Origin of the sequence: Pseudomonas paracarnis (genome assembly GCF_904063055.1) — a bacterium.
Classification (GTDB): Bacteria; Pseudomonadota; Gammaproteobacteria; order Pseudomonadales; family Pseudomonadaceae; genus Aquipseudomonas; species Aquipseudomonas paracarnis.
The window spans coordinates 1-56774 of record NZ_CAJFCN010000015.1 but is presented as its reverse complement, the minus strand read 5'-3'; the positions used below and the strand labels follow the sequence as shown (position 1 = coordinate 56774).

The following is a 56774-nucleotide window of genomic DNA, read 5'->3' as shown; positions in this document are numbered from 1 at the left end:
TTCGCCGGGTTCCAGGTAGACCTGCACGCCGTACTTCTCGGAGAACGCTTTGAGCCGTGCGCAGAATGCATCCAGTGCATAGCCTTCACCGGTGAAATGGATGCCGCCGCCGAGGCTGACCCACTTGACCTTGTGCAGCAGCGCACCGAAGCGTTCTTCGATGGTGCCGAGCATCTTGTCGAACAGGCTGAAGTCGCCGTTCTCGCAGTTGTTGTGGAACATGAAGCCGGAGATCTGATCGATCACGCCATCGATCTTCACCGGGTCCCACTCGCCCAGGCGGCTGAACGGGCGCGCCGGGTCGGCCAGCAGGTAGTCAGAGCTGCTCACCTGCGGGTTCACACGCAGGCCGCGGATCTTGCCTTCGCTGCGTTCGGCAAAACGCTGCAGTTGGCTGATGGAGTTGAAGATGATCTTGTCGCAGTTCTCCAGCATCTCTTCGATTTCATCGTCGGCCCAGGCCACGCTGTAGGCGTGCGCTTCACCTTCGAACTTCTGGCGGCCGAGCTTGAGCTCATACAGCGACGACGAGGTGGTGCCGTCCATGTATTGCTGCATCAAGTCGAATACCGACCAGGTGGCAAAGCACTTGAGCGCCAGCAGAGCCTTGGCGCCGGACTGTTCGCGCACGTAGGCAATCTTCTGCATGTTGACCAGAAGCTTCTGTTTATCGATGAGGTAGTACGGCGTTTTGATCATTTTTGAGAGCCTGCGGCGGTGCCTGCCAAAAAAGGACACGCATTGTGCCCGCACTTGGAACAGATCGAAAGGTTAGCCGGCGGATTTTGCGCGCCACGTTAAGCATAGGGCGTAAGTATGACCGTTCATAAGAATCACCCCGCCCCCTGTGGGAGCGCTCGGGCCTCAGCGAGGCCGCGATGACGCCGGCTCTGGCACCACAAACACCCACAGTAGCGCCGCTAATATCATGCCCACCTGAACATGAGTGAATCTTGTGATGATCTAGAGCAAAATGAGTTTGTCTCAAGACATACCTCTGCCGACAATGATCGCCATCAATTAGACCATCGGAGTTGTAAGTCATGGCAGTCGCTCATTCCCTCGGGTTTCCACGCATTGGACGCGATCGTGAACTGAAAAAAGCGCAGGAAGCGTTCTGGAAGGGTGAGCTCGACGAAGCCGGCCTGCGCGCCGTTGGCCGTGACTTGCGCAGCACCCACTGGGCGCTGCAACAGCAAGCCGGTATCGAACTGTTGCCGGTCGGTGATTTCGCCTGGTACGACCAGGTGCTGACCCATTCGTTGATGTTCGGTGTGGTCCCTGAGCGGTTCCGCCCGGTCGATGGCCAGGCCACGTTGCATACCTTGTTCGCCATGGCCCGTGGCGTCAGTGACAGCTGCTGCGGCGGTGCCCATGCCCAGGAGATGACTAAGTGGTTCGACACCAACTATCACTACCTGGTGCCGGAGTTCAGCGTCGATCAGCAATTCCACCTGGCGTGGGATCAACTTTTCGAAGAGGTCCAGGAAGCCCTCGACCTGGGGCACAGCGTCAAGCCCGTGGTGATCGGCCCGCTGACCTATTTGTGGCTGGGCAAGGCCAAGGGCGCTGACTTCGACAGGCTCGACCTGCTCGAGCGACTGCTGCCGCTGTATGGCCAGATATTCCAACGCCTGGCCGAATTGGGCGTGGAATGGGTGCAGATCGACGAGCCAATCCTGGCGCTCGATCTGCCCCAGGACTGGAAGAACGCTTTTGAGCGCGCCTATAACCTGATCCAGCGCGACCCGCTGAAAAAATTGGTGGCCACTTACTTCGGCGGCCTGGAAGAAAACCTTGGCCTGGCTGCCAATCTTCCGGTGGATGGCCTGCATATCGACCTGGTGCGTGCACCGGACCAGTACCCGACCATCCTCGACCGTCTGCCAGCGTACAAGGTGCTGTCCCTGGGCGTGGTCAACGGCCGAAACGTGTGGCGTTGCGACCTGGAAAAAGCCCTGGCCATCTTGCAGCATGCCCATGAGAAGTTGGGCGATCGCCTGTGGGTCGCGCCGTCCTGCTCGCTGCTGCACAGCCCGGTGGACCTGGAACGGGAAGACCAGTTGGATGCCGAATTGAGAAGCTGGCTGGCCTTCGCCGTGCAGAAGTGTGCGGAAGTGGCGCTACTGGCCAAGGCCGTTGATCAGCCCGAAGCCCCTGGCGTACTCACCGCCCTGGCTGAGAGCCGCGCGGTGCAGGCAGCTCGCGCCGCATCGTCACGCATTCACAAACCTGCCGTTCAAGCTCGTGTGGCCGCCATCACGGCGCAGGACAGCCAGCGCCAGTCGCCGTTTGCCCAGCGCATCGAAAAGCAACGGGCCGGCCTTAACCTGCCGCTGTTCCCGACCACCACCATCGGCTCGTTCCCACAGACCGCGTCGATCCGCCTGGCGCGCCAATCGTACAAGGCCGGCAAGTTGAGCCACGCCGAATACGTCGATGCCATGCACAGTGAGATCAAGCACGCTGTCGAGGTGCAGGAAAACCTCGGCCTGGACGTGTTGGTGCACGGTGAAGCCGAGCGTAACGACATGGTCGAGTACTTCGCCGAACAACTGGATGGCTACGTGTTTACCCGGTTCGGTTGGGTGCAGAGTTACGGTTCGCGTTGCGTGAAACCCGCAGTGATTGTCGGCGACCTGAGCCGCCCGAACGCCATGACCGTGGAGTGGATTCGCTATGCCCAAGGTCTTACCGACAAGGTGATGAAGGGCATGCTGACGGGCCCGGTGACCATGTTGATGTGGTCGTTCCCACGGGAAGACGTGAGCCGAGAAGTGCAAGCCCGGCAACTGGCCCTGGCGATTCGTGACGAAGTGGTCGATCTGGAAGCCGCCGGCATCAAGATCGTGCAGATCGACGAAGCGGCTTTTCGTGAGGGCTTGCCGTTGCGCCAGGCGCAGTGGCAACCCTACCTCGACTGGGCGACTGAAGTGTTTCGTTTGTGTGCGAGTGGCGTGAGCGATGAAACCCAGATCCACACTCACATGTGCTACAGCGAGTTCAACGATGTGATCGAGTCCATCGCCGCCATGGATGCCGACGTGATCACCATCGAAACCTCCCGCTCGGACATGGAGCTGCTCGACGCGTTCGAAGCCTTCGCCTACCCGAATGAGATCGGCCCGGGGGTCTACGACATCCACTCGCCGCGGGTGCCGGATGCCTCGGAAATGGCCAACTTGCTGCGCAAGGCCGCCAAGCGGATTCCGGCAGAGCGCTTATGGGTGAACCCCGATTGCGGCTTGAAGACGCGGGGCTGGCCGGAGACCGAGGCGGCGCTCATTCATATGGTCACCGCCGCTCGCCAACTGCGTGCTGAACTGGCCTGATTCCTGAGCCCGGGCGCGGTTAAAAACTGTGGGAGCGGGCTTGCTCGCGAATGCGGTCTTCCAGTCACAGCAGCAGTGGCTGACACACCGTATTCGCGAGCAAGCCCGCTCCCACAGGGGATCTGTGGCAGGCGCTGATTATGTGGGCGATGCGTAACCAGTGTGGGAGCTGGCTTGCCTGCGAAAGCGGTGGTTCAGTTGAATATTTAGTAGCTGACACACCGCCCCGCACAATTAGCCTGCATCAGGTCAGAGGTATTTGAGCCACGCCAGGTCCCGCCGCCGTGCTTTCAGGCCGGCGAACCAACGTACCGGCAAGTACAGGGCAATCGGCAACAGCAGCGCTGCCAACCACACCGCACCGATACCGTCGAAGCCAAAGTAATTGCCATGGTTGAGGCCAAACAGCGCAACGCAGGCCACATAGAGGATTTTCAGTACATAAAGGTGCAACAGATAAAAGAACATCGGCGCCGCGCCGAACACCGCCAGCACGCCGATCCAGCGCTTATGCCCCGCGCGTTCAAACGCCAGCAGCAACAGCAAGCCAATCCCCAGGGTCAACGCCAGAAACAACAGCGAAGGCGGATACTTGGTGATGTTGAAAAAGCTCATCAGCGTCAGCACGCTGCTGTCATACACCTGCCAAGGCTGCTCGCCATAGCCGTTGAGCGCGCGCAGCAACCCAAAGCCCACCAACGCGCCCACCCCCGCGACCCGTAAATAACGCTGGCGCACAGCCGGAAGCGTGGCATCGGCAAACCATGGCCCGAGGCCGTAACCCAGGGCAATCACACCGATCCATGGCAGCACCGGGTAGGTGGTGCGCAGGCGCAGGTTTTCAGAGACTTCAATCCAGTTGCGTTCATGCAAGATCGTCCACGGCACATGCAACATCGAGCCCGCTGCAACGTGCAACCCATCGAGCAGGTTGTGCCCGGCGATAATCACCAGCGCCAAGCCGATCAGCCAGGCACGCGGTAGCCAAACCAAAGCGGCGAGGGCGATCATGCTGATGCCGATGGCCCAGATGACTTGCATATAGATCACGCTGGGTGGCAGTTGGAAGGTCCACGCGAAGTTGACCAGGGTGAATTCCAGCACCACCAGGAACAGCCCGCGCTTGAACAAGAATGCCGACACGTCGCGACGGCCCTGATATTTCTGGCCGTACAGCCAAGCCGACAATCCGGTGAGCAGCACAAACACCGGCGCGCACAAGTGGGCCAGGGTGCGGCTGAAAAACAACGCAGGCTCGGTGCTGTCTATGCTCATGGGGTCGCTGACCTGGCGGTGCAGCAAGAAGGTTTCACGCACGTGGTCCAGCAACATAAACAGGATCACCAGGCCGCGCAGGGCGTCGATGGACAGCAGGCGTTTGCGTAAAGTCATAGCGTCAGTCATAAGTTAAGGGTCACACGCAGGCAAAATATTGACGTTATTCTATAACATTAAGCGAGGCGCTGATGACAAGCATGACCCCACACTCGGCCGAAGCCGTAATCGCGTTCTGGAAACAGGCGGGGCCCAAGCGTTGGTTCGCCAAGGACGACGAGTTCGATGCGACCTTTCGCGACAGCTTCCACGCCACTCATATGCAGGCGGCGCGGCGTGAACTCGAAGACTGGTTGACCACGGCGGATGGCGCGCTGGCGTTACTGATCCTGCTGGACCAGTACCCGCGCAACGCCTTTCGCGGCACGGCGCATATGTTCGCCACCGACCCGCTGGCGCGGTTGTATGCGCGAAAGATGGTGGACGCAGGATTGGATCAACAGGTTGAACCTCAGTTGCGTGCGTTCTGCTATTTGCCTTTTGAACATTCGGAAGACCCGCAGGACCAGCAACGCTCCCTGGCCCTGAACCAGCAGTTGGATGCTAGCACCTACCACTGGGCCAAGGAGCATGCCGACATCATCGAGCGGTTCGGGCGGTTTCCCCATCGTAATGGGGTGTTGGGCAGGACGAGCACCGACGAAGAACGCGCCTTCCTCAAGGCCGGTGGCTTCGCCGGTTAGGCGTGCTCTGGCGCCAGGCTTCGCTGGGCGCCAACGCGGCGAAACCGCCGCACACCCTTGAGGTCAATTGCCCATCGCAACGCTTCAGTGGCCGAAGGACGCGGGCCCTGGTTGATCGCCTGTTCATCCTTGCCCAGTGCGCTGAGGTAACCCTGCGTACCGCCGCGTTCGCTCCAATAGTGAGTGTGGCTCAACCAGGATTTGGCCAGCCAGCCTTTGCCATTGCCCACGGTCACCGGCAAGTCCAGCACGCCGCCGCCCATCACGGGCTTGACCGGGCCGCCGACGATGTCGCCGAACAGGCCGAAGGGGGCAGGGAAGTACAGGTTGGTCCAGCGCGTGACGGCAAAGGCTGCGGCGTGGTGCAGGTAGTGCGGGGTGAAGGGCTTTTGGCCGAGCATCAGCGGTTGGCGGGCGTTGTAGCCGTAGCCTTGGGTGTCTTCGGTGGGCGGGCAGGCCGGGGCTTCGCGGCGTTCCATACGCTGCTGGAAGTCACTGACGCTGCGGCCCAGCAACAGGCTGGCGTGGGCCATTGGGCTGCCGACCGTGACCAGGTCGGTGATGCGCCAGGGGTTGCCCAGGCCGCGCTGTTCGGCAAAAGCTTCGGTCTGTTGCTGACGAAAATTCAACAGGCTGCTCAGGCTGCCGTCCAGCAAGGCGCCGGCGGCGGGCAGGGCATCCTTGACCACCGGTTGCAGCGGTTCGCGGTTGGCATAACGGGCCGCCAGCTCACGGTTGCTGGGGGTCAGTTGGGTCAGTTGGTCGTGGTATTCATGCCAGAGGTAGCCGACGATGTCATAGGCAATCACGCTGCCCAGGCTGTGACCCACGACGATGATGCGCTCGTAGTCGCCCTGGTTGTGCAGGGCACGCAGCAGGTCTACACCGTCGGCACGGATCTGCTCGCGCACCCTCACGTTCTGCGGATTGGGGCTGAGGTAGCGTGCGGCGTCTCCCAGGTACGCCAGCGCCGAATAGCGCAGCCCCAGTCCCATGGCCGCGAGCAGCAAGGGGATCAGCGCGAAGGGGTTGTCGCTGGGGGGCAATTGGCCCCAGGCCGTGGCCAATGTACCGCTGGCAACCAGCAGCAATAACACCAGCACCGTCCAGCGCGTGCTGCGCCAGATCGGCACGATGGCCTCGGGAATGTCGCGACGCGGGCGCTTGAAGATGTCCCACAGCCAGCCCAGCAGATGGCCGAACTTGGTGCCCTGCATCTTGTGGGCCCAGTAGTACTCATAGAAATCCGTCGAGGTACGGCCCGAGGCCTTCAGTACGCGCAGGTCGAAGTTGCGCGATAGCCGATCCGGCTTGCTCCAGTACAAAGGTTTGCCATCGGGGGTGTCCGTGGGGATCATCGCTTCGACAAAGCCGCGCAAGGTGTCCATTGGGCGCTGCTCGCCGATGCCGTGGATAACCACAACTGCTTGTTTCATGTGCTGTTCCTTCCTTGAAAATCAGCGGTAGCCATAATATTGCCACTAGCCGCGCTATTCCCGCCAGGAATGCCCCCATAAAAACCCTGCATTGTCTTTATCGGCCGGGATCTCGTAGCGTGACGCCTCACCCCAGGAGATTGCCCATGAGCCAAGGCCCGCTGCACCTCTACGTTGATTCGCTGTTTACCAGCCCCTATGCCATGTCGGTGTTTGTCGCCTTGCGCGAAAAAGGCCTGGCGTCCGAGACCCTCACCCTGGACCTCGATGCGGGGCAAACCCAGGCGGCAGATTACGCCCAACGCTCCCTGACCCAGCGAGTGCCGACCTTGGTAGACGGTGATTTTGCATTGTCTGAGTCTTCGGCCATCACCGAGTACCTGGACCAGGCCTACCCCAAAACCCGCGTGTACCCGGCGGATGTGCAACAGCGGGCGAGGGCGCGACAGGTTCAAGCGTGGTTGCGCAGCGACTTGCTGCCGATTCGCCAGGAGCGCTCGACCCTGGTGGTGTTCTGCGGGCAGAAGAGGCTGCCGTTGTCAGCAGAGGCTCAAGCCGCCGCGACCAAGTTGATCAGCGCGGCGCAAGCCTTGCTGGCGGATAACCGCGAGTACCTGTGCGGCCAGTGGTCGATTGCCGATGTGGACCTGGCGGTGATGCTCAATCGCCTGATCCTCAACGGTGACGCCATGCCAGCGCAGCTGGTGGCCTACGCGCAACGCCAGTGGCAGCGGCCGTCAGTGCGCGAGTGGGTCGAGCTGCGACGGCCCGCGCTCTAGTTGTGCCTGCTGGGCAACACGCCGGTCGAGGTCTTCCCAGTCGGCCATGCCCAGCACGCGCATGGTGTTCAAACCGCGCAAATAACCGCGCAATTGCTCGGCGCTGGCGCTGCTTTTCGCGGCGTCGGCGTGTGAGTTCAGCAACACGGTTTCGTACTCAACCAGGTAGTCGGCGACTCGCTCGCGAAACTCTGGCAGTACCGCCTCGCGGATACGATCGAAGATTTTCTGGTAGGGCTTCATGGCGGGGTCCTTATAGATTTTATGGGCGGCCTGACACTATCGGTTCAAATGATAGTCACCATCAAGGATCACAAGTTCTGTTTTTTCGCCAAACGCGCAGAATCTGCACATCGAGACGCAGCCCAAGGAAAAATGCGCGATGAGGACGATTATCCAGTTGGCTTTGATGGCCCTGATGCTGGGCACCGCGGTCATGACCACCCCGGCGATGGCCGATGAAGTGCGTACAGACCATTTGCTGCCACTGGTGGGTAGCGTAGACTCCCTGCAGCGTGCCCAGTCGGTGGGGGTATTGTTCAGTGAAAACACCCGCGACAACCTCAGCTACCTCGAACGCTACCACGCCATGGCGCAGAACGGCGCCAAGGATGCCCTGGATGGGCGGATTCGCGAGGCGTTCGTCAACAGCTCCGACCCGGAACTGGCGATCGACTGGTTGATGCACTCGTTGCAGGGCACTTTTCTCTCGGTGACGGTCTATAGCAGCCTGGATGAGTTGGTGCAGGCGCACCCGGATGTGGTGGTGGTGCTCGATACCCATAACCAATTGCTCACCCAGCGTAATGACCGGGTCGAAGCACGCTTTGTCGCACGCTTCTACGACGCGAACCTGCAATTTATCGCCAAGGCCGAAGGCTCGGTGGATAAGCACGTGCCGTCAGTGTGGGTGCACGACAAGGCGGCGCCGGAGATTGCTGCACTGATCGAGCAACAACGCGATGTACAGCAAGATGCCCTGAAGCAGTTCGATGCGTCGCTCAAGGCCCTGATTCGCGCAGGTTGATCCGCGATGGTTGTGAACCCTATTTGGTTATTTTCAGGAATGTTTATGCGCTCTTTCTTCGCCTCGGCCCTGGCTTGTGCTTCGTTGCTGCTGACCGGTTGTATCACGGCGCCCAACGCCCCATCGCTGACCCTGCAAACCAACAAGACCCCCGATGGCTATGTGCAATGCGTATTGCCCAAGCTGGAAAAGCACGGCATCACTTCGACCGTCACCCAGAACTCGCGCCACGCCAAGGTGCTGTTGACCAGCAAGATTGCCGCCGATGATGTGCTGGAGGCCTACAAGTCCCAGGACGGCACCAAAGTGTTCCTGTATGAGCGCAAGCCGTTGGCTTCGGCGATCAAGCCATCGCGGCTGGAGCAGGCCGCGCAGGATTGCAAATAAACCCGCACACACATAACGCAACCCACCCTGTAACCAATGTGGGAGCTGGCTTGCCTGCGAAAGCGGTGGTTCAGTTAAATATTCAGTGACTGACACGCCGCCTTCGCGGGCAAGCCCGCTCCCACAGGGGATCTGCGCTAGGCGCTGATTCTGTGGGCAATACATAGGAGCGAGCTTGCTCGCGAAAAACTCATAGGCGCCGCGTTTATTCGGGAGCGCGCGTAATCGTTGACTTCTTTCGCGAGCAAGCTCGCTCCTACAGGGTATTGGCCCCATTTGGATCAGGGTTTGGCTTCGTTGCTGAAGCTATCGACAGTCTTGACCAATCCCTGCGCCGCCAACGCCACCAACTCACCGCCTTTCTCCACAGTAGCCAACGCCGGGTCCGAGCCCATGCGGCCGTCAGGGAAGCGCGCACGGAAGTCCAGGGCTTCACGGATCGGACCAGTGTTGGCGATTTGCGGTGAGTACTCGGCAGACTTGATCGCATCCGGATACGCCCACTGCGTCACGGCAATTTCCGATGGCGTGGCGTGGCTGCCATGCCCCACCGGGAATTGACGCTGGGCCAGGTCAGTGACGCCTTCCAGGTCCCACCAGTTCACCAGCTTCAGCGCGAACCCGGCCGGGCGGCGGGCGAAGCTGGCTTCGGCGTACAGCTCGGAGAACGCCGCTTCAATCGTGGCGATGTTGCCGCCGTGACCGTTCAGGAACAGGATCTTTTCGAAACCATGCCCGGCCAGCGAGCGCACCCAGTCGCCAATCGCGGCGATAAAGGTGGAAGGGCGCAGGGAGATGGTGCCGGGAAAGCCCAGGTGGTGTTGGGCCATGCCGATATTGAAGGTCGGGCCGACCAGGATGTCGGCGTGCTTCTGGGCGTGGTGGGCGATGATCTCCGGGCACATCCAGTCAGTGCCCAGCAGGCCGGTGGGGCCATGTTGCTCGTTGGAACCGATGGGAATCACCACCGTGCGGCTGCGTTCCAGGAACTGCCCGATTTCGATCCAGGTGGAGGTGTGTAGAAGCATGCGACGTTCTCTTTTATCAGTGGGGACAGGCTATCCGCCACGGATTGTACGACTACTCGCCACCTGTTGGGGTTTGCAATTGAGGTAGGTCGATGACTTCAGCCAGCGCTGGTCGGGGTACCACGAAAACATGAACTGCCCGTCCTTGAGCTTGTCCACCACTTGGCGGGCGACTTGCGGACGCACGGCCGGGCAACCCTGGCTGCGGCCGATACGGCCTTCGCGCTTGCTCCACAATGGGCTGACGTAGTCGGCAGCATGAATCACGATGGCGCGGTCGCGGGCCTGGTCATTGAAGCCGGGTTCCAGACCGTCCATGCGTAGCGAGTAGCCATGGGCGCCCAGGTAGCTTTCCTGGGTGCGGAACAAGCCCAGGCTCGACTGGTGGCTGCCCTCGAGATTGGAGAACTGGGTAGCGAAGTTTTCCCCGGACTTGGCACCGTGAGCCACCAGGTCGCGTAGAACCAAGGTCTTTTTGCGCAGGTCGAAGATCCATAGGCGACGGGCGGTCGAGGGCTGGGAGTAGTCAATAACCGCAAGGCGATCGGAACGCTCCTCGCCGTTATTGACCGCGCACTGCACGGCGCTCAGGGCGCTTTTCAGCACGGTGGGATTGAGTTCTGGAGCCGAGCGCGCCAGGCTGCTATACAGGGAAGGAGAGGTGCCATTGGCGGCGAGCGCAACATTGCTCAATAAAGCCAGGCACCCAGTGATCAAGCCCAGGCTGGTTAGCCTGAGCAGGCGTATAAAAGTCAGCATCTACAGTCGAGTCCCCGCTGTGGAGTGGAGCTAAGTCAATTGTTCAAAAAACACGCATGTTACTTGAGCATTTGCCTGCTCGTTGCACCATTGGTCGCTACAGCCGAAACGCTGCCGGTGGAGCCATTGCCCGTCACCACCCCTGCGCCGGTCGCGCTGGCGCCGTTGCAACAGGCGTTAGCGCAGTTGACCAGTGTCTGCCCGCACCTTGCGCCGCGTATCGATGCCGCCGCGCTGGCGCGCCTACAAGCCTTTTACCAGCAGCAGGGCGATGCCCCGCTATGGTCGGCTGACGAACGCCGGCATGCCTTGCACAGCCAGTTGCTGATGCTTGCCGACGATGGCCTGGACCCCACCCACTATAGCTTGCCCGCGGCGGATGCCACGGCCAACGTGCTGTGCAGCGATATCGCCAACAGCCAGCAGTACCTGCAAGCCCTGCAGGATTTGCATTACGGGCGCCTGCAGCAATCGCGCTTTGAGCCCCTCTGGCACTCCCAGCCACCCAGTGGCGATCCGAATACCCAAGTACTGGCGTTCGCCGCCACCGGCCTGCAAGACATGGCCCAAGCCTTCGATCATGCGCGGCCCAGCGCCGATTTGTACCGCAGCCTGCGCAATGCCTATGCCGGCGTGCGCCAGCAGCCGCTGCCCCATTGGGACCCGGTCGCAGAGGGCGCGTTGCTGCGCCCGGGCATGAACGACGCCCGGGTGCCGGAGTTGGCGCGGCGCCTGCACAGCGGTGGCTACCTGGCCCAGTTGCCCAGCGGCAACGGCAAGCAATACCAGGGCGAACTGGTCAAGGCGGTGAAAGCCTTCCAGCTCAGCCACTCGTTGCAGGCCGACGGCGTGGTCGGCGCCGGCACCGTGGCTGAACTCAATATCAGCCCGGCGATGCGTCGTGAACAACTGCGCATCAACCTGGAACGCTTCCGCTGGCTAGCCCAGGACCTGGAGCCTGAAGGCGTCGTGGTCAATGTGGCCGCTGCGCAACTGAGCGTGTATCAGAGTGGCATCCCGGTGTGGCAAACCCGCCTTCAAGTGGGCCGGGCCGAACGCCAGACGCCATTGCTCAAGTCGCGCATCACCCGGCTGACCCTCAACCCCACCTGGACCATCCCGCCCACCATCATGCGCGAGGACAAGCTGCCCGCCATCCGCCTCAACCCTGAATACCTGCGTCAGCAAAACCTGCAAGTGCTCGACGCCGAAGGTCACCCCTTGACGCCCGACCAGGTCGACTGGGCACGCCCCGGCAATATCCTGCTGCGCCAGCAGGCCGGCCCGCGTAACCCGCTGGGCAAGATTGTGATGCGCTTTCCCAATCCGTATTCGGTGTACCTGCATGACACCCCCAGCCAGCCCTTGTTCACCAAGGGCCCACGGGCGTTCAGTTCGGGATGCGTGCGGGTCGAGCAACCGTTGTTATTGCGCGACCTGCTGGTAACGCCCGCCGAACGCACCCGCACCGATGAGCTGCTGGCGACCGGCGAAACCCATGAGTTCAGGCTGGCCACGCCGGTACCGGTGCTGTTGGGGTATTGGACGGTAGAAGTGGATCGTCAGGGCGAGTTGGTGTACGCGCCGGATATTTATGCGCGTGACCCGGTGTTGATCAAGGCCATGGGCAGCGTGCTCTAGGGCGCGCTTATTCCGGCATCAGTTGCTGGCGGCATTCCAGCACCAGGCGGGCGCCGCCCAACTCACTGGTGCCCACCTCCAGCTTGAACCCATGCAAGTTGATGATCGCCGCCACAATCGACAGGCCCAGCCCAAAGCCGCCTTGCTGATCACTCTCATCGACCCGATAGAAACGCTGGAACACCGACGCGCGCTCGGCAGCCGGAATGCCTGGCCCGGAGTCGAGCACTTCGATGCGCGTACTGCCCAGGTCGTTGACTGCTCGCAGGATCACCTTGCCCTTGGGCGGGGTGAACTTGATCGAGTTACTCAGCAGGTTGGCCAGGGCTTCGAATAGCAGCGCACGGTCACCGGTAATCCACGGCAGTGAATCAGGCGCTTGTAACACCAGCTCCAGTTCGCCTTCTTCGGCCAGGGGCAGATAGAAGTCATGCAGCTCGCGCAGCAACGGCAGCGGGTCCAGCACCAGGAAGCCAGAGCGACGCTGGTGGTCTTCCAGTTCCGAGATGCGCAGCAGCCCGCGAAAACGTGCCATCAGCGTGTCGGTTTCGGCGATGGCGTCATCGAGCTTTACCGCGTGGGCCGAGTCTTCCTCGGCTTGTTGCTTGATGCGGTAAAGCTGGGCGCGCAAGCGGGTGAGCGGGGTGCGCAGGTCGTGGGCGATGTTGTCGCACACGCCCTTGACCTCGTTCATCAGTTTTTCGATGCGGTCGAGCATGGCATTGACGATGGCGGCAAGCATGTCCAGCTCGTCGCGCCGGTTGGACAGCGGCAACCGGTGCGTGAGGTCGCCGGCGACAATGGCCTCGGCGCTGGCCTGGATCCCGCGAATACGCCGCAACGGGCGACGGCGCAGCAGGTGCCAGCCGGCAGCGCCGGGGATGATGGTCAAGGACAGCGCCCACAGTAGGGCGTGCCAGATAATCCGCGTTACCCCGAACAACGAGCCGTTGGCGCGCACCAACACCAGCCAGCGGCCGTCTTCGGTGTGGGTGGCCACGGCGTCGCAGCTGTCCTTGGGCAGCTTGGGATCATCGGATTGCACGCAATTGGTCAGGGCGTAGATCTTGCCATCCAGCGGCAAGTCGGGTGGCACGGCGCGGATCGGCCCGCTCAAGGGGCGAAATTGCTCATCGAACAGGCCATAGGCGTCCACGCCCTTCATGTCGAAGGTCATGCTGGTGGTCAGCGCTTCCACCAGCTCTTCGCCGTCGAAACGCTGGAAAAGATGCTGGCGCTGCAACAGGGAATGGCGCGACAAGTCGCTGAGGTAGCCTGAGACCTCGTAGTACAGCACCCCCATGAGGATGCAACTCCACGCCACGAACAACGAACTGTACAGCGCCAGCAAGCGGCTGCTGGAAGAGCGCCAGCCTTTAGAGGGGTTCAGCAATGACATAACCCGAGCCTCGTACCGTGCGGATCAGCGGCGTGAGGCCCGGTGGGTCGATTTTCTTGCGCAAACGGCCGATGTGCACGTCGATCAGGTTGGTGCCGGGGTCGAAGTGATAGCCCCAGACTTCCTCGAAAATCATCATCCGCGACAGGATCTGCCCGGTGTTGCGCATCAGGAATTCCAGTAGTTTGTATTCAGTGGGCAGCAGGGTCAGCGGTTGATCGGCGCGGCTGGCTTCGCGGCTGATCAGGTTCAGTTCCAGGTCGGCCACGCGCAGGGCGGTTTCGAATTCCTGGACCGTACTTTTACGCCGCAGCAGCACTTCGACACGGGCGGCCATTTCATCCGAGGCGAACGGCTTGGTCAGGTAATCGTCGCCGCCGGCACGCAGGCCGCGCACGCGCTCGTCGACATCGGAGAGGGCGCTGATCATCAGGATCGGCGTAGACACCCCAATAGTGCGTAACGTGGTGACGATGGCCAGGCCATCCAGTTCGGGCAGCATGCGGTCAAGGGTGATCAGGTCGTAATCACCACTCACGGCACGGACCAGGCCCTCGCGGCCGTTGTCCACCCAATCTACGTCCAGTCCATGGCTACTCAGCTCGGCGACAATCTCGCGGGCCGTTACGGCGTCATCCTCGATGGTCAAAATGCGGGTCATAGGATTACCTGGTGAGCGTTCACACTAGAAGTGGCGACATTTTGCCAAGAAGTTGCTGAATGTTTCCTAAATAAAACTTCATCTTCTTAAAGCCGACATCGCACTGTGGGAGCTGGCTTGCCTGCGATGGCGGCTTACCTGCTGGCATATTCGTTGGCTGCCATGCCGCTATTGCAGGCAAGCCAGCTCCCACAGGGGAGTGCATTACGCCCGCCTAATATCGCCGTTTATTGCAACCTGCATGATCTGGCTAAGTTCAATTTAAATAAATCATTGAAATTAAAGGAATTTAATTTTAATCGCAGCTGGCACGCTGCCTGCACTGTCCGTTTTGAGACTTGTAACATCATTTTTCGTGCCTGGAGCAAAACAACAATGATCACATCCTCATCCACGCTGCAAGAGTCAAGCACGCTCTCCGGGGTTTCCTGGGGGGCGATTTTCGCCGGTGCTGCTGCGGCGGCCGCCTTGTCATTGATCCTGGTGTTGCTGGGCTTCGGCCTGGGCTTTTCGGCGGTGTCGCCTTGGGCTGACAGCGGTATCAGCGCCAAGGGCCTTGGCATTTCCACGATTGTCTGGCTGGCGTTCACCCAGATTGTCGCTTCTGGCCTGGGCGGCTATATCGCCGGTCGTTTGCGGGTGAAGTGGGCCAATATGCACGGCGACGAGGTGTACTTTCGCGACACCGCCCATGGCTTCCTGGCGTGGGCAGTGGCCACATTGATCACGGCGATGTTGGTGGTCGGTTCGGTCAGCAGTGTGGTCAGCGGCGGCGTGAAAGCTGGCGCCAGCGTGGCATCGGGTGCCGCCAGCGGCCTCACCCAAGCTGCGGGCAGCGCGGCAAAGGGTGCCGACAGTGGTGACTTCGGTTACTACGTCGACAGCCTGTTTCGCGATGATCGCCCAGCGGCGGTCAGCGATGATGCAGCCCACGCCGTGGTCGGTCGTATCCTGACGCGTACGTTGAGCAACGACGGCCAACTGGCAGCGGAAGATCGCGCCTACCTGGCCCAACTGATCAGCCAGCGCACCAACCTGAGCCAGGCCGATGCCGAAGCCCGTATCGACAAGGTGTATGGCGATGCGCGCAAAGCCGTCGAAGACGCCAAGCTCAAAGCCAAGCAAGCTGCTGAAACCGCAGCGAAAGTGGCGGCCTACACATCCCTGTGGACCTTCGTGGCCTTGCTCATCGGTGCGTTCTTCGCCAGCTTCGCCGCTACCTTTGGCGGTCGCCGCCGGGATGCCGTGGTGTACGTCGAAACCGAAAACTACGTTCGTTAATTCAAGGAGAACATGATGCGCTCATTACTGCTGTGGTTCCTCGGCGTGCCGATTCCGGTGATCATTCTGATCGCGATTTTCATGCACTAATTGTAGGAGCGAGCTTGCTCGCGAAGAACTGCCGGGCGCCGCGTTCATTCAAAATGGCCGCGGCGTTCTTGCGTTTTGCGCGAGCAAGCTCGCTCTTACAGGGGCAGGGGTAGGGCAAGCCCCGTCAGTCGTCGAACCCGACCTGCTCATGAATTTCATCCACCTTCAATTCCAACCGATACGCCACCGCAATGAACAACGCCTGGCACAGGCACAGCGTGGCGCTCAGCGAGCGGAAAGCAAACGAGGAGCCTTCATTGACCAACAGCACCGCATTCGCGCGCTTGGCCAGGGGCGACAGGTTGCTGTCGGTGATGATCAGGGTCTTGGCCTGGTGATGCTGCGCGATGCGCAGGCAGTGCTGGGTCTCTTTGCCGTAGGGCGTGAAGCTGATGGCTATCACCAGATCATTGGCGCGCACGCTGCGCATCTGCTCGCGATAACTGCCGCCTAGCCCCGAGATCAGGTGGATGCGCTTGTTTGTGTGCTGCAGGTTGTAGACCAGGTAGTCGGCCACCGCAAAGGAGCGGCGCACGCCGACCACGTAGATGTTGTCGGCATTGACCACCAGGTCCACGGCTTTCTCGAAGGCCGCATCGTCCAACTCCAGCCCCAAGCGTTCGATGCCCGAGAGGGTGGCGTTGACGCACTCGCGCGCCAGGTCGCCGCCACTGGCCTTCTGGGACTTGTTGGCGATCATGCTGCGGATGCGCTGCTGGTAGTTCTGTACCGGCGTGGTCTTGTGGGTATACGCCTCGCGAAACAGCGCCTGCATCTCACTGAACCCGCTGAAGCCGAAGCGCTGGGAAAACCGCACAATGGCCGAGGGGTGCACTTCGCATTCCCGGGCGATGTCGCTGATGCGGTCGACCATGATCCGGTCGCTCTGCTGGCTCATGTAGCTGGCGATACGCTTGAGCTGGCGCGGCAGGCTCTCGTATTCGTCGGTGATCAGCTGCAACAGGCGTTCGGCATTGATCGGAGGGCTGGCGACAGTTTCTTCCAGGGTGGTCTCGGGATCGGTGCGGGACATGGGCAATCCTTCTGGCGTGTTCGTCTGATGCGCTGATAGGTGGCGCAAGTCTACAGGGTAGGCGCAAAAAAATACCCCGGCATCACGGCCCGCGTGGCCTGCTGAAACGATGCATGGGCGCTGGCGTGCCGCTATCCTGAGGTATTGGAAAAAATATTCCACTAAAAATAATTATGGAATAAATATTGATTGCTGCCACCGGACGTTCTAGTCTGCTCCCACAAAGAGCGTTTGCCGTCGCCACGGCGGCACAGCGCAGGCTGATAAAAATAACAGGAGCCAGCATGGGCCAGACTCGTTTTGCCAGTGGGCGTCAATTGGATCTGATTTGCCTCGGGCGCCTGGGCGTCGATCTCTATGCGCAGCAAGTCGGTGCGCGGCTTGAGGATGTGTCCAGCTTCGCCAAGTATCTGGGCGGATCTTCCGCCAACATCGCTTTCGGCACCGCCAGGCTGGGGCTGAAGTCGGCGATGCTGAGCCGGGTCGGCGATGACCACATGGGCCGTTTCCTGGTGGAATCCCTGGCCCGCGAAGGCTGTGATGTCAGTGGCATCAAGGTCGACCCTGAGCGCCTCACCGCCCTCGTCCTGCTGGGCCTCAAGGACCGCGAAACCTTCCCCCTGGTGTTCTACCGCGAAAACTGCGCCGACATGGCCCTGCGCGCCGAAGACATCAGCGAAGCCTTTATCGCCTCCAGCAAAGCGTTGTTGATCACCGGTACGCATTTCTCCACCGACGGCGTGTACAAGGCCAGCCTCCAGGCCCTGGATTACGCGGCCAGGCACAACGTCAAGCGCGTGCTGGACATCGACTACCGCCCCGTGTTGTGGGGCCTGGCCGGCAAGGCCGATGGCGAAACCCGTTTCGTCGCCGACCAGAATGTCAGCCAGCATGTGCAGAAGATCCTGCCGCGTTTCGACCTGATCGTCGGCACCGAAGAGGAATTCCTGATTGCCGGCGGCAGTGAAGACCTGCTCTCGGCCCTGCGCACCGTGCGGGAACTGACCCCGGCCACCCTGGTGGTCAAGCTCGGCCCCCAGGGCTGCACGGTGATCCACGGCGCAATCCCGGCGCGCCTGGAAGACGGGGCCATCTATCCTGGCGTGCGGGTTGAAGTGCTCAACGTGCTGGGCGCAGGCGATGCTTTTATGTCGGGCTTTCTCAGCGGCTGGATCAATGACGCCAGCGATGAGCGTTGCAGCCAGTTGGCCAATGCCTGTGGCGGCCTGGTGGTATCGCGCCACGCCTGTGCGCCAGCGATGCCGACCCCCGCCGAACTCGATTACCTGTTCAACAGCCCCGTGCCCATCACCCGGCCGGACCAGGACGTGACCCTGCAACGCCTGCACCGTGTCACGGTGCCGCGCAAAGTCTGGAAGCAACTGTTCGTCTTTGCCTTCGACCACCGCTGGCAATTGGTGGAGTTGGCGCAAAAAGGCGGCCAGGCCCCTGAGCGTATCAGCGACATCAAGCAGTTGTTTATCCAGGCCATCGAACGCGTGGAGCGCAAACTCAGCGAGCAGGGCGTCGAGGCGGATGTGGGCCTGCTCGCCGACCAACGCTTTGGCCAGGATGCACTCAACGCCGCCAGCGGTCGCGGCTGGTGGATCGCTCGCCCGGTGGAAGTGCAGAACTCGCGGCCCCTGGCGTTCGAGCACGGGCGTTCGATCGGCAGCAACCTGATTGCCTGGCCCCAGGAACACATCATCAAGTGCCTGGTGCAGTTTCACCCCGATGACGAGCCGATGCTGCGCCTGGAACAGGAAGCGCAACTCAAGGCGGTGTACGAGGCGTCGCTGGTCAGTGGTCACGAACTGCTGCTGGAAGTCATCCCACCCAAGGATCACCCGTCCACCTACCCGGACGTGCTCTACCGCAGCCTTAAACGCCTGTACAACCTTGGCATTTACCCGGCCTGGTGGAAGATCGAAACCCAATCGGCCGAAGACTGGAAAAAGCTCGACGAACTGATCCAGGAACGCGACCCCTACTGCCGTGGCGTGGTGTTGCTGGGCCTGAATGCTTCCCCCGAGTTTCTCGCCGATGGCTTCAAGCAAGCCAGCCAGAGCAGCACCTGCCGTGGGTTTGCCGTGGGCCGCACGATCTTCCACGAGCCGAGCCGGGCGTGGATGGCGGGGGAGATTGATGATGAAACGCTGATCCAGCAGGTGCAGGCGACCTTCGAACAGCTCATCAATGCCTGGCTCAGCGCCCGACAGTAAATACGATCAAATGTGGGAGCTGACTTGCCTGCGATAGCAATCTATCCGTTGCAAATGTACTGCCTGACACACTGCTATCGCAGGCAAGCCAGCTCCCACACAAAGCAGATCCCAGTGAATTCTGAAGATAAAAACAAAAGGTGCAGCCATGCCCGCAATCCGAATTGGCATCAACCCGATCTCCTGGAGCAACGACGACCTCCCGGCCCTCGGCGGTGAGACCCCGCTGAGCACGGCCCTGAGCGAAGGCAAGGACATCGGCTACGAAGGTTTTGAACTCAACGGTAAATTCCCCAAGGATGCCAAGGGCGTCGCTGACGTGCTGCGTCCTTATGACCTGGCGCTGGTGTCCGGTTGGTACTCCAGCCGTCTGGCCCACCGTTCGGTGGCTGAAGAAATCGAGGCGATTGCCGCCCATGTCGAACTACTCAAACACAACGGCGCCTCGGTACTGGTATACGGCGAAGTGGCTGACTCGATCCAGGGCTCGCGCATCCGCCTGATCGAGCGCCCGCGTTTTCACAGTGAACAGGCCTGGCAGGCTTACGCCGACAAGCTTACCGAGCTGGCGCGTTTCACCCTGTCCCAGGGCGTGCGCCTGGCCTATCACCACCATATGGGCGCGTACGTCGAATCCCCCGAGGACATCGACCAGTTGATGAAACGCACGGGCCCGGAAGTCGGCTTGCTGTTCGATTCGGGCCACTGCTACATGGGCGGCGGCGAACCCATCGAGGTGCTGCGCAAGCATATCGACCGCGTCTGCCATGTGCATTTCAAGGATGTACGCAAACCCGTGGTGCAACTGGCGCGTAACCAGATGTGGAGCTTCCCGGACTGCATCGTCAACGGCACTTTTACCGTGCCCGGCGATGGTGATATCGACTTCGCACCGTTGCTGGATGTGTTGCTCGCGGCGAACTACAAGGGCTGGCTGGTGGTGGAAGCCGAGCAGGACCCGGCCGTGGCGCCCAGCTATATCTACGCCAAGAAGGGTTACGACACCCTGCGTGCGCTTCTCAACCAGAGGACTTGAGTGATGAGCTTGTTGGTCAAAAGCAGCAAACGCGGGCAAACCATGGTGGCGCTGGAAGCCGGGCGCCTGGAATACGTGGGCTTTGCCGCCTACCGCCTGAGCCTGGGTGAAACCCTGCCGGTCAGTGCGGGCGATCAGGAACTGTGCCTGGTGCTGCTCAGCGGTCGGGTGAATATTGAAGGCGAAGGCTTCAATTGGCAGAACCTGGGGGATCGCCAGTCGGTGTTCGAAGACAAGTCACCGTTCGCCGCCTATTTGCCGCCGGGCACTGACGCCCGAGTCACGGCCCTGAGCGACGTGCAGATTGCCGTCTGCGCAGCGCCGGGTGCTACGGGTTTTGCCCCGCGCTTGATCCGCCCCGAGCAGTGCAAGCGCAGTGTGCGCGGCAAAGGCGCCAATACCCGTTACGTGTGCGACATCCTGCCCGACAGCGAGCCGGCTCATTCGCTGCTGGTGGTGGAAGTGCGCACGCCGTCGGGGCATTCCTCCAGCTACCCGCCGCACAAGCACGACACTGACGACCTGCCGCACCAGAGCTTTCTGGAAGAGACCTACTATCACCAGGTCAACCCGCCCCAGGGCTTCGTGTTCCAGCGTGTGTACACGGATGATCGCAGCATCGACCAGGCCATGGCCGTGGAAAACAGCGACCTGGTGGTGGTGCCCAAGGGGTATCACCCGGTCAGCGTGCCGTATGGCTACGAGTCTTATTACCTCAACGTCATGGCCGGCCCCAAGCGCGCCTGGCATTTCCATAACGACCCGCAGCACAGCTGGCTGCTGGACCTTTAAACGGTTTTGGACGGAGAACAACAACAATGAAGTCGCCGCTACGTTTTGCCCTTAACCGTATGGTCGCGCCTGATTTGCCCCTGGCGGATTTTATCCAGTTGGCCAAAGCCCTTCAGTGCGATGCCATCGAGATCCGCAACGACCTCAAGAACCGCGAGATCGAATACGGCATGTCCGCCAGCCGCGTGCGTGAGTTGTGCGCCGCGCAGGGCATCAAGGTGTTGTCGATCAACGCGCTGTACCCCTTTGATGTGTGGAACGACGAACGCCGTGCCCAGGCAATCGAACTGGCCACCTATGCCCGTGAGTGCGGGGCCCAGGGCCTGGTGATGTGCCCGTTCAATCAGCCTGGTGATACGCGCAACGACGCGCAGCGCGCCGCCGGTTTGCGCACGGCGTTGAGCGAGCTGGCGTTGATCCTGCGCGAGTACGGGATTCTGGGTTTCATCGAGCCTCTGGGCTTCACCGTATCCGCCCTGCGCCGCAAGCGCGTGGCAGTGGATGCCATCAAGGCCATCGGTGGCCTGGATGTGTTTCGTGTGGTGCACGACACCTTTCACCATCACCTGGCCGGCGAGCATGAGTTCTTCCCGGAGCTGACCGGGCTGGTGCATATCTCCGGGGTGGAAGACCGCGAGGCGCCGCTCGACTCGATCCGCGACGGCCACCGCGTGCTGGTGGGCGAGGACGATATCCTCGGGAATGCGGCGCAGATCGACACCTTGCTCAGCACTGGCTACAGCGGCTATTTGTCGTTTGAGCCGTTTGCCGAAAGCGTGCATGGGTTGGCGGATATCCGGCAGGCATTGGGCAGCAGCATGGCGTATTTGCAAAAGCCCTTGCCATAACGCGATCAAAAATATGGGAGCTGGCTTGCCTGCGATAGCGGTGTGTCAGGCAATACATGTGCAACTGATAGACCGTTATCGCAGGCAAGCCAGCTCCCACAGTGGATCGGTGTTGAACACTTCAATTGCAGTCACACAAGGTGCAAGTGATGACCACAACAAGATTGACCATGGCCCAGGCCCTGGTGAAGTTTCTGGATAATCAATACATCGAGGTCGATGGCGTACAGAGTAAGTTCGTCGCCGGGGTATTCACTATTTTCGGGCATGGCAATGTGTTGGGCCTCGGCCAGGCCCTGGAGCAGGACAGCGGCGACTTGGTGGTGCACCAGGGCCGCAACGAACAAGGCATGGCCCATGCCGCCATCGGGTTTGCCAAGCAGCACCTGCGCCGCAAGATCTATGCATGCACGGCCTCGGTCGGGCCGGGCGCGGCCAATATGCTCACCGCCGCAGCCACCGCCACCGCTAACCGCATCCCGTTGCTGTTGCTGCCCGGTGATGTCTATGCCAGCCGCCAGCCCGACCCGGTGTTGCAGCAGATCGAGCAATTCCACGACCTGAGCATCAGTACCAACGACGCCTTCCGCTCCGTAAGCAAATACTGGGACCGCATCAACCGCCCGGAGCAACTGATGACCGCGGCGATCCATGCCATGCGCGTGCTGACCGACCCGGCTGAAACCGGCGCGGTGACCCTGGCCTTGCCCCAGGATGTACAAGCCGAAGCCTGGGACTACCCCGACTATTTCCTGCAAAAACGCGTGCACCGCATCGACCGACGCCCGGCCACCAGCGCCATGATCGGTGACGCGCTGGCTGCGTTTCGCGGCAAGCGCAAGCCGCTGATCATTTGCGGCGGCGGGGTCAAGTACTCCGGCGCCAACCAGGCACTGCAAGCCTTTGCCGAGCGTTTCGATATTCCTTTCGCGGAAACTCAGGCGGGCAAGAGCGTCGTGGTTTCCAGCCATCCGTTGAACGTCGGCGGCATCGGCGAAACCGGCTGCCTGGCGGCTAACCTGCTGGCGCCTGAGGCCGACCTGATTATTGGCATCGGCACTCGTTATACCGACTTCACCACCTCGTCAAAATCGCTGTTCAAGCACCCCGAGGTGAAGTTTCTCAACCTCAATATCAGCCCCTGCGATGCGTTGAAGCTGGACGGTGTGCAAGTGCTGGCCGATGCGAAAGTTGCGCTTGAAGCACTGGCCGATGCCCTGGGCGATTACCGTTCGGGCTGGGGCGGACAGGTCGCTGACGCGAAGGCGCAACTCGACGCCGAAGTGGACCGCGTGCATCAGGTGCACTACCAGGGCGATGAGTTTGTCCCCGAAGTCGACGACCACCTGGACCGTGCCGTCCTGCGGGAATTCATCGAGCTGACCGGTTCGTGCCTGACCCAAAGCGCGGTGCTCGGCGTGCTCAATGCACGCCTGGCCGATGACGCAATCATCGTGGCTGCCGCCGGCAGCCTGCCCGGCGATTTGCAGCGTGCCTGGCGCAGCAAGGGCGTCAACACCTACCACGTCGAATATGGCTATTCATGCATGGGCTACGAGATCAACGCTGCCCTGGGCGTGAAGCTGGCCGAGCCAAGCAAGGAGGTGTACGCCCTGGTTGGCGATGGCTCCTACATGATGCTGCACTCGGAGCTGGCCACCTCGATCCAGGAGCGCCGCAAGATCAACGTGGTGCTGTTGGACAACATGGCGTTCGGTTGCATCAACAACCTGCAGATCGGCAACGGCATGGACAGCTTCGGTACGGAGTTCCGCTTTCGTAACCCCGAGAGCGGCAAGCTCGACGGCGGCCTGGTGCCGGTGGATTTCGCCATGAGTGCGGCGGCCTATGGCTGCAAGACCTACAAGGTCAGCACGGTAGAGCAGCTGGAAGCGGCCCTGGCCGATGCGCGCACGCAAACCGTCTCGACCCTGATCGATATCAAGGTGCTGCCCAAGACCATGATCCACGGCTACCTGTCGTGGTGGCGGGTGGGTGTGGCGCAAGTGTCCACCAGTGAACGCACGAATGCAGCGGCAAAAAAACTCAATGAACACCTGGCCAAGGCCCGGCAGTACTAACAACAAGAGGAGTGTTTGCATGTCTTTGAAGCTTGGAGTGATTGGTACGGGCGCCATTGGCCGGGACCATATTCGTCGTTGCAGCCAGACCCTGCTCAACAGCCAGGTGGTGGCGGTCACTGATATCAACCTTGATCAGGCGGCCCAGGTGGTGGCGGACTTGAAACTGGATGCCGAGGTGTATCCGGATGGTCATACGCTGATCAATTCGCCGGAGGTCGAAGCGATCCTCGTGACCTCGTGGGGCCCCAGCCACGAAGAGTTCGTACTGGCCGCCATCGCCGCCGGCAAACCGGTGTTCTGTGAGAAACCCCTGGCGGTGACGGCCGAGGGCTGCCGCAACATTGTCGAGGCCGAAGTGGCACACGGTAAGCGTCTGGTCCAGGTGGGCTTCATGCGCCCTTATGATCAAGGCTACCGCGCCCTCAAGGCGGTGATCGACAGCGGCCAGATTGGCGAGCCGTTAATGCTGCACTGCGCGCACCGTAACCCCACGGTGGGCGAGAACTACAACACCGGCATGGCGATCACCGATACCCTGATCCATGAGCTGGACGTGCTGCGTTGGCTGCTCAACGACGACTACGTGTCCGTGCAGGTGGTGTTCCCGCGCAAGACGAGCAAGGCGTTGGCGCACCTGCGCGACCCACAGATCGTGCTGCTGGAAACTGCCAAAGGCACGCGTATCGACGTGGAAGTGTTTGTGAACTGCCAATACGGCTACGACATCCAGTGTGAGGTGGTGGGGGAGAGCGGTATCGCCAAGTTGCCGGAGCCATCTCAGGTGCAACTGCGCAGCGACGCGAAGCTGTCCAACGCGATCCTGATGGATTGGAAGGATAGGTTTATCGGTGCCTATGACGTGGAGTTGCAGGCATTTATCGACAGCGTGCTGGCCGGGCAGGTCGGCGGGCCGTCGGCCTGGGATGGGTTTGCGGCGGCGGTGGCGGCAGATGCGTGTATTGAAGCCCAGGGCAGTGGGCAGATTGTGAAAGTCAGCCTGCCAGATCGCCCACACTTCTACGGCTAACTCACTGAAGAAATGTGGTTAACACTGTGGGAGCTGGCTTGCCTGCGATAGCGGTCTATCAGTGGCAGATTCAGTGCCTGACACACTGCTATCGCAGGCAAGCCAGCTCCCACAGTTGCTTGGGTTCCCAAATCAATTCTGGAGTTGAGCATGCGAATCGGACTAGTGGGCTACGGCCACGGTGGGCGCTTTTTTCATGCGCCGCTGATCGCCACCCTGCCTGGCGCCACCTTTGTCGGCGTGGTGACGCGTTCACCCGAACGTCGCCAGCAATTGAGCACTGATCTTCCAGGTGTCAAAGCCTTCGACTCCATCGGCCAGATCGTCGAAGCCGGCGTCGATGCCCTGGTGATTTCCACCACCCTCAAAGGTCGCCCGGCCTTGGTGCTGGAAGCCATCGAGCACGGGGTGGCGGTGGTCAGCGACAAGCCCTTTGCCGCCAACGCCGAACAAGCCCAGGCCCTGATTACCGCTGCCGAGCGTCAGGGCTCGTTGCTCAGTGTTTATCAGAATCGGCGCTGGGATTCGGATTACCTGACCCTGCGCAAACTGATCGACGCTGGCGCCTTGGGCACCATCACCCGCTTTGAATCCCGCGTGGAGCGCTACAGCCCGCAAGCTGTGGGCAATGCCAGCGGTGGAGGATGGCTGCGCGACCTGGGCAGCCATCTGGTGGACCAGGCGTTGCAACTGTTCGGACCGGTGGAGCGGGTGTTCGCCCAATTGCACTACACACCAGAACATCCCACCGTGGACCACGGCTTCTTTGTCTCCCTCACTCATGCCAACGGCGTGATATCGCACCTGTGGGGCAACGCGTTGCAGAACAGCCAGGCGCCGCGATTTCGCGTCAGTGGCAGCCTGGGTTGCTACACCATCGACGGCCTGGACGGCCAAGAAGAAGCGCTGCTGGCCGGCAAGTCGCCGAAAACCGAAGGTGACCACTGGGGCGCTGAGGAGCACCGACGCTGGGGCTGGTTCGAACAAGGGTCGGAGCGTGAGCGGGTGCCGTCGGAGAAGGGCTGCTGGCCCCAATTCTATCGGCAGTTGCAAGCGGCCGTGGTGGGGCAGGGGCCGCTGCCGGTCAACGCCTATGACGCCCTGGAAACCACCCGTATATTGGATGCCGCACGTTTGAGCGCTGAGCGCCAGCAGGTGGTCTCGACAAAAATAGAATAAAATTCTAAAACAAGTTGATGTGGAAATTATTTTCTAATACAGTCTTTTCCAGGTTGCATAAAGTACGTCCCGGAACCTACGGGCGACTCAACAAAAACAAGATCAAAAACAACCAGGTACCGTCAGATGAAAATCTTCAACGCTGTACTGCGAGTTTTACGCCCCCTCCAAGCGCCACGCGGACTGCCCCGCGCCCGGCCGTTCTACTTCTCCTTCCTGAATGTGCTGTGCGTCGAAAACCAGGGCGCGCTGGTGTGCTGCATTCCTGGCGCGCCGGTGGTGCGACTGACAGCCGAGTCCTGATCAACGCAACGTCGAAAAAAACCAACAAGAAAGTGGAGACAGACCGTTCATGAAGACCCCGATCCGTTTTACCGCCCTGGCCCTGTCCATGCTGCTGGCCAGTGGCGTTGCCGGCGCCGCCGACCTCAAGGTGGGCGTGACGATGTCCGCGTTCGATGACACCTTCCTCACTTACCTGCGCGAGGACATGGACAAGCAAGCCAAGTCCTATCCAAAAGGCGATGGCGTGCAACTGCAGTTCGAAGATGCCCGCGCCGATGTGGTCAAGCAGTTGAGCCAGGTCGAGAACTTCATCAGCCAGAAGGTCGACGCGATTATCGTCAACCCGGTCGATACCGCGTCGACCAAGAACATCATCAGTGCCGCCACCAAGGCGGGTATCCCGCTGGTGTTCGTCAACCGCCGTCCTGACCAGAAAGACTTGCCCAAGGACGTGGTGGCCGTGACCTCCGATGACGTCGAGGCCGGCCGCCTGCAAATGCAGTACATCGCCGAAAAGCTCGGCGGCAAGGGCAAGATCGTGATTCTTTTGGGCGACCTGGCGAACAACTCCACCACCAATCGCACCAAGGGCGTGAAGGAAGTGCTGGCCAAGTACCCGGACATCAAGATCGAGCAGGAGCAAACCGGCATTTGGTTGCGTGACAGGGGCATGACCCTGGTCAACGACTGGCTGACCCAGGGCCGGGAGTTCAATGCGGTGCTGGCCAACAACGATGAGATGGCGATCGGTGCGTCCATGGCCCTGAGATCGGCCGGCAAGGAAAAAGGCAGCGTGTTGATTGCCGGTGTCGACGGCACGCCCGATGGCTTGAACGCGATCACCAAGGGCGACATGACCGTGTCGGCGTTCCAGGATGCCAAAGGCCAGGCGGTGGGGTCGGTAGAGGCGGCGCGCAAGATGGCCAAGAACGAGCCGGTCGAGCAGAACGTGGTGATCCCGTTCCAGTTGATCACCCCGGACAACGTCAAAGACTTCAAGTAGCCCTGACACCACAACAATAAGCCGGCAGGGCGGTTACGGCCGTCCTGCAGATGGAGTACCTCCCTATGCTTGCTCAAGCCGCCACGTCGCAGCCCGCCGCTCAACCGGCGCTGGCGCTGGACGAACCCTACCTGCTGGAAATCCTCAACATCAGCAAAGGCTTTCCCGGTGTCGTGGCCCTGGACGATGTGCAACTGCGGGTGCGCCCCGGCACGGTGCTGGCGTTGATGGGCGAGAACGGCGCGGGTAAGTCGACGCTGATGAAGATCATTGCCGGCATCTACCAGCCCGACGCCGGCGAGATTCGCCTGCGTGGCAAGCCGATCACCTTTGAAACGCCGCTGGCCGCGCAAAAGGCCGGGATCGCGATGATCCACCAGGAACTCAACCTGATGCCCCATATGAGCATCGCCGAGAACATCTGGATCGGCCGCGAACAGCTCAACAGCCTGCACATGGTCAACCACCGCGAAATGCACCGTTGCACCGCCGAGTTGCTGGCGCGCCTGCGCATCAACCTCGACCCGGAAGAACAGGTCGGCAACCTGAGCATTGCCGAACGGCAGATGGTCGAGATTGCCAAGGCAGTGTCCTACGACTCCGACATCCTGATCATGGATGAACCCACCTCGGCCATTACCGATAAGGAAGTGGCCCACCTGTTTTCGATCATTGCCGACCTCAAGTCCCAGGGCAAAGGCATCGTCTATATCACCCACAAGATGAACGAAGTGTTCGCCATCGCCGATGAAGTGGCGGTGTTCCGCGACGGCCAATACATCGGCTTGCAACGGGCCGACAGCATGAACAGCGACAGCCTCATCTCGATGATGGTCGGGCGTGAATTGAGCCAGCTGTTCCCGGTGCGCGAAACGCCTATTGGCGAGCTGTTACTGTCGGTGCGCGACCTGAGCCTGGACGGCGTATTCAAGGACGTATCGTTCGACCTGCACGCCGGGGAGATCCTCGGGATCGCCGGGCTGATGGGCTCCGGGCGCACCAATGTGGCGGAAACCATTTTTGGTATCACTCCAAGTTCCAGCGGGCAAATCACCCTGGACGGCAAGGCGGTGCGCATTACCGACCCGCATATGGCCATTGAGAAAGGCTTTGCGCTGTTGACCGAGGACCGCAAGCTCAGCGGCCTGTTCCCGTGCTTGTCGGTGCTGGAGAACATGGAGATGGCGGTGCTGCCGCACTATTCGGGCAACGGTTTTATCCAGCAGAAGGCCTTGCGTGCCCTGTGTGAAGACATGTGCAAGAAGCTGCGGGTGAAAACCCCGTCCCTGGAGCAATGCATCGACACCTTGTCCGGTGGCAACCAGCAAAAGGCCTTGCTGGCGCGCTGGCTGATGACCAACCCACGCTTGCTGATCCTCGATGAGCCGACGCGTGGTATCGATGTGGGCGCCAAGGCTGAGATCTATCGCTTGATCGCCTTCCTCGCCAGCGAGGGCATGGCGGTGATCATGATTTCTTCCGAACTGCCCGAAGTGCTCGGCATGAGCGACCGGGTGATGGTAATGCACGAAGGTGAACTGATGGGCACCCTGGATCGCGCCGAGGCGACCCAGGAAAAAGTCATGCAGTTGGCTTCCGGGATGACCGCAGTCCACTGATCTACAGAATAAGAAGGTGATGGGTTATGAACGCAATAACAGACAACAAGCCGGCAACCGCACCGGTCAAGAACCGTCGACGCATGCCCACCGAGCTGAGTATCTTCCTGGTGCTGATCGGTATCGGCCTGGTGTTTGAACTGTTTGGCTGGATCGTGCGCGACCAGAGCTTTCTAATGAACTCCCAGCGTCTGGTGCTGATGATCCTGCAGGTGTCGATCATCGGCCTGCTGGCCATCGGTGTGACCCAGGTGATCATTACCACGGGCATCGATTTGTCGTCCGGCTCGGTGCTGGCCTTGTCAGCGATGATCGCCGCCAGCCTGGCGCAGACCTCCGACTTTTCCCGGGCGGTGTTTCCGTCCCTCACCGATTTGCCGGTGTGGATCCCGGTGGCGATGGGCTTGGGCGTGGGGCTTTTAGCGGGCGCGATCAACGGCAGCATTATTGCGGTCACCGGCATTCCGCCGTTTATCGCAACCCTGGGCATGATGGTCTCGGCCCGTGGCCTGGCGCGCTATTACACCGAAGGTCAGCCGGTGAGCATGCTCTCGGACTCCTACACGGCGATCGGCCATGGCGCGATGCCGGTGATTATCTTCCTGGTGGTGGCGGTGATCTTCCACATTGCCCTGCGTTACACCAAGTACGGCAAGTACACCTATGCCATCGGCGGCAACATGCAAGCGGCGCGCACTTCGGGGATCAACGTCAAGCGTCACTTGATCATCGTCTATAGCATCGCCGGTCTCCTGGCGGGCCTGGCCGGTGTGGTTGCCTCGGCACGTGCAGCGACGGGGCAAGCCGGCATGGGCATGTCCTACGAGCTGGACGCGATTGCCGCCGCAGTGATCGGCGGTACCAGCCTGGCCGGTGGAGTAGGGCGCATCACCGGCACGGTGATCGGCGCGTTGATCCTCGGGGTGATGGCCAGCGGGTTTACCTTTGTCGGGGTGGATGCGTATATCCAGGACATCATCAAGGGCCTGATCATTGTGGTGGCGGTGGTGATCGACCAATACCGCAACAAGCGCAAGCTCAAGCGCTGAGTTCCTGCCCTGTAGGAGCGAGCTTGCTCGCAAAAGCTGCAAAGATAACGCGGGCTTTCTGACTGAACGCGGTGTCCTTGAGTTCTTTGCGAGCAAGCTCGCTCCTACAGGGGATGAGGCACTTTCAACCGTTTGTCTTCTATATAGCTCCACAACACTGAATTTCTTGCTATAAACGCACTCCGATGACCATTCGCCAAGCCCGTCCTGGTGCCTTTGGGGGTTAATCGGGAAAAAATGCCTGTCTTTTCAGTTGCTGCGCCCTCAAGTCGGCCTTAGACTGCCGCCCCTCGTAAATTGAGTGCCGGGTGGCGCTTGAAATGGACGGCGCCCTTCCGAGACCTGCACAGGCCTTGCGGAACGCTCCCTTATTCGCCTTAATGCACGTATTTTTTATAGAGAAATCAATGACAAAGGAAAAGTTGCTGGCCATGCCGGCGGATGACTACATGAATGCCGAACAGCACGCTTTTTTCGAGAAGTTGCTGCAAGACATGAAGGTGGAACACCACGAGCGCATTGAGCAGAACCGTATCGCCATTGAAAGCCTGGACACCCCGGCCGACCCGGCTGACGCGGCTTCTGTCGAAGAAGAGCGCACCTGGCTGGTGAACGCCATTGACCGCGACCAGCGCATGCTGCCGCAACTTGAGCGTGCCCTGGAACGCATCAAGGAAGATTCCTTTGGCTGGTGTGACGACAGCGGCGAGCCTATCGGCCTCAAGCGCCTGCTGATCAGCCCCACCACCAAGTACTGCATCGAAGCGCAAGAGCGCCACGAGCAGATCGACAAGCACCAGCGTCAAGCTTGATCTGATGAATGGGGCGGCACTCGAGCTGGCCGTCCCCGTCTCTACATTGTTGCTGTTTATGCAATGAAGCTATTCCGCAGATAGCTTTTTCCAACTGGAATAAAACCGTAGCATGGCCAACATTGTTAGCCAGCTAACTAATGCTGCGGAGAAGCTCCATGCAAAACAAAGTCGATGTGGCCGTGATGATCGGCAGTGGCGTGCCTGAAACCCTTCGTGCCCTGGGCCAGCGCGCCTGCTGGGTGGTGTTGCTCAACGGTGAGCAACGCGGCACCGCGTTCGCCAGCCGGGACGAGGCGCAGGAATGCCAGGCTGCCTGGCAAGCGCTGTTACGCAGTGAAGAGTCAGACAGCCTGCACTGAATCAACCGTGGGGACGTTCATGCAGCAGCGCATTGAGGTCATCCACTGCGGGCGCCCACTCTGCGTCGACGTGCAATTGTTCCCTGAGGAAGTTCGCCTGCTGTTCGCTCCAGAATGGCGCGTCGATGAGTTTTACCTCATCGGGCAGGCGATGTTCGGCGGTGAAACGTTCGATGGCTTCCTGGCTGGAATCCAGGCCCAGTTGTTCGAACAGGGTTTCAAGGGTTGGGGTCGTGGTGTCCATAACGTTCTCCATGCGGGTTTATCGTCATGCATGTGAGGGCTCGGGGGGCGCCAGAGTTCTATCGGATTGTCAGGAATTGAGCGCGCCGCAATCCACGGCGGCTTTCAGTGCCTTGGCCGCCTCTTTGCCAGCGACGGCTGCTGCGTCGGCGGTTTTGAACCAGCGGTCTTTTTCCACTTGGTGCGCGGTGACCTTGTTCAGCGGTGGTTTGGCTCGCATGATGATGACCGCTTGAAACTCACCGTCTACTTCTCTCGCATCGCCGTGGATAATAAATTCGCCAATATCAAATTCCGTCACGTATGGCTTTCCCTTCAAGGTAACTGCGTTGATGAAACCTGACCCGCGGGGGGCAAACTTCCATGGACAGGCCAGTATGGCAGTTGTTGAGGGGCAGTGGCGCGGTAAAGTCATCCAGGCGACGAAACGATTCCGCCGCCTGAGGCGTATAGCTTGGCTTCAAGGGACTTGGCCAGTTCGCAGGCTTTGATGTGATCGCTGCGAAACCCCTTGATCTTGCCGCTGGGCACTTCAAGAATATGAAAAAAGTTCTTTCCTGCGGGTACAACTTGGTAAAGCACTGAATTGGAGTACCCATTCAGGTTCAGCAGGCAGTAGTATTGCTGTTCGTCGGGACATGGTGAACGAGTGTGGAAAGACGTAGCGTCGTGTTGACGTCGTTGCATGCTCAGCTCCTGTCGATCGATCCGGTTAGCTTGTCTGCGATGTTTCGGGTGGTTTTCACCCTGGTTGCTGTTCTAGTATTGTCGTCGGTAGTTCGTGACTGGTTCCATGCCCAGATGTTTTTTTGTGTTGGGATGTCGGAAAACTGCATTTTTAATTGGGTTATTCTCTGAAGTCGGCAGACCCGTATTCTCGGGTCGTTGAACCTGTGATTTGCTGTATCACGGTTGACTCCGCATGAGGTCCGCCGTTGAGGTTTGTACTAGCCTTACGAGTTCTCTTCAGTTTTTTAATGACTCTGTATCGTGTCGTAACGGCCATTTTTTTGTGCTGTTCGCTTTGGCGGCCAGTGCTTTTTTGATGTGGGGGCGTTTCCTTGGCAGTCAGTAATCTGGATATGCACGCGTTATTCGTGCTGGGTGATTTGCGCGCAAAGTTGGTCAAGCAGTTTCAATCCCGGTTTGTCTACGTCACTGAACAGACGCCGGAAGGTATTTATATCGCCGAGATCGATACCGAAACGGCGCTGGTCGTGGATGACAAGCCACGTCTGGAACTCAAAGTGGGTGACCATTTTCGCGCGGCGGTGTTGCCCAGCCGTGAAGGTGGAAAGTTCGAATTGAGGTTTCGCGATATCAAGTTGACTGTGTACGGCATCGGCGACTATGCCTTTGTGTCGTCGAACGAAGGCCAGGGTATCGTGTTCAAGGAAGGCCACAGCGTGATGCTGGTATTCGCTGCCCACGATCAATTGCAAGAAGGGTTGACCAAAACCCTGAAAGCCGTGACGGGCAAAGCCGCCAAATGGCGCAAGGGTGAGCTGGTGACCTTCAAGGCCAGCGAGTAGGCGCTGAACATGTTGTGCCTCTTTGTCTTTTGGAACCTCTACTACAGTTGAGTTGACTTAACTATTCAGAGGCTTCGCGCATTTGCAGCAAAGCCGTTCGCCATGACTGCGAAAACGCGAGGTGCAAAGGCATGAAAGGATTGAAGTCGCTGCTGGCGATGGGCCTGACGACCCTGAGTCTGTCATTGCCGGTATCGGCCGCCCAGGCGCCGGTGCATTTTGCCGACCTGAACTGGGAAAGCGGCAGCCTGATCACAGAAGTACTGCGTTTTATCGTCGAGAAGGGCTATGACCTGCCCACCGACACGTTGCCTGGCACCACCATCACCCTGGAAACCGCCCTGGCCAAGAATGATATCCAGGTGATCGGCGAGGAGTGGGCAGGCCGCAGCCCTGTGTGGGTCAAGGCGCAAGCCGAAGGCAAGGTGGCGGGCCTGGGCGATATCGTCAAAGGCGCTACCGAAGGCTGGTGGGTGCCGGAATACGTGGTCAAGGGTGACCCCTCTAAAGGACTCAAACCCCTGGCACCAGATTTGAAAAGCGTACAGGACCTGGCGCGCTACAAGGACGTGTTCAAAGACCCGGAGTCCCCAGGCAAGGGGCGCTTTCTCAACAGCCCCATCGGCTGGACCTCCGAGGTGGTCAACAAACAGAAGCTCAAGGCTTATGGGCTGGACGACAGCTACGTGAACTTCCGCAGCGGTTCGGGGGCGGCGCTGGATGCGGAGATTGCCTCGTCGATTCGCCGGGGCAAGCCCGTGCTGTTCTATTACTGGTCGCCGACCCCGTTGATGGGGCGCTATAAATTGATCCAGCTGGAAGAACCGCCATTTGATGCAGATGCGTGGAAGACCCTGACTGACGCAGACAACCCGAACCCGAAGCCGACACGCTCATTGGCTTCCAAGCTGAGCATTGGCGTGTCGACGCCGTTCCAGCAGGAACATCCACAGATTGCCCAGTTCTTCGAGAAGGTCGAGTTTCCCATCGAGCCGCTTAACAAAGCCTTGGCGACGATGAGCGAGCACCACACGCCGCCTCGGGAGGTGGCCCAGGCGTTTCTCAAGGAACATCCGCAGGTATGGAAGGCCTGGTTGACGGAAGATGTGGCGCAGAAGATCGAGGCGAGCCTCCAGTAACCGGCGGTCTTTGTATCGAGCGAAGATCAAGATGTGGGAGCTGGCTTGCCTGAGATGACTGAGTGTCAGACAACATATTTTTATGCTGACCCACCGCTATCGCAGGCAAGCCAGCTCCCACATTCAATTGCATTTCAAGTCAACGGTCGTTGCAGCGTTAGAACTTGGTGTGTACGGCCAGCTCAAAGGTCCTCGGTGACCCCAGATAATACGCCGGCGACACATGGGCAAACTCCGCGTACACCTCGTTAGTCAGGTTACGCACGCGCCCGGTTACCGAGGTGTTCGCATCCAGCTTATAGCGCAGGAAGGTGCCGAACAGCGTATAGGCCGGTACGGTCTGGGTATTGGCATTGTCCGCGTACACCTGGGCGACATACCGCGCATCCACCCCACCTTGCCAATCCTCGGCAAAATCGTAGGTCAGCCATAGGTTACCCACGCGCTTGGGCACGTTGGTCGGCGTATTGCCCTTACGCGACACCACCGAGCCGCTGGCGATTTTCTCGTTGAACTCATCGTACTGCGCGTCTACCCAGGCGAAGTTGCCTTCGGCCAATAGCTTCGGCGTGATGCGCAACGAGCTGGCCAGTTCGATGCCCTTGGACGACTGCGCGCCCACCGGGATGCTGTTGGTCGGGTCCAGCGGGTCGGTGACGGCAAAGTCCTTGCGTTCGATCTTGTAGGCGGCGACCGTGGCGGAGCCCCGACCTTCCAGGTAATCGAACTTGCTGCCGATTTCCCATTGCTTGCCCGTGGACACGTCGAACACTTGGGTGGTGGTATTGGGCTGTTCGACGGCGGTGCTGTATTGCACATAGACGTTGGCGGACGGGATGAACTGATAGGTCAGGCCCACCCGGCCCGTTAGCGGCTCCCAACTGCGCTTGAAGTGCCGTGGGTTGGTGGCGGTGATGGTGCTGTGGTTGGTCACGTCCAGGTCGATGGCGTCATAGCGCAGGCCGGTCAGCAGCGAGAGCTTATCCGTCAGTCCCAGACGGTTTTCCACGAACAGTGCCTTGGTGGTTACTTGGTTGGTCTTGTCCTTGACGAAACCTGGCTGGGTACCGGGAATATCATAGAAGTGCCCTGGGTCGTAGTGGTTAGGGTCCACGGTACTTTTGCCCGGCACGTTCAAGGGGCTGTTGGTGGTGCTGTTGACCTTGTACTCAAAACCACCCGACCAAGTGGTGGCAAGGCCGAACACGCTCGTGTCATGGCGCAGTTCGAACTGGTTGCCGTTCTGCTCGCCCTGATGCCGCACCTGATAGGCCGTTGAGCGGTTCACCGCGCTGTTGTCGGCGTTGTACTGGTAGGTCTCCAGGTTGCGATAGTCGCGCTGGCTGTCGAGGTGATAGAGGGTATTTTTCAGTGTGGTGCTGTCGTTGATCCGGTAGTCGATGATTGAACGTGCCCAGATCGTGCGTTGCTCATAACGGCCGTCGGCAACGTTGTAGTTATTGAAGCGGTTGTGCTTGTCGATCTTCAGTTCACCGGCCTTGGGGTTGAGCACCGGCGTACCCCAATACGGGCTGTCTTCATGTTCGTCCTGATATTCCAGGGCCAGGGTGTGGGACAGGTTGGGGGTGAGGTCGCTGAGCAGGGAAAACGCCACGCTCCAGGCATCGCGCTGGTCGCGGTCGATGTAGCTGTGGTTGGTGTTGCGGCTCACATCCAGGCGGGCGTAATGCTGCACCTCGGCACCGGGTTCGGTCAGCGCATGGTTGAGGCCGAACGCCAGACCGGCGGTGTCGTAGCTGCCATAGCTCAGTTGGCCTTCGATGGCCTGTTCCTCGCGGTTTGCCAGCTTGGTCACGTAGTTCAGCGAGCCACCCACTGAGCCTGCGCCGTTGATCAAGGAGGAGGGGCCGCCTACCAGTTCGACGCGGTCATAGATCCACGCATCCACCGGCCGCGCCAGGCCCGTGGCGACATTGATGCCGTTGAACATCTGGGTGATCTGGCTACTGGTAAACCCTCGGTACGAGACAAAACCGCCAAAACCGGGCGGGGCGCTGGCGTTGACACCGGGAAGGGTATTGGCCGCATCGCGGAAGGTCTTGGCGCCGTGGCGCTCGATATCGTTGCGGTTGGCGATGGCCACTGACGCCGGGGTTTCCCGCACGCTCAGGCCCAGGCGCGAGGCCATGCCGCTGGATTGGTCCAGGGCCAGCCCAGGCTCGGCACTTTGCTCGCCGTCAATGGTGGTCGGCGCCAGCTCAAGGGCCGAGGCGCAAACAGGCAGGCAGCCGAACAGGCCCGCCAGCAGGGGTAAATGTTTCATGGTTGGAATCCTGAAAACTTGGCTCGAAAACAACGCACTGCTACCCGTACTCCTGACGGAAACGGGGCGATGCAGATCAGTAAGCGCAGGGATCAGGCAAGGGCAGGTGGCGCGCGCGGATTAGCCGCAGGCCAGGTGAAGCGGGCAGGGATGTCAGCGGCAAGCACCACCGCAGCAGGCGGTGCATGGGGTTGCGGCAGGACCGCCACATTCAGGTGGGAGTTGAGCGCCGGGCCCATGCCGCCGGTAGAACACAGCGGGCAACCAAACGCCTTCGACAGCGTTGGCAGGTTCTCGTCCGTCGAGTTGCTGGGCAGCGGCGCCTGGGTACGTGGGTCGACCGTACAGAACTGGCCGCTGATGCCGTTGAGCTGCATCCCCACCCTTTGCCCATGACCAATACTGCAGGCGAACACATTGAACAGGACGCAGCAGTAGAGCATCCAGGCAATGAGTGAACGGTCGGCACGGGCAAGTTTCATGGGGCGGCACTTTATCATCAGCGACCGACGAAATGCCTGCAAAAAAACTCAGGGCGGCTATCCTCATTCGCACATTTTTGTGGAGCGCCGGCCATGAGCTTTGTGATTGCGCGGTGGATCGTCGGGGTATTTACCTTCATCAGCATGGTGCATCTGTATTGGGCTGCGGGTGGCAAGCTCGGCAGCCTGGCCGCGATCCCGCAACTGCCCGGAGAGTTTGCCAGCGGGCCCAGGCCGGCGTTCAAACCGTCGGCGCTGGGCACTTTTCTGGTGGCGATGGGGCTGGTGGCGATTGCCTTGCTTGTGTGCCTGCGCGCCGGGCTGTATTTCTCGCCGGTGTCCCATGGGGCGTTGCAGTGGGGCATCAGCGCGATTGCCGTGCTGATGTTTGCCCGAGCGATAGGGGATTCGGAGCTGGTGGGGTTCTTCAAGAAGGTCGGCGGGTCGCGGTTCGCTCGTCTGGACACCTACTTCTATTCGCCGTTGTGCCTGGTGTTGGGCGCCGGCTTGCTGGTAGTCGCCTGGACCTGAGCCTGAGCCCACAGATACCAGGCTGACACCGCGCAATCCAAAGGTGGGAGCTGGCTTGCCTGCGATGCAGGCACCTCGGTCTATCAACCAAACCGGGTCGATCCCTTCGCAGGCAAGCCAGCTCCCACCTTCAGCCGCGTTCGACAGGTAACCCCGAGCGCCACCAAGCCACGCTGGCCGCCATTTGATTCACCTCCAAGTATTTCCCAGACAAAACACACCGCCGGTTTTATAGCGCTTGACCTTCCCAGTATGGCAAGCCGGATAAAAACCCACGTGTCGATTTGTCTTGAAAATTCCAAGGAGGGTGAACGATGTACACCAAACCAGTCAGCCTGATCACCGGGGTGTTGGCCGTAGCGTTGACGCTGGGCGGATGCTCAGACAATTCACCGCCAGCCGCGGCCGCCAAGCCCCCTGGCGTGCCGGTAGCCCAGGTGGTGGCGCGTGCGGTGACGCCGTTTGTGGAGTACACCGGTTCGTTGACCGCCATCGACCAGGTTCAATTGCGCCCGCGAGTCAGTGGCTATCTGCAAAGTGTCAGCGTGCCTGAAGGGCAGTTCGTGGCCAAGGGCAGTCCACTGTTTGTGATCGATCCGCGCATGTTCCAGGCGGCAGTGAACGCAGCCAAGGCACGTCTGCGCGAGGCCGAAGCCAATGCGTTGCTGGCCCAGGCCGAGCATGGCCGTGCCGAGCAGTTATATGCCAAGAAGGTGGTGGCACGTGATCGTCTCGACACCGCCGTTGCTTCGTTGAACGCCGGTAGAGCGCAGGTGGAGGCCGCCAGGGCTGCGCTGGATACGGCCCAACTGGACCTGAGTTACACCCGCGTCAGCGCACCTATCAGCGGGCGCATCGACCGCGCATTGGTGACGGAAGGCAACTATGTCACCCGTGGGGAAACACCCCTGACCACGATTGTCTCCATCGACCCCTTGCATGTGTATTTCGATGTGGACGAACGCACTTACCTGCATTCGCTGGCGGCGACGCGGCAGCACGCAGGGTCCAAGGGCGAACAAGCCGCCAAGGTCATGGTGGCGATGCTCAACGACACCACCTATGCACGGGCCGGTCGCGTGGATTTTCTGGCCAACTCGGCTGACCGCAAGACCGGCACGGTGCGCGTGCGTGCGGTGGTGGAAAACCCGGATGGGCGCTTGACGCCGGGGCTGTTCGCCAAGGTCAAGCTGGACACCGGCGCGGCGCAACCCCGGGTGTTGATTGCCGACCATTCCATCGGCACCGACCAGGGCCGTCGCTATGTGCTGGTAGTCGGTGAAGGTGATAAAACCGAATACCGCCCGGTGGAACTGGGCCCAGTGGTCGACGGCCTGCGGGTCATCGAACAGGGGCTGCAACCGGGCGAGCGCATTGTCGTCAAAGGGCTGGTGCGCCCCGGCATGCAGGTGACACCGCTGGCCGCCAGCATCGAGGGCAAGCCGCTTGAGGCGCCGCTGGCGGTGGGGGGCGTGCAATGAGCTTCCCACGCTTTTTCATTGACCGACCGATCTTCGCCATTGTCCTCTCGGTGTTGATGATGATCGGCGGCATCGTGGCCTTCTTCCATTTGCCGTTGAGCGAATACCCGGCCGTCACGCCGCCCACGGTGCAAGTGACCGCGTCGTATCCGGGGGCCAACCCGCAGGTGATTGCAGAGACGGTGGCAGCGCCGCTGGAACAGGTGATCACCGGGGTCGAGGGCATGCTTTACATGACCTCGCAGTCGGCCACTGATGGCCGCATGATCCTGACCGCGACCTTCGCCCAGGGCACCAACGCGGACATGGCGCAGATCCAGGTGCAGAACCGTGTTTCGCGAGCTTTGCCGCGCTTGCCCGAAGAGGTGCAGCGCCTGGGCGTGGTCACGCAGAAGACCTCGCCGGACATCCTCATGGTGGTCCACCTGCTGTCCCCCGACCAACGTTATGATCCGCTCTATATCTCCAACTATGCCTACCTGCAGGTGCGCGATGAGTTGTCGCGCCTGCCGGGGATCAACGATGTGCTGGTGTGGGGCGCGGGTGAATACAGCATGCGCCTGTGGCTCGACCCGGACCTGATCGCCGCCCGAGGCTTGACCGCCGGTGATGTGATTGCTGCCGTGCGCGAGCAGAACGTGCAAGTGGCCGCCGGCTCGGTCGGCCAGGCGCCGGACTCTACTGCGGCGTTCCAAGTCACGGTCAATACCCTCGGGCGCCTGACGGACGAAGAGCAGTTCGGCGATATCATCATCCGCACCGGCGATAACGGCCAGGTCACGCGCCTGCGTGATGTGGCCCGTATCGAGATGGGCGCCGATGCCTACGCGCTGCGCAGCCTGTTGGACGGCGAGCCGGCGGTGGCCTTGCAGATCATCCAGAGCCCAGGGGCCAATGCCCTCGATGTGGCGCAGTCGGTGCGCGAGACCATGCAGCGTCTGCAAACCAACTTCCCCGAGGGGCTGGTGTCGCGGATTGCCTATGACCCCACCGTGTTTGTGCGCGCTTCGCTGGAGTCGGTGGCCATCACGCTGATGGAAGCGATCCTGCTGGTGGTGATCGTGGTGGTGGTGTTCCTGCGCAACTGGCGTGCGTCGCTGATTCCTTTGATGGCCGTGCCGGTGTCGATCATTGGCACCTTTGCGGTCATGCACCTGATGGGCTTTTCCCTCAATACCTTGTCGCTGTTTGGCCTGGTGCTGTCGATTGGCATCGTGGTCGACGATGCCATCGTGGTGGTGGAGAACGTCGAGCGGCATATCGAGAACGGCGAGGAGCCGATGCAGGCTGCGCGACGGGCGATGGGCGAGGTCACCGGCCCTATCATTGCGATCACCTCGGTGCTGGCGGCCGTGTTCATTCCCACCGCGTTTCTCAGTGGCCTGCAAGGCGAGTTCTATCGGCAATTTGCGCTGACCATCGCGATTTCCACCATTCTCTCGGCGGTCAACTCGTTGACCCTCAGCCCGGCGCTGGCCGGCCTGTTGCTGCGGCCACGGCATGCGGCCTTGGTGCATGACCCGCGCAGCCTGCGTGGTCGCGCCACGCGGCTGCTTGAGGTGCTGGGCCGGCCGTTTCAGCGAGCGCCACAAGCCTATGGCAATACCGTGCGCAAGGTCGTCGGCCGTCGCGGCGTGGCGCTGTTGGCTTACGGCGGTTTGCTCGCGTTGACCTGGTTCGGCTTCAACGCGGTACCGGCCGGCTTCGTGCCGATGCAAGACAAATACTACCTGGTCGGCATCGCCCAACTGCCGAACGCGGCCTCGTTGGAGCGTACCGATGCGGTGGTGCGGCAAATGTCGAAAATCGCCCTGGATGAGCCGGGGGTCGAGAGCGTCGTGGCGTTCCCGGGGCTGTCGGTCAACGGCTTCGTCAACGTCCCGAATGCGGCGGTGATGTTTGTGATGCTTGATCCGTTCAAAGAGCGCACCTCGCCGGATATGGCGGCGGTCGCCATCGCCGGGCGTCTGCAAGCCAAGTTTGCGAGCATCCCCGACGGCTTCCTCGGCGTGTTCCCGCCGCCACCGGTGCCGGGGCTCGGGGTGACCGGGGGCTTCAAGCTGCAGGTCGAGGACCGTGGCGGCGTCGGGCTTGAGGCGCTGGTGCAGCAGACTCAGGTACTGATGACCAAAGCCACTGAGTCAGGCCAGGTGGCCGGACTGATGACCAGCCTGGACGTCAATGCGCCGCAACTGAATGTCGACATCGACCGCACCCAGGTCAAGAGCCAGGGCGTGCGCCTGGCGGATGTGTTCGAGTCGCTGCAGGTCTATCTGGGGTCGCTGTACGTCAATGACTTCAACCGGTTTGGCCGCACCTACAAAGTCACGGCCCAGGCCGATGCGGACCATCGCATGCAAGCCGAAGCCATCGGCCGTCTGCAGGTGCGCAATGCCGTCGGGGACATGCTGCCGTTATCAGCGTTTGTCACGGTCACGCCGAGCTCCGGGCCTGACCGGGTGATCCACTACAACGGCTATCCCTCGGCGGATATCTCTGGCGGCGCGATGCCTGGGGTCAGCTCCGGGCAGGCGGTTGCGCTCATGGAACGCCTGGCCCAGGAGGTACTGCCCGAGGGCGTGACCTATGAATGGACAGACCTGACCTACCAGCAAAAGCTCGCCGGGTCATCGGCCCTGTTTATTTTCCCGCTGTGTGTATTGCTGGCGTATCTGATCCTCGCCGCGCAGTACAACAGTTGGCTGCTGCCGTTGGCGGTGTTGCTGATCGTGCCCATGTGCCTGCTCAGCGCAATCCTCGGCGTGTGGCTGGTGGAGGGCGACAACAACGTGTTCGTGCAGATCGGGTTGGTGGTGCTGGTGGGCTTGGCGGCGAAGAACGCCATCCTGATCGTCGAGTTTGCCCGCAGCCTCGAAGTCGAAGGCGCCAGCCCATTGGAAGCGGTGATCCACGCCTGTCAATTGCGCCTGCGCCCGATCCTGATGACGTCCCTGGCGTTTATCGCCGGCGTAGTCCCGCTGGTATTTGCCAGTGGGGCAGGCGCCGAGATGCGCCATGCCATGGGGGTTGCGGTGTTTGCCGGGATGTTGGGCGTGACGCTGTTCGGTCTGTTCCTGACGCCCGTGTTCTATGTGGTGATGCGCAGCCTGGCGCTGCGCGTGCAGCGCCAGGGGGCGAGTCCGAAGGTGCAGCTAAAGGAGAGCGCATCATGAAACAGGCGTATCCAGCTTTTCTGTTGTCGTTGACCCTGCTGGCCGGTTGCGGCTCGGTTGGGCCTGATTACTCCGCGCCGGTGCTGCCTGCTGCGCAGCGGGCGACGAGCTTCGGCGCGCCCATCGCCGGGCTTGGTCCGGGCGAGGTAGAGGTGCAGTGGTGGCAAGTGTTCGACGAGCCAGCACTGAGCCAATTGATCCAACGGGCACTGGCGGCCAACCACGACATCGGCATCGCCGCCGCGCGCCTGGACGAAGCCAAGGCGTTGCTGCGCGAAAGCCGCCAAGGCTTCCTGCCCAGCGGCGGCGCTGCCCTGGGCTACGAGCACCGCCAGCGTAGCGAGGTCGAGACTCCCTTCGGCGAGCAGCGCTCTATTGAAACCACCCGCGCGGCGGTGGATGCAGCCTGGGAAATCGACTTGTTTGGGCGCGTGCGTCGCTCGGTGGAGGCGGCCCAGGCCCAGGCGGGGTCGCGTCAGGCATTGCTGCGCAGCGTGCAAGCGAGCGTCGCGGCGACGGTCGCGGCAACCTGGTTCGAGTTACAAGGGATCGAAGCCGAACAGGCGGTGGTCGCGGATATCAGCCAGAGCCAGCGCGACAGCCTGGGCCTGGTGGGGCAGATGGTCAGCGTCGGCGCCGCCACCGAATTCGACCGGCTGCGGGCCGAGGCCTTGTTGCGCAATGTCGAGGCGGTAGCGCCTGACCTGGAGCGACGTCGCGCCAAGTCAACCAACGCGCTGGCGGTGCTGCTGGGGCAAGCGCCCCAGGGGTTCAAGCCACCGCTGGCCCGGCCTGGGCGTGAAACCTTGAACCTGCGCACGTTGCAGGTGGGAGACCCGGCCGGCCTGCTGGCGCGTCGCGCCGATATTGCCGCGGCCGAACGCACGCTGGCGGCTGCGACCGCGCAGATTGGCGTGGAAACCGCTGGCTTGTATCCGGACATCCAGGTGCAGGGTTCCATCGGTTTACTGGCCGGAAGTCTCAGCGCCCTGGGCGATGCGGGCATGCAGTCGAACTTTATCGCGCCGGTGATTCGCTGGTCACTGCTGGACACCGGGCGCGTACGAGCGCGGATTGCCGCCAGCGAGGCACGCACCCAGGCGGCATTGATCGCTTATGACCAGACCGTGTTGCGAGCCCTGCAGGAAACCGATGATGCGTTCCAGGCCAACCGTACAGCCGGTAATGCCCTGGGCTTGCGGCTGCTGGAAGCGGCGGCCAATCGTGAGGCAGCCGGCTTTGCGCGTGAGCGGTTTGCGCAAGGTGAAGGGGTGTACCTGGATGTGCTTGAGGCCGAACGCGCGGACTTCACCAGCCGCCGGGCGTTGACGGCGGCGCGCACGGAACAGCGCTTGGCGGTGGTGGGGATCTATAAGGCGCTGGGTGGCGGGTGGGAGGTCTGTGAGCGGGCGGGGCAGGCGTGCCAGGGGGCCACGGTGTTGCGCTAACGTGGACCTGTGGGCGCTGGCTTGCCTGCGAAGGCGGCCCGCCAGCCGACGCCTATCTACCCGACACCCCAACGATCCAACTGTGGGAGCTGGCTTGCCTGCGATAGCGGCCTGACAGTCGATACAGTTATACCGAGTACATATCCATTCCTGCGGTAACGGCCACTTAGGGTTCCGCTTTTACAGCGGCTCACTTTTGAAAAGCGCAAAAGTAAGCAAAACGCTCTTGCCCCACCACTCGGCACCTCGCCCAGGCTCGGTGTGCCCGTAATCCGCCAGTGATTTGGGGGGCCGCCGCCACGCGCCATCCATGGCGCAGGGCGGCTAAACCGGCATCCCTGCCGGTTTACCCCCCAAATCCCTTTCGAATTCCGGCCAGCGTGGTTTAACGGGGCGCCTAAGATCAAGATCATGAGCGGCTCGCTTCGCATCGTGGTTACCGTCTACCGTTACAGCGTTGTGCAAATACTCATCCTCGCCTCAGGCAAACAGGCCAAGATTTCGCGCCTCGACAGCTCTGCGTCCGTCATACTGGCAAGCATGACTTTCGACTCGCCTCTCGCCGCTTATCAACATGCAATTGCCCAACCAGGTTTCGTCGCCGACGATGCCCAGCGCCGGGCGGTACAAGCCTTGCAAGCCTGTCACGAGGCCTTGCATCAAGGGCGTTCGTCGATTGCCGGCGTTTACCTCTGGGGGCCGGTGGGGCGTGGCAAGACCTGGTTGATGGACCAGTTCTACCAAAGCCTGCACGTGCCTGCGCGGCGTCAGCATTTTCACCACTTCATGGCCTGGGTCCACCAGCGTTTATTCCAGCTCACGGGCACCCAGGACCCCTTGCAGGCGTTGGCCAGGGAGCTGAGCCAGGCGGTGCGTGTGCTGTGCTTCGATGAGCTGTTTGTGAATGACATCGGGGACGCGATCATTCTCGGTCGCCTGTTCCAGGTGATGTTCGAGGAGGGTGTGGTGATGGTGTGCACGTCCAACCAGCCGCCCGACCAGCTGTATGCCGATGGCTTCAACCGTGAGCGTTTCCTGCCGGGCATCGATGCGCTCAAGCAGCATATGCAGGTGGTGGCCGTGGACGGTGGCGAGGATCATCGCTTGCATCCCGGCGTGGGCATGCAGCGTTATTGGGTGAATCAACCCGAGGCACTGGCGGCGGTGTTCCGACAATTGAGCCAAGGCCAAGCCGTGAACAGTGTGGCGGTAAGCGTAGGGCACCGCACCATCATGACGGTGCAGGCCAGTGATACCGTGCTTTGGTGTCGCTATGCCGACCTGTGTGAGCAACCCCTGGCCGCCATGGATTTCATGCTGGTGTGTGATCGCTTCCACGCCATTCTGCTGGGAGACGTCCCTAACCTCAGTGCACAAATACGCCCGGGTCGAATTGCCCGTGGCACCGAAGATGGCGCCGAGCGCGTGGTGGCCGGGGATCGAGAGTTGCCGCAGTTGTCGGTGCACGATGACAGCGTGCGACGTTTTATCGCGTTAGTGGACGAATGCTACGACCGCAAAGTGCCACTCTTTATCGACGCCGCGGTGCCGTTGCACAGCCTGTACACCGAAGGCTACCTGGAGTTTCCTTTCCGCCGCACCCTGAGCCGTCTGCAAGAGATGCAGCTGCAACGCTTCGCCACATAGGAAAAATCGCTGTACCAAAGCTCATTGCACGCTTTGATGCGCGCAACCTTCGCACTTTCTGTCAGCTATTTGTCGCTTATCTCCTTCATCTACTGCCGACTCCACGCTTACAATCGCACCTCTCAAAGGGAACCGATTCCCTGGTTGTCGCTATCGAGGAAGGACATGGACACCCCAGACATCCTGGTGCTGCAAGCCAGCTATACCAACGCCGTGCACGCCGACGCCATTGGCCTGCTGCTCAACTCTTACGCTGAAGACCCGATGGGCGGCGGCCACAGCCTGCCAGCCGATCTCTTGCAGCAACTGCCAGCCGAACTGGCCAAGCGCCCACACGCGTTCAGTGTGCTGGCGTTCGTCGGGGGGGAGCCAGCGGGGTTGGTCAATTGCTTCGAAGGCTTTTCGACCTTCGCCTGCCGGCCCTTGGTCAACGTCCACGACGTGATGGTGAAGGAGCAATTTCGGGGTTTGGGGTTGAGTCAGAAGATGCTGCAAAAGGTCGAGGAAATCGCCCGGCAGCGCGGTTGCTGCAAGATCACCCTCGAAGTGCTGGAAGGTAATGCCCTGGCGCAGTCGGCATACCGCAAGTTCGGGTTTGACGACTCAGTGTTTGATCCCGCCCATGGGCGAATGCTGTTCTGGCATAAGCCGTTGTAATAAATAACCGGCAAAAAAAGGGCGCCATTAAAGGGCGCCCAATAAACCTTTGCCAACGGAGCAGAATGGCGCAGGGTGCTACGGATTAAGTAAGCATTAACTCAGCTGTTCGGTTGTGCCTGATCAACAGTCTCAGACTTAACCGATTTGCCATCGGCGCTGGCAACTTGTTGCTCAGCCTTGCCGTGGGTTTTTTCCTGAATGAAGCTGAAGTTGTTGTAGAACTCCTTGGAGCGCTCTGCGCCGCCCTCTGCAAAGGCGGCGGCGGAGGTCAGGGTCATCAGGCTGGCCAGTATCAAGGTCGACATTTTCATCGCGGTATTCCCATTAAAAGTGATAGGTGTCCGGTCGCTCCGTGATCAGATCATGGAGCGACTATGGCGCTATCTTATTAAGTGGGAATTAACGGGAGATGCCGTTGAAGTTAACAGTTTTGTTAACTTCAACGGGCGGGGCTATAACTTCCAATCCAATGCCAGCGTGACGGAACGCGGCTCACCCCAATACACGCCGTTATAAAAACCAACGCGCTCGTAGTATTTCTTATCAAAGAGGTTATTCACATTGACCGACGCCGAAACCTGTTCGTCGAACTGGTAGCGCGACATCAGGTTGACCACGGTATAGCCCTGTTGCGTGATCTTCGCCCGGGTGGTTATCGGCCGGCCTTCGCTGTTGCGCTGCCCGGTCGGGCGGTTGCTGAAGTCGTAGGTTTCGCTCTGCCAGTTCACTGCGCCGCCCACCGTCAGGTTGCGCCAGGCGCCCGGCAGGCGATAGGCGCTGGAGATCTTCACCAGGTTCAAGGGTTGGCTGGTGTTATTGCGTTTGTCCGAGCCATTGACTGAATGGGTGTAGGTGTAGCCGGCGGTCAGGTTCCAGTCCGGCGTGATTTCACCGGCGGCTTCCAGCTCGAAGCCGTTGACCTTGTTACCTTTGCCGCCGGATCTGTAGTACTCCTCGCCCGTGACCGGGTTGGGCGGGACTGAGTCATCCCGCTCGGCGACGTTGTCCTGGGTACTCCAGAAGTACGCGGCGGCCAGGTTCAAGCGCTCGTTCAGCACGCTGCCCTTGAGGCCCACTTCGTAGTTACTGCCGACCACGGGCTCCAGGTACTTCTTGTCGGCATCACGGTAGTCCTGGGGTTTGAAGATGTCGGTATAGCTGGCGTAGACGGTGTACTGCGGCGTGATGTCGTAGAGCAGGCCGGCGTAAGGCGTCCACATATCATTGTGGGTCTGACTGGTTTTGCCCGAAGCGGTCAGTTGGTCGTTGGCATCGTATTTGGGCTCTGCGCTTTCCAGCTCCCAACTGCCGTAACGGCTGCCCAGTACGGCGTGCAAGCGGTCTGTGAGGCTCAGCCTTGTGGCCAGGTAACCGGCTTTCTGTTGTTTCTTGCTGTGCTCACCCTTCAGGTCGGTCACCTGGTCGGTGAACTTGCCGATGCCGCCCATGTGCTTCCAGTCCTGGATGGGGTAGTAGCTGGCTGGCAGGTCGCTGCGCATGAAGGGAGAGACATCCCGTTGGGCGGCTTCGCCATAGCCCATCATCAGCGCGTGTTCGCGGCCCAGCAGCGTGTAGCTGCCGGCCAGGTTGAGGTCGATGGCCTCCATGCGCGAGGTGCCGCGCATATGGCTGGCCCAGGCCGTCATGCCGCTGCGGTCGGGGTTGGGGAAACCGGCGCCGCCGTAATACACCTTGCCATCGGTGTCGCTCTGGCGATGGGTATAGGCGGCCTTCAGGTGCCAGTCGCCGCCGAGCCGATGGTCGAGGGTGGCGAAGGTGGTCTTGTCGGTCAGCGGCCAGGAACTCCAGTGCGCCGCCATGTTGGTGGAGCGGGGCAGCCTGGCCTTGCCGCCCTGGCTGTTCCAGTAGGGCACGGTGCCCCAGGAGGTGCCTTGTACCTGTTTGTCCTGGTAATCAAAGCCGACGGCCAGCACGGTATCGTCGGAAAGATCGCCCTCGAGAATGCCGTAGCCCACTGCCCGCTGCAGCCCATAGTTGTCACGAAAGGACTGGCTGTCACGGTAAGCCAGCACGCTACGCCCGCGCAGTTTGCCGTCGAACGCCAGCGGGCCGCCGACGTCGACGTAGCTGTAGTAGTTGTCATGGCTGGCGCCACTGATACCGGTCTTGGCCTGCCAGTGGGCGGTAGGGCGCTTGCGCACCATGTTTACGGTGGCCGAAGGGTCGCCTGCGCCCGTGGTCAGGCCCGTCGCGCCGCGCACTACTTCGATGCGGTCGTAGATGATGGTGTCGGCGTCGGTCTTCATGTAGCCGAAGGTGTTGAGCATCCCGTCAACCTGGAAGTTGCTGATGCCATAGCCTCGGGCGGAGTAGTAGACACGATCGGAGTCGTAATGCTGAACGTTGACGCCCGTGGTCTGGCGCAACACATCCGTCAGGGTGTTGAGATTGAAGTCGTCCATCTGCTGGCGTGTGACCACCGAGATCGATTGCGGGGTTTCCTTGACGGAGAGGTTCAGCCGCGTGGCGGTGTTCATCGAGCCAGTAGTGTAGGCGCCGGTGTGCTCGGTGGTGGCGCCCAGGCTGTCGGCGCTGATGGTGGTCGCGCCCAGTTCCAGGGCTTTGGCGGGGGCTGTATCGGGGTCGGTGTCGGCCAGCGAATCCGGGCTCAGCGCCAGGCTGAACAGGCCGAGGGTGAAGGTCATGGAACGGGTGAAGGGCGCGAACATCGCTGCAGACTCCTTGTCGTCTTTGATACCTCCCCAGGCAGGGAGGGCTTGGTTCAAAGACGAAAGGAGCTGCGGAACTTTAGGGTTAAACGAGAATGATTGTTATCTTTCTGTTGCAAGACCCAGGCTTACTTGGCCACCACTTCGGCGCTGTCGGCCTTCTTGGGCTTGATCAGGCTGAAGTCGATCAGCGCCTTCTGCTTGGTCTCGTAAGGGTTGCCGATCAACAGGGGGCGTGGCTTGAAGCTGTCGCTTACCAGGCTCTTGCTGTGGTCCAGCTCATCGAAACTCAAGCCTGCCATGTCGGCCCAGGTGTGGATCAACTGCGAACTGCTGTAAGGCCGTTGCAAGTCGCCGGCGAAGCTCCAGTCGTGGCTTTCGCGCCATTTTGGCGAGGCGTAGGCCATGAACGGGATGGTGTACATCGGCGCGGTCGGCTTGCCTTCGTTACGGCCCAAGGTGTCGTGGCCGGCGGAGTCGAACACGTCTTCGCCGTGATCCGACAGGTACAGCAAAAAGCCGTTGGGGTCGGTCTTGGCGTAGTCCTTGATCAGGCTGGAGACCACGAAGTCGTTGTACAGCACGGCGTTGTCATAGCTGTTGTAGGTCGGCAACTGCGCATCGCTGACACCCGCTGGCACGCCCTGGCGGTCGGTGAACTTGTCGAAGGTCGGCGGGTAGCGGTACTGGTAGCTCATGTGGGTGCCCAGCAGGTGCACCACGATGAACTTGCGTTCGGCGGTATCGGCCAGGGCCTTGGAAAACGGCGCCAGTACATCGCCGTCGTACTGACGGGCGTTCTGGTTGCGGTTGTTGTTGAGGTACACCTGCTCGTCGGCCTGTTCGGAAAAGGTCGTGAGCATGGTGTTGCGTTTGGTCATGGTCTGCTGATTGGTGATCCAGAAGGTCTTGTAGCCGGCCTGTTTCATCACGCTGACAATCGACGGTGTCTTGAGGTACAGGTCTGGGTTTTCTTCGTCAGCGAAGGTCAGCACCTGTTGCAGCGCTTCAATGGTGTAGGGGCGCGGGGTGATGACGTTATCGAACACGGCCAGTTGGTCGCGCAGCTTGTCCAGTTCCGGCGTGGTGTTGCGCGGGTAGCCGTAGAGGCTCATGCGCTGGCGGTTGGTCGACTCGCCGATGACCAAGACAAGTGTGGACGGCTGGCCGGCCATGCTGTCCTTGAGGTTGTTCAAGGGCGGGATCTTGCTTGCACTGGTGAGCATGCCTTGCATGTTATCCAGCTGCTCGGTGTAGCGACGGTAGGCGACGATCATCTGCCAAGGCACGGCAGGCTCGATGCGGGTTTCGAAACGGTCGATGGCCAATTCCATGGTTTCGCTGGTGGCGATCTGCTTGACCAGTGGGTAGCCCACCACCGCCAGGACGATGGCAATGGCTGCCACGATCGACTGACCGCGCGGCAGGTACACCGGGCGCAAGCGCGTCCACAGGAAGATGGCGAAGGCGGTGTGGGCAATGAACGCCAGCACGATCCACCAGGCAAAGTATTGGGTGGCGTATTCGCCGGCTTCAGAGATGTTCGACTCGAACATGATGAAGATGACGCTCTGGGAAAATTCCTGCTGATAAATGAAGAAATAACCCAGGCTCGCCATGGAGCAAGCCCACAGCACCACGCCGATCAAGGCGGCGAGCAGGCGTGTACGACGCGGGAACAGCAACATCGGCGCCAGCCACAGCGCACTCATGAAGAAGGCCTGGCGGAAGCCACTGAAGCCGGAGGTGCCGGTCAGTTGGATAAGAAGTTGGGTAATACCCGAGAAATACCAGAAAAACAGGAATAACCAGCCAAGGCCGGCCCAATCAAAGCCTTTCGCAGTCGTCGTGCTGCGTTTGAACATCGCCATCCAGCGCCCCATCAGAGAAAGATTATCGCGCACAGGCGCGCAACATCGGGCCGCCCAGGAAGTGAGCGGCATCGCGGAACGGGAGTATCAAGAGGGGAATGTGAAAACTTTGTGAGTTTTCTGTAGGTATTGCCTTACAACGCGTTCGGCCCGGCTTTCAGCACAGGGCTGGCTTGGCATCCGACGGTTGATCGAGCTGGGCTTGAAGGTGCAAGCGCAGGCGCAGGACTTCCTGTTGCAACTGATCGCGCTCGTCTTTCAACTGGCGCAGTTCATCGCGACGGAGGGTGACGTAGAGGGTCTGTGGCGGACGGGTCATCTGTGCTGTGCTCATTGCTTACCTCGCAAATAGCCGGTAGGTCGCGGTGCCAAAACAGGTTTTTGGCAACAGTCGGAAGCAAGTTTGAATTCTTTTTCGCAGCAAGGGAACTTTTTTATTTTTGGTGGTCGTGTGACTTTTGCCGGGGTGATGGTGAAACGATGGCCACTTTTTTGTCATGAAACTACACGGATCCGCTCTGGACTAACCCTCATTAGCCTCATTGCGCTATAAACTATGTCACACATTTTTTAGAAGTTAGGAGCATCAGCACATGCAACTGGGGATTATCGGACTAGGCCGCATGGGCGGTAACATTGCGCGGCGCCTGATGCTCAATGGGCATACCACCGTTGTATACGACCGTAACGAAGCCTTCGTCAAAGCCTTGAGCGAGGAGGGCGCCACCGGCGTCGCCGACTTGAAAGCGCTGGTGGCCGGCCTGCAAAAGCCCCGTGCTGTCTGGGTCATGTTGCCGGCGGGCGCGCCCACCGAAGACACCATCAACGCACTGAGCGAACTGCTGGAAGACGGCGATGTGATCATCGACGGCGGCAACACCAACTACAAGGACGACGTGCGTCGCGGCAAAGCCCTGGCTGAAAAGGGCCTGCACTATGTAGACGTGGGCACCTCGGGCGGCGTCTGGGGCCTGGAACGTGGCTACTGCATGATGATCGGTGGTGACACCGAGACCGTGAATCGCCTCGACCCGATCTTCAAAAGCCTGGCGCCGGGCCTGGGTAACATCCCGCGCACCAAGGACCGTTCGGCCTCTGCCGACCCACGTGCCGAGCAGGGCTACATTCACGCCGGCCCAGCGGGTTCGGGGCACTTCGTCAAGATGATCCACAACGGCATCGAGTACGGGATGATGCAGGCGTTTGCCGAAGGTTTTGACATCCTCAAGACCAAGAACTCGGAAAACCTGCCGGAAGACCAGCGCTTTGACCTCAACGTCGGCGACATCGCCGAAGTCTGGCGTCGTGGCAGCGTGGTGTCGTCCTGGTTGCTGGACCTGACCGCCGATGCCCTGGCCACCGACCCCAAACTTGACGGCTACTCGGGCTCTGTGGCCGACAGCGGTGAAGGCCGTTGGACCATCGAAGCAGCCATGGAGCAGGCGGTGCCGGTTCCGGTGTTGTCGACCTCGCTGTTCGCGCGTTTCCGTTCCCGCCAGCAGAGCACCTACGGTGACAAAATGCTGTCTGCCATGCGCTTCGGCTTTGGTGGCCATGTGGAGACTTCCAAAAAATGACCGCCAACGGCAAGAAACCCAAGGCCGAACCTGCTCCACCCACCACATTGTTTCTGTTTGGCGCCCATGGCGACCTAGTCAAGCGCCTGCTCATGCCGGCGCTGTACAACCTGAGCCGCGATGGGTTGCTGGGCGATGGCCTGCGTATTGTCGGCGTTGATCACAACGCCATCAGCGACGCGGACTTTGCCAAGAAACTTGAGGACTTCATTCGTACCGAAGCCTCCAGCAAGGTCAGGGGCAATGCCGAGAACGCCCTCGACCCCGCGTTGTGGGCACAATTGGCCAAGGGCATCAGCTACGTCGAGGGCGATTTCCTCGACGACAGCACCTATGCCGATATCGCCAGCAAGATCGCTGACAGCGGCACCGCCAATGCGGTGTTCTACCTGGCCACCGCTCCGCGCTTTTTCAGTGAAGTGGTGCAGCGCCTGGGCAGCGCTGGCTTGTTGAATGAAACCGACGATGGCTTTCGGCGCGTGGTGATCGAGAAGCCGTTCGGCTCCGACCTGGCCACCGCTGAGGCGCTCAACGCCTGCCTGCTCAAGGTGATGAGCGAGAAGCAGATCTACCGCATCGACCATTACCTGGGCAAGGAGACGGTGCAGAACATCCTGGTCAGCCGTTTCTCCAACGTGCTGTTCGAAGCGTTCTGGAACAACCACTACATCGATCACGTGCAAATCACTGCCGCTGAAACCGTCGGCGTTGAAACCCGGGGCAACTTCTTCGAGAAGACCGGCACACTGCGGGACATGGTACCCAACCACCTATTCCAGCTGCTGGCGATGGTCGCCATGGAACCGCCGGCCGCCTTTGGTGCCGATGCGGTGCGGGGTGAGAAGGCCAAAGTGGTCGGTGCCATCCGCCCCTGGTCGCTGGAGGATGCGCGGGCCAACTCCGTGCGCGGCCAATACACCGCCGGCGAAATCGCCGGCAAGCCATTACCCGGCTATCGCGAAGAAGCCAACGTCGCGCCGGACAGCAGCACCGAGACGTTCGTCGCGCTCAAAGTGATGATTGATAACTGGCGTTGGGTCGGTGTGCCGTTTTACCTGCGCACCGGCAAGCGCATGAGCATCCGCGACACCGAGATCGTGATCTGCTTCAAGCAGGCGCCTTATGCGCAATTTCGCGATACCGAAGTCGATGAACTCAAGCCCACTTACCTGAAAATCCAGATCCAGCCGAACGAAGGCATGTGGTTCGACCTGTTGGCCAAGCAGCCTGGGCCGACCCTGGAGATGGCCAATATCGAATTGGGCTTTGACTACAAGGACTTCTTCGAGATGCAACCGTCGACGGGTTACGAAACCCTGATCTACGACTGCATGACCGGCGACCAGACCTTGTTCCAGCGCGCCGACAACATCGAGAACGGTTGGCGTGCGGTGCAGCCGTTCCTGGATGCATGGAAGGAAGATGACGGTATCCAGGCTTACAAGGCTGGTGAGGATGGCCCAGCAGCGGCCGATGCCTTGCTGGCCCGCGATGGCCGCGCTTGGCATAGCCTCGGATGAGTGACGCGACGATTCAACCCATCCGGTTTGTCCTCAGTGATGTGGACGGGACGCTATTGCATCCCGACCACAGCCTCAGCCAACGCACCGCCGATGCCATTCGCGCCATGCGCGAGGCCGGGGTGCTTTTCAGCCTGGCCAGCGGGCGTCCGCCCAAAGCCATGCGGCATTTGATCGAGACCTTTGGCATCGATGTGCCGGTGGCTGGCTTTAATGGCGGTACGTTGGTCAACCCGGATGGCAGCATCCTGGTTGCTCACCATCTGCCGGCGGAAGCGGCGCTGATCACCCTGGCGCTGTTTTCGGCCGAGCCGGACGTGGAAGTCTGGGTGTTTGCCGATGGCGACTGGCTGCGCCGTGATCCGCCCGGGCCCATGGTGCAGCGCGAAGCCGACGGCTTGGGCTATGGGCCGGTGGTGGTGGAGAGTTTCGAGCCTTACCTGGACCGGGTCGACAAGATCGTCGCCGCCAGCAACAACACCCAGTTGCTGGTGGAGCTGGAGGCGCAATTGCAGCCGAAAGTGCAGGGGTTGGCCCAGGTATCGCGTTCGCAGCCGGTGTATCTGGACGTGACCGCGATGCTGGCCAACAAAGGCGAAGCCTTGAAAACCCTGGCCGAGCACCTGGGCGTGCCGCTCGCGCAAACGGCTGCGATTGGTGACGGTGGCAATGACCCGGCGATGTTTCATGTGGCGGGATTGTCGATTGCCATGGGTCAGGCCGAAGAAACCGTCAAGCGCCAGGCCAATGTGGTGACCGGCAGCAATGTCGAGGACGGCGCTGCCGAGGCGTTCGAACGGTTTATTCTCGCGGCACGCTAAGTAACTGACGTTTTAGTGCGCAACTTCCAGCCGATGTTTGGCGTTGGCTGGAAGTTGCCGCATTGCATTACTTCGGCATTGCCCAGGACTGCAACTGGTGGCCATCTTTATCGAGCTCGGCGCGGGCCTGTAACAACAGGTTTTCAAGTTGAGCCGGGTCGGTATACGCAGTGCAGGACAGCTGTTTGCTGCCGATGCGGGTGTTGGTACGGTCGATGACGCTCAGGCTGAGGGCGCCGACGCCATCGTGCCAGGCCACGCACTGAAAGGGCTGGAAAGCACGGTCTGCAATCAAAAGAGCTTCGTTGATGCGCAGCGGAGCGTTCATTTGGGTCTTCTCTCTGTATGCCCATTCAAGTGAGTACCGGCGGTTGGGCTGACCGTGCGGTGGGTTACTTGTACTGATGCACGATGGTGGCGTGCGGGTCACATGCTAGGGCAAGAAAATTTAACTTTTCCTGATTGGCGTCATGTAAGCGGCTGTTTTGAAAGCGCCATAAGCGTTTCACTGGCGAGCAACTTTCGGCGTGCTACGAAACAAGCATGGCTTTTTGCCCGCACTTATAGCGAAAGGGTACAAGGAAAGCGTCAAGATCTTGCTAGGGTTACCAACAGTCGCCACAAACTGTTGTTTCTAAATAACTTTAACAATCTTGGCGCCAAGGAATAGTCATGATTGCGACACCCGCCCAACGCCGCTTATTGGTGGTCGACCCCTGTGACGATTGCCACGGGTTATTACCCGGTTTACGCACCGCCGGCTGGGAAGTAGACAGCTGTGCCTTGGAGGCGGTGGGGGAGCGCTCCTGCGATGTGGGCCTGCTGCGCTTGCAGCGGGATCACCTGGAGCGCCCCGAAGCGGTCAAGGAGTTGATTGGTCGCAGCGGCACCGAGTGGATCGCCGTGCTCAGCCAGGATGTACTGCGTTTGCAGAACGTCGGCGATTTTGTCTGCGAATGGTTTTTCGACTTCCATACCTTACCCTTCGATGTGTCCCGGGTACAGGTGACCCTGGGTCGCGCGTTCGGCATGGCGCGCCTGCGTGGCAAGGGCTACGCGCCGGTGGATGAGCCCCATGAATTGCTGGGCGAGAGCCGCCCCATTCGTGAGCTGCGCAAATTGTTGTCCAAGTTGGCGCCGACTGAATCCCCGGTGTTGATCCGCGGTGACAGTGGCACGGGCAAAGAGTTGGTGGCCAAGACCCTGCACCGCCAATCCCAGCGGCATGCCAAGCCGTTTGTCGCGATCAATTGTGGCGCTATTCCTGAACACCTGATCCAGTCCGAGCTGTTCGGTCACGAAAAAGGCGCGTTTACCGGCGCCCATCAGCGCAAGATCGGGCGTATTGAAGCGGCCAACGGCGGCACCCTGTTCCTCGATGAAATCGGCGATCTGCCGATGGAGCTGCAAGCCAACTTGTTGCGCTTTCTTCAGGAAAAACACATCGAACGCGTTGGCGGCAGCCAGCCGATCCCGGTGGATGTACGGGTGTTGGCCGCCACTCACGTCAACCTTGAGGCTGCGGTAGAGAAGGGCGCCTTTCGCGAAGACTTGTATTACCGCCTGAATGTGCTGCAAGTGGTCACCGCGCCGTTGCGCGAACGCCATGGTGACGTGGCGATGCTGGCCAACCACTTTTCACGTTTTTACAGCCAGGAAACCGGACGGCGCCCGCGCAGTTTCAGCGAAGAGGCCTTGGTGGCGATGGGGCAACACCCGTGGCCGGGCAATGTGCGTGAACTGGCCAACCGCGTGCGGCGTGGCCTGGTACTGGCCGAAGGGCGGCAGATCGAAGCGGCTGACCTGGGGCTGCAAGGCCAGCAAGCCATGTCGGCGCCGATGGCGACATTGGAAGACTACAAACACCGTGCCGAACGTCAGGCGTTGTGCGATGTGCTCAACCGGCACAGCGACAACCTCAGTGTCGCGGCCCGTGTACTGGGGATTTCCCGGCCGACGTTCTACCGGTTGCTGCATAAACACCAGATCCGCTAGGGCGGGTAAACCCAAAGTGGGAGCTGGCTTGCCTGCGAAAGCGGTAGTGCAGTCACAGATGCAGCAACTGACACACCGCCATCGCGGGCAAGCCCGCTCCCACAGGGGATTTGTGTCAGGCGCTGATTCTGTGGGCAATACAGGGCCAATGTGGGAGCTGGCTTGCCTGCGATAGCGGTGGTTCAGTTAGAGATTCAGTGACTGACACTCCGCCTTCGCGGGCAAGCCCGCTCCCACAGGGGATTTGTGTCAGGCGCTGATTTTGTGGGCAATGCATGGCCAATGTGGGAGCTGGCTTGCCTGCGATAGCGGTGGTTCAGTTAGAGATTCAGTGACTGACACTCCGCCTTCACGGGCAAGCTCGCTTGTATGCTAGGACTTGAAGGGAGGAGAAGGGACAAAGCCCGATTCTGACTGTTGACGCAGTACAGACCGTGGGAGATTTCGCCCCTCCTCCTTTCACCCAAGCGCCGATAAAGAATGCATCTGGC

51 protein-coding genes (1 of these 51 running past the window's edge) are annotated in these 56774 nt (G+C 60.6%); 32 read left to right on the top strand and 19 right to left on the bottom strand.

Translation table 11 applies throughout. The annotated features are described in order from the left end of the window. Positions 1–699, bottom strand: the 5' portion of a protein-coding gene (locus tag JMV15_RS24320) for a carboxynorspermidine decarboxylase (protein ID WP_014718787.1). It extends 399 nt beyond the left edge of the window; the window shows 699 of its 1098 coding nt (coding positions 1–699); its start codon is at positions 697–699; its stop codon lies off the left edge, out of view. A 344-nt stretch (positions 700–1043) separates the two neighbouring features. Between JMV15_RS24320 and metE the strand changes: the two genes are divergently transcribed. Next, on the top strand, positions 1044–3332 hold the full coding sequence (gene metE / locus JMV15_RS24315; RefSeq protein ID WP_038450417.1) for a 5-methyltetrahydropteroyltriglutamate--homocysteine S-methyltransferase: 2289 nt from the start codon (positions 1044–1046) through the stop codon (positions 3330–3332). A 249-nt stretch (positions 3333–3581) separates the two neighbouring features. Here metE and JMV15_RS24310 read toward each other — a convergent pair whose 3' ends face one another. Further along, positions 3582–4736 carry a DUF1624 domain-containing protein gene (locus JMV15_RS24310; protein ID WP_038450415.1) on the bottom strand — a complete coding sequence of 385 codons (1155 nt, stop codon included), beginning with the start codon at positions 4734–4736 and terminating at the stop codon, positions 3582–3584. Positions 4737–4807: 71 nt separating this feature from the next. On the opposite strand from JMV15_RS24310, the gene JMV15_RS24305 reads away from it, so the two are divergent. After that, on the top strand, positions 4808–5350 hold the full coding sequence (locus JMV15_RS24305; RefSeq protein WP_019817183.1) for a DUF924 family protein: 543 nt from the start codon (positions 4808–4810) through the stop codon (positions 5348–5350). Here the strand turns inward: JMV15_RS24305 and JMV15_RS24300 are convergent. Then, positions 5347–6786: an alpha/beta hydrolase family protein gene (locus JMV15_RS24300; protein ID WP_038450413.1), complete on the bottom strand. Its 1440-nt coding sequence runs from the start codon at positions 6784–6786 to the stop codon at positions 5347–5349. The two genes, JMV15_RS24305 and JMV15_RS24300, sit on opposite strands and share 4 nt — an antisense overlap. 146 nt (positions 6787–6932) lie before the next feature. Between JMV15_RS24300 and yfcF the strand changes: the two genes are divergently transcribed. Continuing rightward, positions 6933–7565 (top strand): glutathione transferase, encoded by a 633-nt coding sequence (yfcF, locus tag JMV15_RS24295; RefSeq protein ID WP_038450411.1) that lies wholly within the window; start codon positions 6933–6935, stop codon positions 7563–7565. Here the strand turns inward: yfcF and JMV15_RS24290 are convergent. Continuing rightward, positions 7524–7808, bottom strand: a complete 285-nt coding sequence (locus tag JMV15_RS24290) for a hypothetical protein (protein WP_014718781.1) — start codon at positions 7806–7808, stop codon at positions 7524–7526. The two genes, yfcF and JMV15_RS24290, sit on opposite strands and share 42 nt — an antisense overlap. 139 nt (positions 7809–7947) lie before the next feature. Between JMV15_RS24290 and JMV15_RS24285 the strand changes: the two genes are divergently transcribed. Then, a complete protein-coding gene (locus JMV15_RS24285; RefSeq protein ID WP_019817185.1) occupies positions 7948–8592 on the top strand; it encodes a hypothetical protein in 645 nt (214 codons plus the stop codon). Positions 8593–8637: 45 nt separating this feature from the next. Continuing rightward, entirely contained in the window at positions 8638–8979 is a 342-nt protein-coding gene (locus JMV15_RS24280) for a hypothetical protein (protein WP_014718779.1), read from the top strand. A 281-nt stretch (positions 8980–9260) separates the two neighbouring features. Here JMV15_RS24280 and JMV15_RS24275 read toward each other — a convergent pair whose 3' ends face one another. Next, a complete protein-coding gene (locus tag JMV15_RS24275) occupies positions 9261–10007 on the bottom strand; it encodes a creatininase family protein (protein ID WP_014718778.1) in 747 nt (248 codons plus the stop codon). A 30-nt stretch (positions 10008–10037) separates the two neighbouring features. After that, on the bottom strand, positions 10038–10766 hold the full coding sequence (locus JMV15_RS24270; RefSeq protein WP_019817186.1) for a murein L,D-transpeptidase catalytic domain family protein: 729 nt from the start codon (positions 10764–10766) through the stop codon (positions 10038–10040). A gap of 39 nt (positions 10767–10805) precedes the next feature. Between JMV15_RS24270 and JMV15_RS24265 the strand changes: the two genes are divergently transcribed. Further along, positions 10806–12407, top strand: coding sequence for a L,D-transpeptidase family protein (locus JMV15_RS24265; RefSeq protein ID WP_020301790.1), 1602 nt, complete (start codon positions 10806–10808; stop codon positions 12405–12407). 7 nt (positions 12408–12414) lie between these two features. On the opposite strand, the gene JMV15_RS24260 is transcribed toward JMV15_RS24265, so the two are convergent. Next, entirely contained in the window at positions 12415–13806 is a 1392-nt protein-coding gene (locus JMV15_RS24260; RefSeq protein ID WP_014718775.1) for a sensor histidine kinase, read from the bottom strand. Continuing rightward, positions 13784–14467, bottom strand: coding sequence for a response regulator transcription factor (locus tag JMV15_RS24255; protein ID WP_003191687.1), 684 nt, complete (start codon positions 14465–14467; stop codon positions 13784–13786). Before JMV15_RS24255 ends, JMV15_RS24260 begins: the two co-directional genes overlap by 23 nt. Before the next feature lie 375 nt (positions 14468–14842). On the opposite strand from JMV15_RS24255, the gene JMV15_RS24250 reads away from it, so the two are divergent. After that, the gene (locus JMV15_RS24250; protein WP_014718774.1) at positions 14843–15748 is read left to right on the top strand and encodes a hypothetical protein; all 906 of its coding nucleotides are present in this window, start codon (positions 14843–14845) and stop codon (positions 15746–15748) included. Positions 15749–15962: 214 nt separating this feature from the next. On the opposite strand, the gene JMV15_RS24245 is transcribed toward JMV15_RS24250, so the two are convergent. Then, entirely contained in the window at positions 15963–16871 is a 909-nt protein-coding gene (locus JMV15_RS24245; RefSeq protein ID WP_005787722.1) for a MurR/RpiR family transcriptional regulator, read from the bottom strand. Positions 16872–17155: 284 nt separating this feature from the next. Here JMV15_RS24245 and JMV15_RS24240 point away from each other — a divergent pair, with 284 nt between their 5' ends. The 13 genes from JMV15_RS24240 (at position 17156) to JMV15_RS24180 (ending at position 31189) form a co-directional block, all read left to right on the top strand. Beyond that, a complete protein-coding gene (locus tag JMV15_RS24240) occupies positions 17156–19093 on the top strand; it encodes a bifunctional 5-dehydro-2-deoxygluconokinase/5-dehydro-2-deoxyphosphogluconate aldolase (protein WP_019817188.1) in 1938 nt (645 codons plus the stop codon). A 148-nt stretch (positions 19094–19241) separates the two neighbouring features. Beyond that, on the top strand, positions 19242–20129 hold the full coding sequence (gene iolE / locus JMV15_RS24235; protein ID WP_019817189.1) for a myo-inosose-2 dehydratase: 888 nt from the start codon (positions 19242–19244) through the stop codon (positions 20127–20129). A gap of 3 nt (positions 20130–20132) precedes the next feature. Beyond that, the gene (iolB, locus tag JMV15_RS24230) at positions 20133–20921 is read left to right on the top strand and encodes a 5-deoxy-glucuronate isomerase (RefSeq protein WP_019817190.1); all 789 of its coding nucleotides are present in this window, start codon (positions 20133–20135) and stop codon (positions 20919–20921) included. Between the two features lie 26 nt (positions 20922–20947). Further along, a complete protein-coding gene (locus JMV15_RS24225; RefSeq protein WP_014718770.1) occupies positions 20948–21769 on the top strand; it encodes a TIM barrel protein in 822 nt (273 codons plus the stop codon). A gap of 149 nt (positions 21770–21918) precedes the next feature. Continuing rightward, positions 21919–23850: a 3D-(3,5/4)-trihydroxycyclohexane-1,2-dione acylhydrolase (decyclizing) gene (gene iolD / locus JMV15_RS24220; RefSeq protein ID WP_014718769.1), complete on the top strand. Its 1932-nt coding sequence runs from the start codon at positions 21919–21921 to the stop codon at positions 23848–23850. 19 nt (positions 23851–23869) lie between these two features. Next, positions 23870–24880: a Gfo/Idh/MocA family protein gene (locus tag JMV15_RS24215; protein ID WP_038450404.1), complete on the top strand. Its 1011-nt coding sequence runs from the start codon at positions 23870–23872 to the stop codon at positions 24878–24880. Positions 24881–25030: 150 nt separating this feature from the next. After that, positions 25031–26059, top strand: a complete 1029-nt coding sequence (locus tag JMV15_RS24210) for a Gfo/Idh/MocA family protein (RefSeq protein ID WP_197865692.1) — start codon at positions 25031–25033, stop codon at positions 26057–26059. Between the two features lie 126 nt (positions 26060–26185). Then, on the top strand, positions 26186–26362 hold the full coding sequence (locus JMV15_RS24205; protein WP_003191673.1) for a hypothetical protein: 177 nt from the start codon (positions 26186–26188) through the stop codon (positions 26360–26362). A 49-nt stretch (positions 26363–26411) separates the two neighbouring features. Beyond that, on the top strand, positions 26412–27347 hold the full coding sequence (locus tag JMV15_RS24200; protein WP_014718766.1) for a sugar ABC transporter substrate-binding protein: 936 nt from the start codon (positions 26412–26414) through the stop codon (positions 27345–27347). A gap of 65 nt (positions 27348–27412) precedes the next feature. Next, positions 27413–28966, top strand: coding sequence for a sugar ABC transporter ATP-binding protein (locus JMV15_RS24195; RefSeq protein WP_014718765.1), 1554 nt, complete (start codon positions 27413–27415; stop codon positions 28964–28966). A 26-nt stretch (positions 28967–28992) separates the two neighbouring features. Beyond that, positions 28993–30015 carry an ABC transporter permease gene (locus JMV15_RS24190; protein WP_003191668.1) on the top strand — a complete coding sequence of 341 codons (1023 nt, stop codon included), beginning with the start codon at positions 28993–28995 and terminating at the stop codon, positions 30013–30015. 407 nt (positions 30016–30422) lie between these two features. Next, positions 30423–30827 (top strand): TraR/DksA family transcriptional regulator, encoded by a 405-nt coding sequence (locus tag JMV15_RS24185; RefSeq protein WP_003191666.1) that lies wholly within the window; start codon positions 30423–30425, stop codon positions 30825–30827. A gap of 158 nt (positions 30828–30985) precedes the next feature. Further along, entirely contained in the window at positions 30986–31189 is a 204-nt protein-coding gene (locus tag JMV15_RS24180; protein WP_014718764.1) for a hypothetical protein, read from the top strand. A gap of 1 nt (position 31190) precedes the next feature. On the opposite strand, the gene JMV15_RS24175 is transcribed toward JMV15_RS24180, so the two are convergent. From JMV15_RS24175 to JMV15_RS24165, 3 genes are all read right to left on the bottom strand, one after another. Then, positions 31191–31433, bottom strand: a complete 243-nt coding sequence (locus JMV15_RS24175) for a DUF2789 domain-containing protein (RefSeq protein ID WP_014718763.1) — start codon at positions 31431–31433, stop codon at positions 31191–31193. A 69-nt stretch (positions 31434–31502) separates the two neighbouring features. Then, positions 31503–31733 carry a hypothetical protein gene (locus tag JMV15_RS24170; protein ID WP_014718762.1) on the bottom strand — a complete coding sequence of 77 codons (231 nt, stop codon included), beginning with the start codon at positions 31731–31733 and terminating at the stop codon, positions 31503–31505. A gap of 110 nt (positions 31734–31843) precedes the next feature. Beyond that, positions 31844–32119, bottom strand: coding sequence for a hypothetical protein (locus JMV15_RS24165; RefSeq protein ID WP_032872432.1), 276 nt, complete (start codon positions 32117–32119; stop codon positions 31844–31846). Between the two features lie 395 nt (positions 32120–32514). Between JMV15_RS24165 and JMV15_RS24160 the strand changes: the two genes are divergently transcribed. Continuing rightward, entirely contained in the window at positions 32515–32964 is a 450-nt protein-coding gene (locus JMV15_RS24160; protein WP_019817194.1) for a hypothetical protein, read from the top strand. A 131-nt stretch (positions 32965–33095) separates the two neighbouring features. Beyond that, entirely contained in the window at positions 33096–34103 is a 1008-nt protein-coding gene (locus JMV15_RS24155; protein WP_014718759.1) for an ABC transporter substrate-binding protein, read from the top strand. A gap of 157 nt (positions 34104–34260) precedes the next feature. On the opposite strand, the gene JMV15_RS24150 is transcribed toward JMV15_RS24155, so the two are convergent. Further along, positions 34261–36387 carry a TonB-dependent receptor gene (locus JMV15_RS24150; RefSeq protein WP_019817195.1) on the bottom strand — a complete coding sequence of 709 codons (2127 nt, stop codon included), beginning with the start codon at positions 36385–36387 and terminating at the stop codon, positions 34261–34263. Positions 36388–36479: 92 nt separating this feature from the next. Further along, positions 36480–36869, bottom strand: coding sequence for a DUF2946 domain-containing protein (locus JMV15_RS24145; protein ID WP_014718757.1), 390 nt, complete (start codon positions 36867–36869; stop codon positions 36480–36482). Between the two features lie 93 nt (positions 36870–36962). Here JMV15_RS24145 and JMV15_RS24140 point away from each other — a divergent pair, with 93 nt between their 5' ends. The 6 genes from JMV15_RS24140 to JMV15_RS24115 all read left to right on the top strand — a co-directional run bounded on the left by JMV15_RS24140 (position 36963) and on the right by JMV15_RS24115 (position 45806). Next, positions 36963–37400, top strand: a complete 438-nt coding sequence (locus tag JMV15_RS24140) for a DUF3995 domain-containing protein (RefSeq protein WP_014718756.1) — start codon at positions 36963–36965, stop codon at positions 37398–37400. 314 nt (positions 37401–37714) lie between these two features. After that, positions 37715–38881, top strand: a complete 1167-nt coding sequence (locus tag JMV15_RS24135; RefSeq protein ID WP_201491943.1) for an efflux RND transporter periplasmic adaptor subunit — start codon at positions 37715–37717, stop codon at positions 38879–38881. Further along, entirely contained in the window at positions 38878–42054 is a 3177-nt protein-coding gene (locus tag JMV15_RS24130) for an efflux RND transporter permease subunit (protein WP_122301683.1), read from the top strand. The genes JMV15_RS24135 and JMV15_RS24130 overlap by 4 nt, the downstream gene beginning before the upstream one ends. Then, positions 42051–43502, top strand: coding sequence for an efflux transporter outer membrane subunit (locus JMV15_RS24125; protein WP_201491942.1), 1452 nt, complete (start codon positions 42051–42053; stop codon positions 43500–43502). Before JMV15_RS24130 ends, JMV15_RS24125 begins: the two co-directional genes overlap by 4 nt. Positions 43503–44042: 540 nt before the next feature. Beyond that, the gene (zapE, locus tag JMV15_RS24120; RefSeq protein WP_032901681.1) at positions 44043–45149 is read left to right on the top strand and encodes a cell division protein ZapE; all 1107 of its coding nucleotides are present in this window, start codon (positions 44043–44045) and stop codon (positions 45147–45149) included. Between the two features lie 165 nt (positions 45150–45314). Continuing rightward, the gene (locus JMV15_RS24115; RefSeq protein WP_014718751.1) at positions 45315–45806 is read left to right on the top strand and encodes a GNAT family N-acetyltransferase; all 492 of its coding nucleotides are present in this window, start codon (positions 45315–45317) and stop codon (positions 45804–45806) included. A gap of 101 nt (positions 45807–45907) precedes the next feature. Here JMV15_RS24115 and JMV15_RS24110 read toward each other — a convergent pair whose 3' ends face one another. The 4 genes from JMV15_RS24110 to JMV15_RS24095 form a co-directional block, all read right to left on the bottom strand. After that, positions 45908–46120 carry a hypothetical protein gene (locus tag JMV15_RS24110; RefSeq protein WP_014718750.1) on the bottom strand — a complete coding sequence of 71 codons (213 nt, stop codon included), beginning with the start codon at positions 46118–46120 and terminating at the stop codon, positions 45908–45910. Positions 46121–46261: 141 nt separating this feature from the next. Next, a complete protein-coding gene (locus JMV15_RS24105) occupies positions 46262–48499 on the bottom strand; it encodes a TonB-dependent siderophore receptor (RefSeq protein ID WP_019817575.1) in 2238 nt (745 codons plus the stop codon). Positions 48500–48627: 128 nt separating this feature from the next. Beyond that, a complete protein-coding gene (locus tag JMV15_RS24100; protein ID WP_069868542.1) occupies positions 48628–50370 on the bottom strand; it encodes a phosphoethanolamine transferase CptA in 1743 nt (580 codons plus the stop codon). A gap of 157 nt (positions 50371–50527) precedes the next feature. Continuing rightward, entirely contained in the window at positions 50528–50704 is a 177-nt protein-coding gene (locus tag JMV15_RS24095) for a DUF6026 family protein (protein WP_196492057.1), read from the bottom strand. A gap of 259 nt (positions 50705–50963) precedes the next feature. On the opposite strand from JMV15_RS24095, the gene gnd reads away from it, so the two are divergent. Genes gnd through JMV15_RS24080 form a run of 3 tightly spaced genes read left to right on the top strand, consistent with a single transcriptional unit; the run spans position 50964 to position 54288 of the window. After that, the gene (gene gnd / locus JMV15_RS24090; RefSeq protein WP_019817573.1) at positions 50964–51947 is read left to right on the top strand and encodes a phosphogluconate dehydrogenase (NAD(+)-dependent, decarboxylating); all 984 of its coding nucleotides are present in this window, start codon (positions 50964–50966) and stop codon (positions 51945–51947) included. Next, complete coding sequence (gene zwf / locus JMV15_RS24085) at positions 51944–53467, top strand: glucose-6-phosphate dehydrogenase (RefSeq protein ID WP_014718746.1); 1524 nt, start codon at positions 51944–51946, stop codon at positions 53465–53467. Before gnd ends, zwf begins: the two co-directional genes overlap by 4 nt. Then, positions 53464–54288 (top strand): Cof-type HAD-IIB family hydrolase, encoded by an 825-nt coding sequence (locus JMV15_RS24080; RefSeq protein ID WP_014718745.1) that lies wholly within the window; start codon positions 53464–53466, stop codon positions 54286–54288. The genes zwf and JMV15_RS24080 overlap by 4 nt, the downstream gene beginning before the upstream one ends. A 67-nt stretch (positions 54289–54355) precedes the next feature. Here the strand turns inward: JMV15_RS24080 and JMV15_RS24075 are convergent, their stop codons facing one another. Beyond that, positions 54356–54616 (bottom strand): hypothetical protein, encoded by a 261-nt coding sequence (locus JMV15_RS24075; RefSeq protein ID WP_014718744.1) that lies wholly within the window; start codon positions 54614–54616, stop codon positions 54356–54358. Between the two features lie 344 nt (positions 54617–54960). Here JMV15_RS24075 and JMV15_RS24070 point away from each other — a divergent pair, with 344 nt between their 5' ends. Beyond that, entirely contained in the window at positions 54961–56283 is a 1323-nt protein-coding gene (locus JMV15_RS24070) for a sigma-54 dependent transcriptional regulator (protein ID WP_014718743.1), read from the top strand. Positions 56284–56774 lie beyond the last annotated feature (491 nt).

Bases quoted from the DNA above. Each gene is read 5' to 3' on its own strand.
- metE (WP_038450417.1), top strand. From the start codon at position 1,044: ATGGCAGTCGCTCATTCCCTCGGGTTTCCACGCATTGGACGCGATCGT.
- JMV15_RS24310 (WP_038450415.1), bottom strand. From the start codon at position 4,736: ATGACTGACGCTATGACTTTACGCAAACGCCTGCTGTCCATCGACGCC.
- JMV15_RS24305 (WP_019817183.1), top strand. From the start codon at position 4,808: ATGACCCCACACTCGGCCGAAGCCGTAATCGCGTTCTGGAAACAGGCG.
- JMV15_RS24300 (WP_038450413.1), bottom strand. From the start codon at position 6,786: ATGAAACAAGCAGTTGTGGTTATCCACGGCATCGGCGAGCAGCGCCCA.
- yfcF (WP_038450411.1), top strand. From the start codon at position 6,933: ATGAGCCAAGGCCCGCTGCACCTCTACGTTGATTCGCTGTTTACCAGC.
- JMV15_RS24290 (WP_014718781.1), bottom strand. From the start codon at position 7,808: ATGAAGCCCTACCAGAAAATCTTCGATCGTATCCGCGAGGCGGTACTG.
- JMV15_RS24285 (WP_019817185.1), top strand. From the start codon at position 7,948: ATGAGGACGATTATCCAGTTGGCTTTGATGGCCCTGATGCTGGGCACC.
- JMV15_RS24280 (WP_014718779.1), top strand. From the start codon at position 8,638: ATGCGCTCTTTCTTCGCCTCGGCCCTGGCTTGTGCTTCGTTGCTGCTG.
- JMV15_RS24275 (WP_014718778.1), bottom strand. From the start codon at position 10,007: ATGCTTCTACACACCTCCACCTGGATCGAAATCGGGCAGTTCCTGGAA.
- JMV15_RS24270 (WP_019817186.1), bottom strand. From the start codon at position 10,766: ATGCTGACTTTTATACGCCTGCTCAGGCTAACCAGCCTGGGCTTGATC.
- JMV15_RS24260 (WP_014718775.1), bottom strand. From the start codon at position 13,806: ATGTCATTGCTGAACCCCTCTAAAGGCTGGCGCTCTTCCAGCAGCCGC.
- JMV15_RS24255 (WP_003191687.1), bottom strand. From the start codon at position 14,467: ATGACCCGCATTTTGACCATCGAGGATGACGCCGTAACGGCCCGCGAG.
- JMV15_RS24250 (WP_014718774.1), top strand. From the start codon at position 14,843: ATGATCACATCCTCATCCACGCTGCAAGAGTCAAGCACGCTCTCCGGG.
- JMV15_RS24245 (WP_005787722.1), bottom strand. From the start codon at position 16,871: ATGTCCCGCACCGATCCCGAGACCACCCTGGAAGAAACTGTCGCCAGC.
- JMV15_RS24240 (WP_019817188.1), top strand. From the start codon at position 17,156: ATGGGCCAGACTCGTTTTGCCAGTGGGCGTCAATTGGATCTGATTTGC.
- iolE (WP_019817189.1), top strand. From the start codon at position 19,242: ATGCCCGCAATCCGAATTGGCATCAACCCGATCTCCTGGAGCAACGAC.
- iolB (WP_019817190.1), top strand. From the start codon at position 20,133: ATGAGCTTGTTGGTCAAAAGCAGCAAACGCGGGCAAACCATGGTGGCG.
- JMV15_RS24225 (WP_014718770.1), top strand. From the start codon at position 20,948: ATGAAGTCGCCGCTACGTTTTGCCCTTAACCGTATGGTCGCGCCTGAT.
- iolD (WP_014718769.1), top strand. From the start codon at position 21,919: ATGACCACAACAAGATTGACCATGGCCCAGGCCCTGGTGAAGTTTCTG.
- JMV15_RS24215 (WP_038450404.1), top strand. From the start codon at position 23,870: ATGTCTTTGAAGCTTGGAGTGATTGGTACGGGCGCCATTGGCCGGGAC.
- JMV15_RS24210 (WP_197865692.1), top strand. From the start codon at position 25,031: ATGCGAATCGGACTAGTGGGCTACGGCCACGGTGGGCGCTTTTTTCAT.
- JMV15_RS24205 (WP_003191673.1), top strand. From the start codon at position 26,186: ATGAAAATCTTCAACGCTGTACTGCGAGTTTTACGCCCCCTCCAAGCG.
- JMV15_RS24200 (WP_014718766.1), top strand. From the start codon at position 26,412: ATGAAGACCCCGATCCGTTTTACCGCCCTGGCCCTGTCCATGCTGCTG.
- JMV15_RS24195 (WP_014718765.1), top strand. From the start codon at position 27,413: ATGCTTGCTCAAGCCGCCACGTCGCAGCCCGCCGCTCAACCGGCGCTG.
- JMV15_RS24190 (WP_003191668.1), top strand. From the start codon at position 28,993: ATGAACGCAATAACAGACAACAAGCCGGCAACCGCACCGGTCAAGAAC.
- JMV15_RS24185 (WP_003191666.1), top strand. From the start codon at position 30,423: ATGACAAAGGAAAAGTTGCTGGCCATGCCGGCGGATGACTACATGAAT.
- JMV15_RS24180 (WP_014718764.1), top strand. From the start codon at position 30,986: ATGCAAAACAAAGTCGATGTGGCCGTGATGATCGGCAGTGGCGTGCCT.
- JMV15_RS24175 (WP_014718763.1), bottom strand. From the start codon at position 31,433: ATGGACACCACGACCCCAACCCTTGAAACCCTGTTCGAACAACTGGGC.
- JMV15_RS24165 (WP_032872432.1), bottom strand. From the start codon at position 32,119: ATGCAACGACGTCAACACGACGCTACGTCTTTCCACACTCGTTCACCA.
- JMV15_RS24160 (WP_019817194.1), top strand. From the start codon at position 32,515: ATGCACGCGTTATTCGTGCTGGGTGATTTGCGCGCAAAGTTGGTCAAG.
- JMV15_RS24155 (WP_014718759.1), top strand. From the start codon at position 33,096: ATGAAAGGATTGAAGTCGCTGCTGGCGATGGGCCTGACGACCCTGAGT.
- JMV15_RS24150 (WP_019817195.1), bottom strand. From the start codon at position 36,387: ATGAAACATTTACCCCTGCTGGCGGGCCTGTTCGGCTGCCTGCCTGTT.
- JMV15_RS24145 (WP_014718757.1), bottom strand. From the start codon at position 36,869: ATGAAACTTGCCCGTGCCGACCGTTCACTCATTGCCTGGATGCTCTAC.
- JMV15_RS24140 (WP_014718756.1), top strand. From the start codon at position 36,963: ATGAGCTTTGTGATTGCGCGGTGGATCGTCGGGGTATTTACCTTCATC.
- JMV15_RS24135 (WP_201491943.1), top strand. From the start codon at position 37,715: ATGTACACCAAACCAGTCAGCCTGATCACCGGGGTGTTGGCCGTAGCG.
- JMV15_RS24130 (WP_122301683.1), top strand. From the start codon at position 38,878: ATGAGCTTCCCACGCTTTTTCATTGACCGACCGATCTTCGCCATTGTC.
- JMV15_RS24125 (WP_201491942.1), top strand. From the start codon at position 42,051: ATGAAACAGGCGTATCCAGCTTTTCTGTTGTCGTTGACCCTGCTGGCC.
- zapE (WP_032901681.1), top strand. From the start codon at position 44,043: ATGACTTTCGACTCGCCTCTCGCCGCTTATCAACATGCAATTGCCCAA.
- JMV15_RS24115 (WP_014718751.1), top strand. From the start codon at position 45,315: ATGGACACCCCAGACATCCTGGTGCTGCAAGCCAGCTATACCAACGCC.
- JMV15_RS24110 (WP_014718750.1), bottom strand. From the start codon at position 46,120: ATGAAAATGTCGACCTTGATACTGGCCAGCCTGATGACCCTGACCTCC.
- JMV15_RS24105 (WP_019817575.1), bottom strand. From the start codon at position 48,499: ATGTTCGCGCCCTTCACCCGTTCCATGACCTTCACCCTCGGCCTGTTC.
- JMV15_RS24100 (WP_069868542.1), bottom strand. From the start codon at position 50,370: ATGGCGATGTTCAAACGCAGCACGACGACTGCGAAAGGCTTTGATTGG.
- JMV15_RS24095 (WP_196492057.1), bottom strand. From the start codon at position 50,704: ATGAGCACAGCACAGATGACCCGTCCGCCACAGACCCTCTACGTCACC.
- gnd (WP_019817573.1), top strand. From the start codon at position 50,964: ATGCAACTGGGGATTATCGGACTAGGCCGCATGGGCGGTAACATTGCG.
- zwf (WP_014718746.1), top strand. From the start codon at position 51,944: ATGACCGCCAACGGCAAGAAACCCAAGGCCGAACCTGCTCCACCCACC.
- JMV15_RS24080 (WP_014718745.1), top strand. From the start codon at position 53,464: ATGAGTGACGCGACGATTCAACCCATCCGGTTTGTCCTCAGTGATGTG.
- JMV15_RS24075 (WP_014718744.1), bottom strand. From the start codon at position 54,616: ATGAACGCTCCGCTGCGCATCAACGAAGCTCTTTTGATTGCAGACCGT.
- JMV15_RS24070 (WP_014718743.1), top strand. From the start codon at position 54,961: ATGATTGCGACACCCGCCCAACGCCGCTTATTGGTGGTCGACCCCTGT.